Genomic DNA, 57,671 nt, shown 5'->3' on the forward strand with positions numbered 1-57,671 from the left:
GCGGAATATCGCCGAAGTCACAACGGCGGTGGCGAACGGTGACCTGTCTAAAAAGATCACGGTGGATGTTAAGGGCGAAATTCTCGACCTGAAAAGCACCATCAACATCATGGTGGATCAACTTAACTCCTTTGCCTCTGAGGTAACGCGGGTAGCGCGGGAAGTGGGAACCGAAGGAAAACTGGGCGTACAGGCCGAGGTGCGCGGTGTTGCCGGCACCTGGAAGGATTTGACCGACTCGGTAAACTCGATGGCGGGTAACCTGACGGCGCAGGTGCGGAATATTGCCGATGTGACAACCGCTGTGGCGAACGGCGATCTGTCTAAGAAGATCACGGTGGATGTTAAAGGTGAAATTCTGGAACTGAAGAACACCATCAACACCATGGTGGATCAACTCAGTTCCTTTGCCTCTGAGGTAACACGGGTCGCACGGGAAGTAGGCACCGAAGGGAAACTGGGCGTGCAGGCGGAAGTTCCTGGCGTTGCCGGCACCTGGAAAGACCTGACCGACAATGTGAACTCGATGGCCGGCAACCTGACCGGGCAGGTGCGAAACATTGCTGATGTGGCAACAGCGATCGCCACCGGCGACCTGTCCAAGAAGATTACCGTGCAGGTGAAAGGTGAAATCTTAGAGCTGAAAAACACCATTAACATCATGGTGGACCAGCTCAGCTCCTTTGCCTCTGAGGTAACGCGGGTGGCACGGGAAGTGGGGGCCGAAGGCAAACTGGGGGTGCAGGCTGACGTCCGCGGCGTTGCTGGCACCTGGAAAGATCTCACCGATTCTGTAAACTTTATGGCCGGCAGTTTGACGGCGCAGGTGCGGAACATCGCGGCCGTGACGACGGCCGTAGCCAATGGCGACCTGTCCAAGAAAATCACGGTGGATGTCAAAGGCGAAATTTTAGAGCTGAAAAACACCGTCAATACGATGGTGGATCAGTTAAACTCCTTTGCCTCGGAAGTAACGCGGGTGGCGCGGGAAGTGGGCGCCGAAGGGAAGTTGGGCGTACAGGCGCAAGTTCCTGGTGTGGCTGGCACCTGGAAAGATCTGACCGACTCGGTAAACTTCATGGCGGGTAGTTTGACGGCGCAGGTGCGGAACATTGCCGAAGTGACAACGGCGGTGGCAAACGGCGATCTCTCCAAGAAGATCACGGTAGACGTAAAGGGTGAAATTCTCGACCTCAAAAGCACCATCAACATCATGGTGGATCAGCTCAACTCCTTCGCCTCTGAGGTAACGCGGGTGGCGCGGGAGGTGGGAACCGAAGGCAAATTGGGTGTACAGGCGCAGGTGTCGGGTGTTGCCGGGACCTGGAAAGATTTGACCGATTCGGTAAACTCGATGGCGGGCAATCTGACGGCGCAGGTGCGGAACATTGCCGAAGTCTCGACTGCGATCGCCAACGGCGACCTGTCCAAGAAAATTACCGTAGATGTGCGCGGTGAGATCTTTGAACTGAAAAATACCGTCAACACGATGGTGGATCAGCTGAGTTCCTTTGCCTCCGAGGTAACGCGGGTAGCGCGGGAAGTGGGCACCGAAGGAAAACTGGGCGGTCAAGCCCAGGTGATTGGCGTAGCGGGCATCTGGAAAGACCTGACCGACAACGTAAACTCAATGGCTGGCAACCTGACGGCGCAGGTCCGAGGTATCGCTAAAGTCGTGACTGCCGTAGCCAACGGCAACCTGAAACAGAAGTTGATGCTGGATGCCAAAGGGGAAATTGAAACCCTAGCAGACACGATCAACGAGATGATCGACACTCTGGCAACCTTCGCCGACCAGGTGACAACCGTAGCGCGGGAAGTAGGAATCGAAGGAAAACTGGGTGGTCAGGCGAAAGTACCGGGGGCCTCAGGCACCTGGCGGGATCTGACCGACAACGTAAACGAGCTGGCGGCAAACTTGACGACCCAGGTACGAGCGATTGCCGAAGTGGCCACCGCCGTGACTAAGGGCGATTTGACGCGGGTGATTGCGGTTGAGGCCCAGGGCGAAGTTGCCATTCTGAAAGATAACGTCAACCAGATGATCGCCAACCTGCGCGAAACCACCCAGAAAAACATCGAGCAAGACTGGCTCAAAACCAACCTGGCAAAATTTACGCGGATGCTGCAGGGACAGCGCGATCTGGAAACGGTTTCCAAGCTGATCTTGTCCGAACTGGCTCCCCTGGTATCCGCCCAACACGGCGTCTTCTACCTACTAGAAACCAGCGAGATCCATCCCCCGTTCCTGAAATTGCTCAGCACCTACGCCTATCGAGAGCGCAAGAGTCTAGCCAATCGCTTCTATCTCGGCGAGGGCTTGGTCGGACAATGTGCCCTCGAGAAAGAGCGCATTCTGGTCACTGAGGTGCCCTCAGACTACATCAGGATCAACTCTGGACTGGGTGAAGCTTCACCGATGAACGTGGTCGTGTTGCCCGTTCTGTTTGAGGGTCAGGTGACGGCCGTAGTCGAACTAGCTTCCTTCAACCACTTCAATGAAATTCACCTCACTTTCTTCGACCAATTGACCGAAAGTATCGCGATCGTTCTCAACACGATCGCTGCCAGTATGCGAACCGAGGAACTGCTGAAACAGTCCCAATCTCTGGCGGAAGAAATGCAGGGTCAACAAACTGAGCTCACCGACACCAACCGGCGTTTGGAGCAACAGGCGCAATCCTTGAAAGCGTCAGAGGACTTACTCAAGAGTCAGCAAGAGCAATTACAACGGACCAACGAAGAACTGCAAGAAAAAGCCGAACTATTGGCGAAGCAGAACAGCGAAGTAGAGCGCAAAAACAGCGAAATCGAGCAGGCACGATTGTCTTTGGAAGAAAAAGCTGAACAGCTAGCGCTCACTTCTAAATACAAGTCTGAGTTTCTGGCAAACATGTCCCACGAACTCCGAACTCCGCTGAACAGCTTGCTGATTCTGGCTCGACTCCTGTCCGACAACAGTGAGAGCAACTTGACCCACAAACAGGTGGAATACTCTCAGACCATTTACTCTGCCGGAAATGACTTGCTAGGGCTGATTAACGACATCCTCGATCTGGCGAAGATCGAATCCGGCACAATTTCAGTGAATGCCGAGCCTATCCTGTTTGCCGATCTGCAAGTGCATCTAGAGCGTACCTTCCGTCAGGTCGCCGTCGATCGCAAACTCGATTTTCACATGCACTTCAGCGAGCAACTGCCACGCACCCTTTACACCGATGCCAAGCGGCTGCAACAGGTATTGAAAAACTTGCTGGCAAACGCCTTCAAGTTCACAGAGCGGGGACAGGTAGAGTTAGACGTCAGCGTCGTCACCCAGGGTTGGAGCCTAGAGAAAGCCAGATTAAATCAGGCGGATCAGGTGATTGCCTTTGCGGTGACCGATACGGGCATCGGCATTGCTCCAGAGAAGCAGCAGATTATCTTTGAAGCCTTCCAGCAAGAAGATGGGACAACGAGCCGCCGCTATGGTGGCACCGGTTTGGGCCTGTCGATTAGCCGGGAGATCGCCCAACTTTTGGGAGGTGAAATTCGCCTGACGAGTGAACTGGATCAAGGCAGTACGTTCACCCTATATCTGCCAGTGACCTATGTGGATCGCCATGAGAATGGGGAGACAGGCAGACGGGAAGGTCGGGAGCAGAGAACTATTTCGGTAGAAGCCCGCAGAGCGCCAACTCCAAATGGCTCTACGGCTTACTCGGCTAGCTCGGCGACCGCATTGCGCCCCACAGAAGTCGCGTCACCCGCCCCGTCAGAGGGCATCCGAGCCGCTATTCCGGTCACCGCAACTCAAGTGGGTACCTTTTCAGTTGATCCGACGCTAGAAGACGATCGCGTTTCGATCGAACCCAATGATCGCTCTTTGCTAATTATCGAAGATGACGTTAACTTCGCCCGCATCTTGCTCGATCTGTCGCGGGAACACGGCTTCAAAGGCTTAGTGGCCACCCGGGGAGATGTGGGATTACAGATGGCGCGAGAATTTCAGCCCTCTGCCATCATGCTTGACATCCGGTTGCCCATTTTGGACGGTTGGACCGTACTGAACTACCTCAAGCACGACCCTGATACCCGCCACATTCCAGTTCACATTATGACCGTGGAAGATGGACAAGATCGCAGCTTGCGGCAGGGCGCGATCGCCTACCTCCAAAAACCCGTCAGCAGTGAATCTCTGCTTAATGCCCTGGCAAGCATGAAAGAGTTTGTGGAACGGTTAGTCAAGAGCTTGTTAGTGGTAGAAGACGACGACCAGCAACGCCAAAGCATCGTCGATTTGATTGGAAACAGCGATGTCAGCATCACGGCAGTTGCAACCGCTGCCGAAACCATAGCCGCTATTCGCGACCAACAGTTTGATTGTGTAGTCCTCGATCTGCTGCTGCCCGATGCTAAGGATTTTGAGCTACTCGAACAAATCAAGCGCGAACCGAACTTAGGTCGCCTGCCGATCATTGTTTACACGGGCAAAGATCTAACCGCTCAGGAAGAAACAGAATTGCACCGCCTGTCCGACACCTTAATCATCAAGGATGCGCGATCGCCCGAACGTCTGCTCGACGAAACCAGTTTATTCCTCCATCGGATTCAGGCAAACTTACCTGAGCACCAACGGTTGATGCTAGAACAAGTACGGCGGAACGATCCAATTTTGGCAGACAAAAAAGTGCTGATTGTGGATGATGACGTTCGCAATATCTTCGCCCTCACCAGCCTGCTAGAGCGTCAGCAAATGCAGGTGCTCTACGCCGAAAGCGGCAGAGATGGCATCAATACTTTGCAGGCAAATCCTGATATTGATGTGGTGCTGATGGATATTATGATGCCTGGAATGGACGGTTACGAAACCATGGGGGAAATCCGCCAGATTAGCCAGTTTGCCGATCTGCCGATGATTGCCCTCACGGCCAAAGCCATGAAAGGCGATCGCGAAAAATGTCTAGAAGCCGGTGCAAACGATTACATTACTAAACCAGTCGAAATGGAGCAACTGCTGTCTCTACTGCGAGTTTGGCTCTCCCGGTCTAGGGACTAGATGCTAGAGGGTGAGAACTGGGCTGCTCTCACCCTCAATTCATACTTTGCTTGGCAGTTTATTCTCTCCATCCTCCAATTTTCCACACCATGCCCTTTGAACCCAAAGCCAACATTCTTCTAATTGACGATCGAATAGAAAACTTGATCGCCCTAGAAGAAATTTTGTGCAAATTGGGGCAGAATCTCGTGACCGCCCAGTCCGGAAAAGAAGCGCTTCGATGTCTGCTGAATCAGGATTTCGCCGCAATTCTGTTAGATGTGGAAATGCCAGGCATGGACGGATTTGAAACCGCATCCCTGATTCGGCAGCGAGAGCGATCGGAACACACCCCAATCATCTTTGTCACCGCGTTTAGCACCGACGATCAGTTGCAGATGAAGGGCTACGCGCTGGGAGCAGTGGATTATTTACTCAAACCAATCAACCCCGAAATTCTGCTTTCCAAAGTCTCTGTATTTGTTGAATTGTTCAAAAAGACCCAAGAGATCCAGCGGCAATCGGCAGAATTAGCCATGCAGAAGGTCGAGATTATTCAGGAACAGCTTGCTCGTCAACAAGCAGAAGCTGCCAACCGCATGAAAGATGAATTCATGGCGATCGTTTCCCACGAACTACGAACCCCGCTCAACGCGATTTTAGGCTGGTCAAAACTATTGATGGCAGGCAAACTTGACGAGAGCGCGACCAGCCGCGCTCTCGAAACGATTAATCGCAATGCCCTGTCTCAGGCGCAACTCATCGATGACATCCTAGATGTCGCCCGCCTGACCAGCGGCAGAGTAAAAATTCATCAACAGCCGGTCAACTTACTCAATTTGATTTCAAACGAACTGGAGTCCATTCGTCCTGCGGCAAACGAAAAAGGTATTCAACTGACGGGTGATTTTACGTCCGATCACTGCATTATCAGCGGCGACTTGCAGCGCCTACAGCAAATTCTTCGCAATTTACTCTCAAACGCTATCAAATTCACGCCAGAAAGCGGGCAGGTTGAGGTGGGGTTAAAGCGAATCATAAGCAATGAGTCAGGGATAATTGGCAGAAACCAAGAGTCACAACAAGTGACCCAACACCCCTTACCAATCACTGCATTTGCCCAAATCACTGTAGCTGACACCGGAATCGGCATTGACTCTGATTTTCTACCTCAGATTTTTGAATACTTTCGCCAAGCAGATTCGTCTTCCACCCGTTCTCATGATGGGTTAGGGCTAGGATTGGCGATCGTCCGCCAACTCGTTGAGCTTCACGGCGGCAAAATTGATGCTGCCAGTGAGGGCAAGGACAAAGGCTCAACCTTTACCATCTTTCTGCCGTTGCACAATCCAACCCAGTGTGACCCATCTTCTGAGATGCCAAACCAGGAGTCATTGCCTAGCGATTTAGCCCTAGAAAATATCTCTGTTTTGTTAGTAGATGACAATGTTGATAATCGAAACTATCTAGTTACTGCGCTGGAGCTAGCGGGTGCTCAAGTCACAGCGGTGGCGAGTGGACAAGAGGTGATAGATTACCTACAACACTCGCACCCCGATGTGTTGTTGAGCGACATTGCCATGCCCGACGAAAATGGTTATGAACTACTGCAACGAGTTCGGATGGTTGAGCAAGAGCGGGGGAGGACAATCCCGGCGATCGCCCTAACGGCCTATGCCAAGCAAGAGGATCGACATCAAGCACTCTCAAGTGGCTTTCAACAATTCCTCGCCAAACCCATTGATCCAGTTCAGTTAATTGAAGTTGTAGCAAAGGCCGCTAGAGCAAAAGTTGGCAAGCTGACGGCCCTCTAAACACCCATCAAACCTCTTTGATCGTCCTTAGCAACTAACACTAAATCCTTCTTGATTACCCCCGATTCAGAAGGGCGAATGCGATGGAGCCTCCTCAGCTACGCCTACGCCCCTACGGTTTGACCTCTTTGAAATCGGGGTTATGTGATTCGGATTTGGTATTAGGGATAAAAGGTAGTGGTCGGTAGCCCAAGAGATTCTTCGATGCCCATCATCAGATTGAGGCACTGCACCGCCTGGGATGCCTGGCCTTTCATCAGGTTGTCGATCGCCGACATGACGATCACGCGGCCGGTGCGGGGGTCAGTTTCAAGGCCGATGTAGCAGCGGTTGGTGCCCCAGGCCCACTTGGTTTGGGGGTAGGTGCCGCTGGGCAGCACCGTCACCCAGGGAGAAGAGCGGTAGAAGGCGCTGTAGATGGTGAGCAGATCGTCGCGCACCAGGCCGGGGTCTCGCAAGGTGGCATAGATGGTGGCCAAAATGCCCCGCACCATCGGAATGAGGTGGGGTGTAAACTGCACCATCACCTCTTGACTGGCCAAGCCAGTACATATGGCTTCAATTTCGGGTGTATGACGGTGGCGGGCAACGCCGTAGGCCCCTAAAGAGTTGCTGGCTTCGGCGAGCAGCATGCCGGTTTTGGCCACTCGACCACCGCCAGAGGTGCCAGATTTAGCATCGATGATTAGGGTTTCGGGCTGGGCGAGGCCCTGCTTGAGCAGCGGAGCAATGCCGAGCAGGCTGGCGGTGGGATAGCAGCCAGGACAGCCCACTAAGCGGGCGTTACGAATGCGATCGCGAAATAGCTCAGGCAGCCCATACACGGCTTCCCCCGCAATGCTCTGGTCGCTGCGATCGCCTCCGTACCACGACTGGTAGGTATTCAAATTTTCAAAGCGGTAGTCGGCGGAGAGATCGAGCACCCGACAGCCCCGCTCCAGCAGCGTTGGGGCCATGGTGTGAGCCAGCCCGTTGGGTAACGACAGAAATACAACTTGGCAACGCTGGGCGATTTCGCCCAAATCTACGGCTTCCACCGTCAAATTGACGGAACCTGCCAGATGGGGATAGATATCGGTGTAGGGTTGCCCGGCGCTGCTGTCGCCCCCCAAGTAGACCAGCTCTACCCCTGGATGCTGGGTAAGCAGCCGCACCAATTGCACCCCGCCGTAGCCCGACGCGCCCACGATGCCGACTTTGATTTTTCCGACGGGTGACTCGCTCATGGTTCTGGGGCTGGTTGGGTTGAGGAATATATAGAGGGAGTAGGGCGGCTCTGGGGGGCGATCGCTAATCCAGTTAGCCCCTTCCTCTTAGATCAGCACTGTAATAGTAAACCAGTAATCTCCAATTCAACATGGTGGCTTCGGATGCTGTTACTGGTCTGTCAGCTAAGGTCGATGGTGCTAGATTTACCGCTGATCTTAGGGATGCGACCATTCTCTCTATGAAGCGCAGGTCATAAAGCTAGAATTTTAGAAGCCAACGTTCTTTCTACAGGTTCGCCCCACCGTGCTCAACCCAGAATCGGAGATGCCGCCCGCCCTTCGTCAGTCCCCCTCCGACCTCGAACTGCCCTCCGATTTTCAGTTCGATTCTATTGAGTCGGCGCTCCACGACCTGGCGGCCGGCAAATCAATTGTGGTGGTGGATGACGAAAACCGCGAGAACGAAGGGGACGTGATTTGCGCCGCCCAGTTTGCCACCCCCGACATCATTAACTTCATGGCAGTGGAAGCGCGGGGGCTAATCTGCCTGGCGATGACCGGAGAACGGCTCGACCAGCTGGATCTTCCCCTGATGGTCAGCCCCAGCGCCTTCGAGGACGAAAACGAGCAGACCGCCTTCACCGTCAGCATCGACGCTGCCCTGAGCTGGGGCGTCACCACAGGCATTTCTGCCGACGATCGCGCTCGCACCATTCAAGTTGCCATTAACCCCAATGCTCGCCCCCAAGACCTGCGCCGGCCAGGACACATTTTCCCTTTGCGGGCCAAGGATGGCGGCGTGCTGAAGCGGGCCGGCCATACTGAAGCCGGGGTCGATCTGGCTCGGCTGGCGGGGCTCTACCCCGCCGGGGTGATCTGCGAAATTCAGAACCCGGATGGGTCGATGGCGCGACTGCCCGAGTTAGTCAGCTATGCCAAAGCCTTTGGCCTCAAGCTAATCAGCATTGCTGACTTAATTCACTACCGCTTGCAGCACGAGCGCTTTGTGCAGCGCGAGGCGGTGGCCAGCATGCCCACTCAATTTGGTGACTTTGCCATCTACGCCTACCGTAACTTGCTCGACGGCTCCGAGCATGTGGCCATGGTGAAGGGCGACCCCGCCACCTTTGCCGACCAGTCGGTGATGGTGCGCGTCCACTCTGAGTGCCTGACCGGGGATGCCTTTGGCTCTCTGCGCTGCGACTGCCGCATGCAGCTCCAGGCGGCGCTAAAAATGATCGATGCGGCCGGGCGTGGCGTAGTGGTTTACCTACGCCAGGAGGGGCGCGGCATTGGCCTGGTCAACAAGCTTAAAGCCTACTCGCTGCAAGATATGGGCCTTGACACGGTTGAGGCCAACGAGAAATTGGGCCTGCCCGTAGACCAACGCAACTACGGCATCGGCGCACAAATTCTCAACGACATCGGTGTGCAGAAGTTTTGCCTGATTACCAACAACCCTCGCAAAATTGCGGGTATCAAGGGCTATGGCCTGGATATGGTGAGCCGAGTGCCGCTGATTATTGAGGCTACCGCCTACAACTCGGGCTACTTGGCCACCAAAGCTCAAAAGCTGGGCCACCTGCTGGTGCAGACTTACCTGGCAACGGTGGCTATTCATTGGCGCAGCGGCGACTTGCCGGTGCAGGATCGCTACCAAAAGTTAGAGCACCTGCGCGAACTAGCCCACAGTCAGGGGCTGTTGCTGCAAGAAGAAGCCCGACCGGTAGCGGCAGCACTGTTTAGCCAGCCGGATCTGATTGTGAACCTAGGGCTAGATACCTTGCCTGTGGAGGGGTCTGAGGTGTGGTACCACGACTGTGAGCAGCCACAGATGAATGCGATCGCCACCCTACTCGACAAACTCGCCGCCTGGCCCGAAATTGACCAGCTCGCGTTCCTCATCTCCGGTGGCAGCGACCCTTTCAGTGGCTTGCAGGTGGGCCTCGATCGCCAGGTCTTTCACCACGACGCAGTGCCCACCCCCGAGACTGTCAAACCCTCCGACCTCTGCGGCAGCCTAGAAAGCCAGCGCATATACGTGTTCTCCAGCCACATCCCATCAGATTAGTTAGGTTCAGCCTTATGCGAAATTTGGACAAAAAACATCAAGCAATGGCCTCTTTGAGAGGAGTTGCACGGCGATTTCCGGCACAATAAACTGTTACGCCAGAGCTTTTTGATTAGGATGCATAACACATAATTCTTTTGTCATAAGCTGATCGAAATTCATCAACATCGTTTCCGCGCTAATTGAGAAAGATTGCTTTGACAGTCAACTTAGGTACTAGGCGATGAAAAGAGATGCAAATTGGCAAAGCATCGGTATTGGAATAATCGCAGCTACCATTCTTGGCTTGGTAGCATGGGCTTTGTTTCACGAAATCAGCAAGGCTCCTTGGCAGTTTATTACAATTTTGATTGCTTTACTGGGCGCGTTAATTACATTCGTCGGTAACTTGCAAATTCAGATTCGAAATGAGCAAAAACCTAAAAAAACTGAAATATATGATCAAGTAATAAACCTTTTCTTTGATTCTATTCTGGCCACTAAATTGGGACGAGAGCCTAAGAGCGAAGTGAAGCTAGTTCAGGAATTTGCCGATATAACGCCCAATTTAATTTTATGGGCCTCTGACGATGTTTTGAAGCTGTATATCGAATTTCGACGAATAGCAAGTAGTAATGTTGAAAGGTCTCCAAGTAGTCTTATCTTGCTATTTGGTCAATTGCTATTGGCAATAAGAAAAGATCTGGGGCATCAAAACAAGAGAATAGATGAACTCTCCATTTTGAGTACCTTTGTAAATGACGTTGAAAATTTATCAATCGCAGAACTCAAGCCCATCATCAAAGATAAACAACCACGGCCATTTGGCTTATGTGCGGGAGAATTCACTGTCCCGGCTGATTTTGACGCACCTTTACCCGAAGATCTTCTAAGCGCATTCGAGGGCAAATGAGGATTCTGCTAGACACCCATATTTTTCTATGGTTCATCAGTGGTGATGCTCAGCTTTCGATCAGTCTTCGCGATAGCATTCGCAATCCAGACAACGAAGTCTATCTAAGTGCCGTCTCAATTTGGGAAGTGATTGTGAAGTATCAATTGGGTAAGTTGCCTTTGCCTGAAACACCAGAGATATACCTTCCCAAACAGCGCGATCTTCATCAAATTGCTAGCCTTGGCCTCAACGAGAGTAGTGTGGTTCAGTTAGCTAAATTACCTCCTTTACATCGCGATCCGTTTGACAGAATGTTGATCTGTCAAGCTTTAGAAAATAAACTAACCATTGCTACAGTGGATACTGCAATTCGCGCCTACGCAGTAAGCACCATGTAATAGTCTCCCTGGATACGACGGCTTTTCTACTCGAAAGTGATAATAATAGAGATGAGAGTTATGAATCTAGTCTCCTAGCTATCTATTTTAGCTTCCGAGTAACACGCAAAACCAAGTTGATTAGAGCTTGGCATTCTCCACATTGAGCCTAAAACCACTGCAATATATCAAGCTCAATTGCAAAAGTTGCTGTGCTTGTGACGCCGGAATTCTTAGCATCGCCTTCTCAAAGGACTCTTCCGTCAAAGGAGGACTATCGGAATAATCAATTCCTTCATCCTCCAATGACTCTAGTGTCGCCTAGTTAGAACGAGAGGTATTGGTTGAGTTTGTGCCGCTCATGTCGATGTTAGCCTCTTCATGCAGGCCGACCGGGATCGAGGTGATCTAGCGCTTTCAGCACTGCGCCCACGTCCATTGACAGGTATTCGCCGAGGCGGAGGATGTCGTTGACCTGAGCACGGCTGTCGGAGCCGAGGGGTTTTCTAGACACCGCTGCCTGCTTGAGCAGGGCAAACACCTGGCGGTTGAGGTGTTGGTAATACAGCTCTTGGGGGCGTTCTAACGAAAGGCCTAGGTTGAGCTGCTGGCCGAGATTAACCAGTCGCCCCAGCCAATCCACATCGGCGGCGAGGGATTCTGTCGGTGCCTGGTTGAGAATTTGCCAGACCGATCGCCCAATCAGCCGCTCCAGCATGGGCTTGGCCGCCGCTAGAGATAGGGAGGCATTGCAGGTGCTAGCTTCGGTGGCGATCGCCTCTAGCTCGTTCAAATAGTCCTCGCCCTGGCGCAGGGGGCTGGCAGTGGGGTCGCTGGTCTCGCGTTCGAGGGATTGCAGCACTTCCATCGCTCGGTGGCTGAGGGCAATATCGGCCGCCACTTGCAGCTCGCGGGGTACGGGCAGGCCATCGCGGTGGAAGGCGCGCAGCACGCCATAATTGTCGCGGTAGACCTGGGCGTAGAGCTGGTCGAGGCGCAGCAGGGTGTCTTGGGAGAGCAGGCCCATCATGCGGTGGCGCTCTTCAGCAAACAGGTCTTGCAGGCCATAGGTGTGTGGGCCAAAGGCGCTGTTGATGGCGAGAATCACCTGGGCGGCGCTGGCCTGGCTGAGGCTCTCAAACACGGCAGCTTTGGCCTGGGTGTAGTCGAGGCGCGATCGCATGCTCTTGATGCCACAGTGGAAGTCCCAGCCGCCCAGGTGCACTACGGCGAAGGCCAGGTTGAGGCTTTCGCGGGTGATGGTAGAGGTGATTTCGACCTGCCCCACCGCCAGGGAGATGGGCCCCATGCGCTGGCGGCGGTAGTCGTGCTGCTCGACGGTGTAGCAGTAGACGGTTTGCTCGCGGTGGTAGTCGGTAAACAGCGACCCCATGGCGTAGTGGGCCACTACCTGCTCCAGCGTGATGCGGGAGGGTTTGACCAGGGCCTCGTAGACGCCGGAGCCGTGGATAAATTCGGTGATGTTGCTGGGGGCTTGACCGAGGCGCTTCACAAATTCGGCTTCTAGAGAGACCCCTGAGACTTCGCCGGCCAGCTCCATGGCGCGGGCAGCGTAGCGCAGAATTTGGGTGCCCTCGGGACGCGAGAGTTCTTCAAAGAACCAGCCGCAGCTGGTGTACATAAACAGGGCATGGCGCTGCATTTCGAGCAGTTGCAGGGCGGTGACCCGCTCGATGGCCGAGAGTTTGTGGGTTTGGTGGGTGGCAAAGAAGGCGTCGAGGGTGTCGGGGCTGCGATCGCCCATCACCGCTACGTAGGCATTGCGCGCCGCCCAGGGATCGCGCAGCAGCTCAGAGCCATGCGTCTCGTAGACGGCAACCAGCTGATCGCGCAGCCAGTCGAGGGTGTCGCGCAGGGGGCGTCGCCACTGCTGATGCCATTCGCCGCCGCCGCCACAGCCGCAGTCATCTTGCCAGCGATCGACGCCGTGGGAGCAGCTCCAGGCGGTGACGGGCTTGAGTTCGGCTTCCCAAGTGGGTGGGTGGGTGGCCAGGTAGTGGGCGTAGTTGGTCACCGTCCAGCCCTGGCGGGGAAACTCGTCGGTGAGGGCGTAGGCGAGGGCTTTTTCGGCCCCGCCCCGGTGGTGGCCAAAGGTTTCGCCATCGGTGGCGACCGAGATCAGCTGGAATGGCCGATGATCCCCGTGGATGGCCTGGCCGATGCGCCCGACAAAATGCTGAGATGAACTCAGCACGTCGTTAAAACCCATGTCGCGAGAGATCGGGCCGTCGTAGAAAAAGATGTCGATATAGCGGCTGGGATCAGGGCTGCCGTCAGCATTTTTGAGAAAGCAGCGGTAGGGGCGACTGGGATCGATCTGGCCACCGCCCACTTCTTGCCAAGTGTCGCGCTCGCCGTTGTAGCTGACCATGGGACGACAGCGCTGCACCTGCGACGGCGCGAGAATCGTGAACTTGATCCCCTCAGCGTGGAGCACGTCGAGCGTGGGGTAGTCGATCGCGGTTTCGGCCAACCAAATGCCCTCGGGCTGACGACCAAAGCGGCGGCGAAAATCCTCAATGCCCCAGTGCACCTGGGTGACTTTGTCGCGGGGGTTGGCCAGGGGCAAAATGATGTGGTTGTAGACCTGGGCGATCGCGTTGCCGTGGCCGCTCAGTCGGGCGCAGCTGTTGCGATCGGCGTCGATGATGCGCTGGTAGGTCTCCAGGTCGTGGCGCTCCATCCAGCTCAGCAGGGTGGGGCCAATGTTAAAGCTGATGTACTCAAAGGTGTTGACGATGCGCACGACTTCGCCGCGATCGTTGAGAATGCGGGCATAGGCGTTGGGCCGGTAGCACTCGTGGTGAATGCGCTCATTCCAGTTGTGGAAGGGGGCGGCACTGGGCTGCTTCTCGATCGCATCGAGGTAAGGGTTCTCGCGGGGCGGCTGGTAAAAGTGGCCGTGCACGCAAACAAAAACCCCGGTGCTAACAGCGGGGATCAAGCCATCGTGGGGGCCATCATAGGCCGTAGGGACCGCAGAGCTAGCCTGCAATGCCGAATGCTGGAGTGAATCAGCCATAGGAAAAAAATGAGTGAGGAGTTGGACACAGTGGCCAGCCTAACCATGGGCTGTGCTACCACCGGGGAACGGATTCAAAAAAACTTGGGAAGCCGGGATCAAAGCCCAGAGGACGATGCGGCTGCGTGAGGAAAGGCTAAAAGGCTGCCAATGCCGTAGGGTCACCTGGGGATCAGCAGGAACCAGGCTGGGCATACCGGGGAACTGAGGGCGACCGACGCTGTGGGCGTGTTTTCTAACCCAACATTTGCTGATTTTAACCCTCTTTATGAAAGTTAACCGCTCGCGCTTAACCTCCGTTGATGTTTGTCAACTGGGCAAACGAGCTAAACCCCACCGTATAAACTACGGCAATTGGACAGTTGACTCATCCCTCGCGGGAGAGAAGCAGGGCTGTAGAACTGGCTGAGTCTATCCGCCCACGCCTCCCTGGGGCAGCACGACGGTGACTGTGGTTCCCACCTGGGGCTGGCTGTCGAGGTGGATGTGGCCGCGGTGGGTGTCAACAATTACCTTGGCGATCGCCAGCCCCAGTCCCGTACCCTGCTCGCCGCTGCGCAACCGCGAGGGGTCAGCCCGGTAAAAGCGATCGAAGGCATGGGCGATCGCTTCGCTATCCATGCCAATGCCCGTGTCCTGCACGGTTACCTGCACTCCTGGTTGTCCCTGGTGCTTGGTGGGCTTGACCTTGACCGTCACGGTGCCGCCACTGGGGGTGTACTGCACCGCATTGCTGATCAGGTTGGTGAATAGGCGGGTGAGCTGGCCGGGATCGCCCAAAATCGTGGAGCTGGCGGTGGGGGGAGCAGTCAGTAGCGCTGCGTTTTTAGACCGCTGTTTGCCAAAACTTTTACCAAAACCGTCTTCCGCGACTGCCACTTGCAGCGCGATCTGGCGCTCGGTAGCCATCACCTGCTGCTCCTCCAACACATCCTCCAGCAGCCCCTCTAAACTGACAGAAGCGGGAGCAAAGGCAATCAGCCCACTCTCCTGACGAGCGAGAAACAACAGATCATCCACCAGCCGCCCTAGCCGCCGAGTGAGGCGCTCAATCACCTGAAACTGCTTTTGCTGAATATCTACGTCAGGGTTGGGGTCTGACAGCGCTACCTGGGCATTGGTCTGGATGACAGCGATGGGGTTGCGCAACTCGTGGGAGGCGTCGGCGGTAAACTGCTTGAGCTGCTGGTAGGAGTCGCGCACGGGGGCGATCGCGATCCCCGACAGCAGCCAGCCGATTGCCGCCACTGCCGCCACCATCAGACTTGTGCCCAGGGCTAAATCCACAATCAACCTGCGGCTGGGCTTGGTCACCTCAAACCAGGGATGGCTGACCCGCAGATAGCCCAGCACCTGCCCGTGGTCTTGCACCCGCTCAGTAATCTGGCGAAAGAAAGTCTCTTGCCCCACCCGCACCGTTTCGCCCGCCGGGTTAACGTGCAGAGGCACGGGCTGGAGGTCTGCAAAGGTAGACCACAGCAGTTGCCCACCGGGGCCAAACCACTCTAGGTCGATGTGGTCGTCTTCAACGGCGCGGGCGTTGTCGCGAAAGCTGGCTTCTACGTTGACCCGCAGCGGCGGACCATCGGTATCGATGGTGGCAAAGGTATGATCCCCGGCGGCATCAGGTTCTATGACCAGCGATCGCTCCACAATCTCCACCACGTGGTTCAGCGTGTCATCCACCCGCTCGACCAGCGTGGTGCGCACGTAGAGATAGAAGCCGCTGGCAAACAGCAGCAGCAGCACCGCCGTCACCGCCGTATACCAAAGCGCAAGCCGCCGCCGAGTCGCCTGAAACATAGACATCTATGGCAATTTTTGAGTGACCAAGTAGAGCATTGATGCAGCCAACTCTATTAACCATAGAGAACTTTGCCCTGCCGAAGTGCTTGGCAGACTAGGGAAGTGACTACGTTCTTTTTGCGCTCGACCTCTTCGCGAGTCATGACCAAAATATCTTTAGGAATCCCTAGCCCTCGCAGCGCTTTGTAGGCAACCCGTGCCCGCCGGTAGCGGGGTTCGTCAGACTGTGAAACAATTACGAGCAAGTCAATATCGCTATCTTCGTTTGGCTCCCCGTAGGCGTAGGAGCCAAACAAAATGATCTGCTCTGGTTGCAGGGCAGACACCAAACGTTGGGTAATTTGGTCGAGCAGATCGGTGGTGAGCGGTTGCACTGGCTACCTGGCCCGAGTGAGATGGGCGGCGATCGACTGCGATCGCTAACCTCATCCTAATTCAGCAGCCTACGACGGCAAATCTCCTGCTTTACCATGGTGAAGATATGTGGGGAAATTCCCTGAGAGGAGCCTGTTATTAGTATTGAGGAGACGATTCGTGTCCAATTTTTTAGCTGCTGCAAAGCGTTCAAAGCGGTGGAGCCTCAAGCGGTGGAGCCTGATGGCTCTTGTCGCCACAGCTACTCTTGGCTTTTCTCTCTGGCTGGGTGGGCTGCATTTGCCGTCCTCGACTGCCCTGGCCCAAGACGAACCCGCTGTCGAGCGGGCCAACCCCACCAACGCCACGACCTACCGTTTCAAGGTGGGCGACTATAGCGCAACGGTCGTGAGCGACGGTACGCTGACGTTCCCGGTGGGATTCTTTGTACCCAAGGCTGATCCTGCGGCGGCATCGGCAGCCCTGACGGACAACTTTTTGCCGACCGACAGTGTCTTAGCCCACCTCAACGTGCTGTATCTAGAAACCGATGAGCACAAGGTGCTGATCGATACCGGGGCGGGCAACACCTTTGGCCCCACCGTGGGCTATCTAGCCAGCAACCTGGCAGCCGCAGGCATTGCCCCCGACACCATTGACACCGTCATTTTGACCCACGCCCACCCCGACCACATCGGCGGCATTCTCGACGAAAGCGGCAACCCGGTATTCGCCAACGCCAGCTACTATATCTCTGAGACCGAGTGGAATTTTTGGACGGCACCAACGGTGGAAATGCCCAACTCGCTGGTGGATGCAGATACCCAAGCGACTACGGTGGCAGTAGCGCAGGAGTGGCTGGGGGCGATCGCCAGCCGCACCACCCGCTTTGCCTTGGGCGATGAGATCATTCCCGGCATTGTCTCAGTTCCTTCGGTGGGCCATACCCCTGGCCAAGCCTCATACCTGATCACCTCCGGCGACGATAGCCTGCTAGCTACCGGCGATGTGTTCTTTAGCGACCCGCTGAACCTGGAGAACCCCGACTGGGAAGTGGCGTTTGACACCGACCCTACCCAGGGCGTAGCCACGCGGAAACAATTGCTGGAGACGGTTACGGGCGATCGCCGCAAATTACTGGTACCCCACATGCCCTTTCCCGGCCTCGGCCACGTGCGTGCCCAGGGCGATGCCTACGGTTGGGAGCCGATTGTGTGGGATTTTGGCTTTGAGTCGTAGGTTCTAAGTTTGGAACTCGTTCAGATATTTAGACCTCAAGAAAAGTAGTGAGCGGACCCAGATGAAGAATTTGGGTCCGCTTGTGGTTGTGGAATATGTAGCGATAGGACGAGCGCTGCTCAAAGTGTTGAGCTAGAGGCTACCCTGACGTTACAAGCCCCATGGGATCGTGCCGTGGTAGATACTCCCCAGCCCCAAGCAAAAGCACCTCGGCCCCGACGGCGAGGCAAAGGCAAAGAGGATACTGCAGATCAAGTGCCTCCCCTCAGCCGCAAAGAAGAGCGGGCGAAGAAGCGCCAGGCCCAAAAGGCGCGCAAAGAATTAATTCAATACCTGGCGGCGACGCTGTTTGTAGCGGGGCTGATTGGGGTGCTGCTGGCGCTGCTGGGTGAACCTAAGCTAGCGCTGGCAGCGGTTGTGGCAATCGCTTGTCTCGCCCTTTCCTTTAAATATCCCCGCCAGGCAATCTATGGGCTGATCATCTACGTGCCCTTTAGCGGCACCGTCACCTACGCGCTTGGGGGCAGCGGCATTTTGCAGTTGGCTAAAGACGCCATCTACATTCCGGCACTCCTGGGCGTAATTCAGTTTTGCCGCCGTACTCGGCAGCCGCTGATTATTCCACCGCTGATCAAAGTGCCGCTGCTGGTGCTGCTGGGGTTGTGCAGCCTGACTATGCTGGTGGTCAACGGCGGACAGCAGCTTGATGCAGCCGGGGGCGAGGTGCCAATTTTGATTGGGGTGCTAGGCCTGAAGGTGCTAATCGGCTACGTGCTGATTATTCCGTGCATTTATTATTTGCTGCGCGATCGCGAAGACGTCTACTTCCTCCTGCGCCTGCAAGTGGTGCTGATTTTGGTCTGCTGCGGCCTCGGGTTCATTCAATACATGATGCTGCGACTGGGCATTTGTCAGGGTACCATCGGCGAGGGCGAAGACCTGTTCAAGGCATCCCTAGAGTCGCGCTGTTTCGTCGGCGGGTCGCTGTTGTATACCCCGGCGCAGGGGCAAATTCGTCTGCCCGGTACATTTAACGCCCCCTGGCAGTGGGGCTGGTTTTTGATTTCAAGCGGCTTCTTTGCTTTTGGCACGGCGTTTAGCGATCGCAGCCCCCTGTGGCGCATCGTAGGTCTGGGCTCATTGGCAGCGGTGGGGGTGATGGCGGTGGTCTCTGGTCAACGCATCGCCCTAGCCCTGGTACCGGTAACCATTGTTGGCCTGCTGATTCTTACGGGTCAGGTGGCCAACCTGAAGCGCTTTCTCCCCATCGGCATCGGTCTGGCGCTGATCTTGAGTGTGTTTATGGCCCAAAACCAGGCGGTGGTTAATGAACGGTGGGCGAGTTTTCAAAGCCGCTGGAGCGCCTCGCCGCCCCATGAGTTTATTGTGCAGCAGTTTGAGTGGGCGCAGAAACAGCAGGAGGGCATTTTGGGCCGAGGGGTGGGCCGCGCTACCAATGCTGCCCGCATCTTTGGCAAGACCGAGCTGGTCGAAACCTACCACCCCAAACTGATGTACGAAATCGGTCCCCTGGGGTTGCTGGCTACCCTGGCGGTATACCTCACCCTGACCGTCGCTACCTTCAAGGCCTATCGGTCGATCAAAGACCCCAACCTGCGAGGCTATGGTGCTTCAATGTGGGTGTTTGTGCTGTTTATCAGCATCTTTCCCTACTACTACCCACTGGATGTGGATCCGGTAAACGTGTATTACTGGCTGGCGGCGGGTATTGTGCTCAAGCTGCCCGAAATTGACCAAAAAGAGCGGTTGCAGCAGCGTCTAGAAGAGGCCAGTCGCCGCCGCAAGCTCACCCCTCGCGAGAAAAAGCAGCTTCAGAAACAGGAAACGATCGTGTTTGAGTAGGCGTACCTCAATGGGCAGGTTCTCCCTTCAGGGGTCTACGGTTCGCGCAACTTAACGCGCTTCCTAGGAGTGAGCATGGTAAAACTCAGGGAAAGCAGTGAATTAGTCTATAGTACGCTTGAACCAAGCTAGACTATACTCTCCCCATCCACGGTTTCTACGGAGACGGCTCAATGGCACAGGCAAAAGGTAACGGCGCGGTTGCAAAGGCAGACACCGCCACTCTAGATTTAGACACTACGGCTCCAGCCGCTGACGACGGCGAAGACACCGTTGTTGAATTGGTTGATCATGACCAAATTGACGACCTTTTCAAAGACCTCAAGACCCTGCTGAGCACCGTCGAAAAGCTGCAAAAAGCCCGGCAAGACGTGGGTGATATTAAGCCTCTAATTGTGCGGCTGCTCGACGGCGAACTGGTATCTGGAGACGATCTGGAGGAATTGCGCGGTGGCATCAGCGGTCTCTCTAAGCTGCTTAAGCTCTACAGCGACTACCAAGGAGCGCTGGAGCGCGCCCAACCGGCCCGAGCGATTCTAGATCAGCTGCTCAAGTCGTAATTATTTGTAGGGTGTCCTTGGTCAGACTGTAATCAGGTGGCTAGCTATTCAAATGCTCCACCGTCATGCACCCGGGAACTAGCTATGCTGCCAAAAGATTTTGGGCGTTTAGCTAAAACACCAGACGCTGAAGTCTTCATCGACGACGTTCTCGTTCGACGGTTGCTGCACGACCAGCATCCCGATTTGGCGCACCTAGACATTGTGCTAGTTGATTCAGGTTGGGATAATGCCATGTTTCGCCTGGGCGATTGCCTCGCGGTCCGCCTTCCCCGCCGCCAGATCGCCGCTGCCCTGGTCGAGCATGAGCAGACTTGGCTGCCGCGCCTTGCCGCTCAACTGTCGATCGCCGTTCCTACGCCCTATCGCTTGGGCGTTCCGGCCCTCGGCTATCCCTGGCGGTGGAGCGTCTTGCCCTGGCTCAGCGGTCGTCCTGCCGATCTAGAACCGCCTCATCCAAGGCAGGCAAGTCGCTTTGGTAAATTTCTGCGGGCTCTCCATACCCCTGCACCAACCAATGCCCCTAAGAATCCCTTTCGCGGCGTGCCGTTGAAAGAACGAGCGGCAGCGATCGCTGAGCGTCTAGCCCGCTTGGAAACCAAAACCGACCTGATCACGCCCACCCTCAAAGTTCTGTGGCAGTCAGCCTTGAATGCGCCGATCGATACCCCACCCAGTTGGCTCCACGGCGATCTTCACCCCCGCAACATCCTGGTTGAAAACGGTGTGCTGACCGGCATCATCGACTGGGGCGACATCACCTCGGGCGATCGCGCTACCGACCTAGCGGCGGTGTGGATGCTGTTTGAGGATGGGATGGCCCGGCGAAGGGCGATCGCCGCCTATGGTCCCGTTTCTAAGGCCACCCTACGGCGAGCCCTAGGATGGGCGATTTTCTTTGGTGTGGTGCTGCTGGATACTGGGCTGGTCGAGCATCCTAGGCATGCGGCGATCGGTGAGAAAACACTGCGACGAATTGCCGAGGCTGGAGACAGCGGAATTTAGCTGAGCTTTGGCAAAGGGAGCATCGCTGCTCAGAGACATTACTACCGAGCGTTCCACGCGGCGGCCGCATCGCTGACCGCTTGGTCTACTGGCTTTTGGCCCAGCATCGCCGCTTGCAGGTTGTCGTAGATGATCGCTTGCAGCTCCTTCACCCCATCCATAGCGGGAATCAGCACCTCGGCCTGGTTCATCTGCTCGGCGCTGACCGATCGCGCCTTTTCTACGCCCTTGGTGCCCTCGGCGGCGAAGTAGCCATCCTCAAGCGCCCCGGTGGTAGAAGGCAGCACGTTGGCGGCTTTGGCAAAGCTGAGCTGGTTGGCGTCGTTGGTGACATACAGCGCAAAATCCAGCGCTGCATCGGGCACGTCGGTCCCGGCTGGGATCACCACATTCATCACCGCGACGTTGGTCTTACCGGTGTCGCCGGTAATCTGGGGGCCGCTGCCGGTGACGGCGGCAATATCGGGGGCGTTGGCCTCAATGGTGGGGAAAAACTCTGCCCCCGTAGACAGCAGCGCCACTTCCCCAGCCTGAAACAGTTCGATCGCCCGGCGATGGCCCTGGGTCAGCACCTCCTGGGGCAGCAGTTCTTGCTGGTAGAGGTCAGTCCAATACTGGAAGACGGCGCGGCCCGCGTCGGTGTCGAAGGCGGCCTGGCCCTGGTCATCCACCAGCTCGACCCCCATCTGCACAAAGGATTGCAGCACGTCGGCGGAATCTTCGGGCACAAAGGTGGTGAAGTAGGCATACTTGCCGGTTTTTTCTTTCACCTGGCGAGCGACCTCGGCCAGCTCAGCGTAGGTGGTGGGCGGAGCCACCCCGGCCTCGTCCAAGAGGGCCTGGTTGTGCAGAGTGACGTTGGTAGTCAGATACCAGGGAATGCCAAAGCTCTGGCCGTTAAGCGTGTTGGCCTCCCAAATGTTGGGCAGGTAGACCTGCTTGGCCTCGGCGGAAACTTTTTCATCCAACGGCATCCAAGCGTTGCGGCTGGCGAGCTGGGCAGCAAAGTCGGGGTTGAGGTTGACCACGTCGGGAGCGGTGCCGGCAGTGACGGCGGTGAGAATTTTACTCTGCATGTCGGCCCAGGGCACATCGACCCAGCGCACGGTGGTGTCGGGGTTTTGCGCCTCGTAGTCGGCAATCAGCCCGTTGAAGTAGTCGGTAAAGTCGGGCTGAAGCTGCATCGTCCAAAACTCGACCTCTTGACTGCCGCCCTCAGCAGGGGCGGTAGCGTTGGGCTGCCCACCCCCGCACGCCACGAGCCAGCTCATCATTAGGCCTAGCAGGGCAAACAGACCAAAGCGGGCGTAGGGGCGGAGTCTCATGGCGAAAAAAGAAGGAATAACGAAGGGTCAAACAGGGCGCACCCAGTCACGGTTGTTCATTTTCGCTTAATTTGTGCAGTTGTGGCGGGGGGTTATAGAATCACCTGGACGGCGCTGGCGCTGGCGATCGCCCGCTCTTTAGCCTCTTCCACCGTCTCGCCTAATGCCAGGGCCACCCCCATGCGGCGGTTAGGGTGAGCGGTGGGCTTGCCAAACAGCCGCACCTTGCTGGTGGGCACTTGTAAGGCTTTATCCAGGCCAGAATACTGAGGATTGTCGCTCTTCCCAGATGCCAAAATCACCGCCGAGGCCCCCGGCTGCATCAGGGTAATCTCGCCAATGGGCAGACCCATAATCGCCCGTACGTGCAGCTCAAACTCCGACTGGTGCTGGCTCACCATCGTCACCATGCCGGTGTCGTGGGGGCGGGGGCTGACCTCGCTAAAGTACACGGTTTGAGGTTGATCCGCTTCTCCAGCAATGAATAGCTCCACCCCAAACAGTCCCCAGCCGCCCAGGGCATCGGTGACCGCTTTCGCCATCTCCTGACAGGCTGCTAGGGTGTCGGGGTGCAGGGCGCAGGGCTGCCAAGACTCGCGGTAGTCGCCCGCCTCCTGGCGGTGGCCGATAGGAGGGCAAAAGTGGGTGCCGTCGATCGCCCGCACCGTCAGCAGAGTAATCTCAGTGTCGAAGGGCACAAAGCCCTCCACAATGACACGATCGCCCTTGCTCCGACCCGCTTCTCCCGCGTACTGCCAGGCCGTCAGCACCTCAGACTCCTGACGCACGGTGCTCTGGCCTTTGCCCGACGAACTCATAATTGGTTTGACCACGCAGGGCAGACCGATGGCTTCTATAGCCTCTAGATACTCCGCCTCAGTGCCGGCAAAGCGAAAGGGCGAAGTCTTGAGACCCAGTTCTTCTGCCGCCAACCGCCGAATGCCCTCGCGGTTCATGGTCAGCTGGGTGGCGCGGGCGGTGGGGATGACTCGCCAGCCTTCGGCTTCCAGCGCCACTAAAGTATCGGTGGCGATCGCCTCCACCTCCGGCACGATCAACCCTGGCTGCTCCTGCTCGATCACCTGCCGCAGTGCCGCACCATCGAGCATGTCAATCACGTGGCAGCGGTGAGCCACCGTCATAGCTGGGGCATGGTCGTAGCGATCGACGGCAATTACCTCCAGCCCTAGGCGCACCGCTTCAAGGGCCACCTCACGACCCAGCTCACCCGAACCCAGCAGCATCAACCGCTGGGCGTCGTCGTTTAAGGGGGTGCCCAGGGGTGCTAGGGGCGATGGAGGAGTAGTCATAACAAGTTGCTCCAGGCGGATAAGAAAGACAGCGCGTAAAGAAATACAGCGACAGGGCCATAGTTTCTCAATATTAGGTGCTCACTTTTCAGAATTGTGTGTAACATCGCTGGTGATACCAAGCTTTAGTTGGGTTGGTATCACCTCAGGAGCAACGGCGAGACCATTAGGTGTGCGGGCAGGAGATACAGCATCGGCTATCTCTCAGCCCAGAAAAAGTGCTTAAAAAGAAAAGTGGAAAATCTGAATTAAATTGTGTACCATTCGTTAGCACTTTTCCCCTACGGATAATTGCTGGGCCGCTGAATCTCTTCTTGAGTGCCTGAAAAGGTCTTTTTGGGAAGGAAGAAACGGACTCGTTTGGGTCTGCTTGGTTATCACTTTGGCCGGGCAGGTTTTCTATATACCCACCTGTTTTTCGGATACTACCGTGGATAGTCTCAAAGCCATTTTTAGTCGCAAGCCTCGGGGAGTTGGCATTGAGCTAACCCCCGAAAGAGTTAATTTGGCCCGCCTAAAAAAGCAGGGAGCCTCGCTTAAATTAGAAGCCTTGGCCTCGGTAGAACTGGCCGAGGGCATTTACGAGGAAGGCCAAATCTTAGACACCGCCGCCATGGCTGACGCCATTCAAACGGTGCTCGCTGAAAGCAAGCTCAAGGTCAGGCAGGCCACCACTGCTATTCCAGGGCGGGCAATTACCCGCGTCATTCCTGTGCCCGCCGAGCTCGACGACGACGAGCTGCGCGAAATGGTGCTCAACCAAGAGGCCAGTCTCTATCTGCCCTTCCCCCGCGAGGAGGCCGATGTTGACTATCAAAAACTCGGCTATTTTGTCGACGAAGATGGCATTGAGAAGGTGCAGGTGCTGCTGGTAGCGGTGCGTAAAGACCTCACCGATCCATATATTGAAGTGTTTCAGCAGGCGGGGCTGGCGCTCAACGTGCTTGAGACCTCCAGCTTTGCCCTGATTCGCACGATTCGGGAGCAGCTGCGGCAGTTTACGCCCCAGGAGGCCGCCGCCGTAGTCGATATCGAGTTTGAAAACACCGAAATCTCCATTGTGGTTGACGGGGTGCCCCACTTCTCGCGCACCGTACCCATTGGAACTTTTCAAATTCAAAGCGCCCTCAGCCGCGCCATGAATTTACCTCCCTCCCGCAACACGGAGCTGCTCCAGGGCATGACGGTGCCTATTCAAACGATGGATACTGTGGGTGCGCCCCAGATGGGCAACACCAACCCTGGCACTACTGCCATGCTGCGGGTGCTAGGCGAGCTGTCTGACGAACTGCGCCGCTCCATCGACTTCTACCTCAACCAGGGCGAAGACATGGAGGTGGCGCAGCTGCTACTGGCCGGACCGGGAGCTTCCATTGGGCAGCTCGACGAGTTTTTGGCCCAGCGGCTGAGTCTGCCAGCCAGCCAAATTGACCCGATCTCAGCGCTGTCGTTGGAAGTGGCTGAGGATATTCCCGAGAGTCAGCGGGCAGGGTTGGCAACGGTAATCGGTCTTGGCATGCGGGAGGTGTAGCTATGTACGGTCTCGATATTAATTTTCTCAAGGACCGCGAAGTTCGCGTCTTTGAGGCCAGACCCCGAGCTCGGGGTGGCGGCGGGGTGGCCCCAGGCGATCGCAGACCGCTAGTTTTGGGGTTGGCGGTGGCGCTGATACCCCTGGCGTTGGTGGGGGGCTACTGGGCGGTGACGAGAAGTCAGGTCAACCAGCTCCGGGCTCGCAGTGCTGAACTAGACGCTGAGACGGCTCAGCTGCAGAGTCAGCTCCAGGAGATTAGTGGTATTCAGGGGCAGATCGACCTCATTCGATCTGAAATCAACGCTTTCGTGACGGTCTTCAACGATATTCTCCCCTGGTCGGCGCTGCTGCAAGATATTCGCACCCGTACTCCGGCTCGCGTTCAAATCGTTGGCCTCAGCCAGACCACGACTACCCCCGAAGCAACTGATCCCAACGTTGTGCCGGAGTCGTCTGAAGGAATTTCCATTAACGGTGTGGCCTGTTCCTACGACGAGATCAACGATTTTGCCCTGGTGCTACAGCGATCGCCCCTGTTGCAGTCCGAGACTGTAGCGATTAGTCAGGCCCAGCAGCAACCCACCCTGCTTGACCCCCAAACCCAGGGCCGCTGCCCAGGCACTGCCGTAGGTGATCCTGACTTTTTGATTGACTACACCATCGGAGCCAACATTACTGATACCCCAGCCTCCCAGCTGGTGGATGAGCTAGAGCGCCAGGGTACTGTCGGTTTAGTAACCCGTATTCAGGCCCTGAGAGAAAAAGGAGTGATCGAATGACCGCATCGGGTGATTTCCTTCCCGCCGACGACCAGGCCTTAGACGTCGGCCCCACTTACCCTACAGCCTTTGGTATTGAGCTCACCCCCAAGGTGCAGGGCATTGGCTTAGCAGTACTGGGGTTAATCGGCTCCTTTGTTCTCTATAACTTTGTGGTCAAGCCCGTAGTGGAGCAAAAAACTGCTCTGGAGGGTGAGGTTGCCCAAAAGCAAGCTCAGGTTGACCAGCAACGGGCCAGTCTTCAAGACCGCGCTGCGCTACAGGCTGAGCTAAACTCGGCCCTGGAGCAGCGGGTGGGCGTTTACAGCCTGTTGGGTGGCGCTCAAACCCTCGACACTCTGCTGCTCGACATCAACCAGCAGATTCAGAACAGCAACGCGGCGATCGCCGATGTGCTGCGGGCCGACTCAGCTCGCCTCGACAACGCCCAGCTGGCTGCCCTAGGGCTCACCCGAGAACAAATTCAGCGGGTCAAGACCCAGTTTGCCGCTACTCCCCAGGTACAAAAGCAACTCTTCTCTTCGGAGCTGCTGCGCTTTAACCCCAGCCCGGCGGAGCCGGTCACTGACCTTGGCCCAGAGCTCAACGGCAAGCTAGAGCGCGTCACCGTCGATGTATCGATGCAGGCGTTGTTTCCCCAGACGCTCAGCATCATGCGCAATATCGAGCGCTTAGAGCCGCTGATCATCATTAAAGATGTGCAGCAGAGTATTGCGCCGCCGCCGGCTGATACCACCGAAGAGGAGCTCCTAGGCATTAGCCGACTTCTGCTCACCGACTACACCCTCGAAGTGCTCGTGCCCGTCGGCGACCCGAGCGTACCGCCCGAGCCACCGCCGCCGCCTGCCCCCGCCGAGGGTGCAGCCCCCGTCGAAGGTGCGCCTCCACCTGAAGGCGGCTAAACCCAACCTTTCCAGCCCCGTTGCTACTGCCACCCTAGTGGCCTAATCTACCCACCTAGCCCAGTCAAACCCCGCGCGGCCCAGCCGCATCTGTGATGGAGGAGTGAACCGTGAACCGTCTAATGAACCTGCAACCATTTTTGCTTGGCAGCACCCTCGTTGCCCTAGCTGCCCAACCTGGCTTGGCCTCAGTAACCAGCATTACTAACGTCCGCCTAAACCCCACCGCCACGGGATTAGACCTGGTTTTTGAAACCCAGGGAGGCGATAACAGCAGCGTTTTTACAGTGAGCCAGGGCAACACCCTACAGGCTGATATTACCCGTGCTCAGCTCAACCTGCCCGATGGAGGCAGCTTCAACCAGGCTAACCCTGCCCCCGGCATCAGTCAGGTATCCGTGGTTCCCCTCGATGCCAACAGCGTTCGCATCACCGTCAGTGGCACCAGCCAGCCCCCCACTGGGGCAGTAGAATCCAGCGATAATCAAGTAGTGCTATCGATTCGCAACGATGGCGGGACTGCCCAAGCTCCTACCCCGGTGCCTGCTGAGATCGAGACTGTGCCTGCTCCGACTGCTCCCCCCGCTGTGGCCCAAGCCGCTCCAGAGCCATCTCCTGAAGCTGCCCCAGAGCCGGCTCCCGAAGCCGCCCCAGAGGTGCCGACCCCAGCCAGCCCCGATGTGCTAGTACCCAACCCTGAAGTCACCATCGACGGTGCCCCCGTGCCTCGTCCTCAGGTGCAGCAAACACCTCCCTTTTTACCCCGTGCTGTAGCGCCGCCAATTGGTGACATTGCTGTAGCGGAGGGAGTGCCCTCCTTCAACAACATCAACTTAGGTAGCAACGAGCGCATCCCCAAGCTGCTGCTACGGGACGCTCCGGCCCGTGAGGTTTTGTCGCTTCTGGCCCGGGCTGCAGGACTCAACCTAGTGTTTACTCCCGCCGGAGGAGAAGCTGAGGCTGGGGCAGAAGGGGCCAGCGCCGATGGTCCGCCCGTTAGTCTAGATATTGAAAATGAGTCTGTTCAGGATGTGTTTAACCACGTTCTGCGGGTCACTGGCCTACAGGCTAACCGGGTAGGCCGCAGTGTCTATGTTGGCCCAAGCTTGCCGGTTTCAGCCCAAAATGTCTCTGCTAGAACCCTACGGCTGAATCAAGTTGACGCCACTGTGGCCACCAACTTTCTGGTGGCCCTAGGTGCGGAGAGCGCCGTCAGCCGAGAGCGCCTAGTCACTAACGTCAATGCTGTGACCGTTGCAGAGGGAACCCCTCCAATTACGGAAACCCAGACTTCAACGGTTGATCAGATTGAGGTGAGCCGAGTTGACTATGAAGATAGCCAAGGAATTCTTCGCGGGTTGCAGGTAGTCGCTGACGAGCGCACTAACTCAGTGACGCTCGTTGGCCGGGCTGATCTGATCGCTATTGCCACCGAGCAGCTCACCCGCATTGACCTGCGTAGACGGCAGGTTGCGGTCAATGTCAGAGTCATTGATATCGATCTCAACTCCCTCGATGCCTTTGGCACCAGCTTCTCATTCCAGAACGGGCTGTTTGGGGTGCTCAGCTCTGGCGGTCTCGGCATTCTCAATATTGGCGATGGTGGTACTCCCAACCCTGCAAGCCAGGCAACCCCCACAGGCACACCTATCCTGCCACGTACGTTAGGTGGCCCCGGTACCAATGCCACCTCCGGCAACTTCTTGGCTCAGCTGCTGGGAACGGTGCAAAACGGCAACGGCAAGATTATTACTGACCCCACTTTAATTGTGCAAGAGGGGCAGACGGCTACGGTTCAGCTAACTCAGGATGTGGTAACTGAGCTGACGCAAACCATTGAGGTGACCGAGACGGGAACCTTGACCACCTTGGACATTGAAACTGAGCCGGCTGGTTTAATTCTGCAAATTGACGTCGATCGCATTGATGACAATGGTTTTGTGTCGCTCTCGGTAGCTCCTAGTATCTCGGCACCAACCGACAGCTTTACCAGTGACGCGGGTACGTTCTTCCTGCTATCAGAGCGCCAAATTAGCTCTGGTCAGGTGCGAATTCGCGATGGTCAAACCCTGCTGCTTTCCGGCATTATCCAAGAGTCGGAGCGCAATAGCGTCAACAAAATTCCCATTCTGGGCGATATTCCCATTTTGGGAGCGCTGTTCCGCAGCACGGTAACCGATAACCAGCGGCGAGAACTGATTGTGCTACTGACGCCGCAAATCTTGGACGACTCGGATCAGTCGACCTTTGGGTATCAGTACACCCCTAGTGAGGCTGTGCAAGATATTCTCGAAAATCGAGGTCGTCAGGAGGAATAAATTAGTTCCTCCCGAGGAATGACTATTTCGATGGGTTAAGGTTCACGGTTCTTTTGCAAAGAAGACGGTTAATAAAAGGGGCAGAGGCGACAACAAGCGCTTCTGCCCCGATTTTTTCTCTGCTTCTATAGCGATCGCCAGGTTGAGCCATTCTGCATCACCCTCGATCGCAATGGTCCATAGCCATCGCGCTGCCTCCGGTTTGTCGGCGGTAGTGGCTCATGTCCTCAAAGTCGTCGATTTGCAACAGGGCTGGGTGCCTACTCGGCGAAGTAGCCGCCGTACATGACGTATTCGTCGCTCTGAAGTTGGTCAGAATTAGTGTAAAAGGCGACTTCAATGGAGTTGGCCGTGTTGGTGTCGGCTTTGGGAATGAGCTTGATGTAGCGGTTTTGGGTGTCGTAAAAGCTGGGGTTGGCCCCCAGCTCAAGCAAGTAGCCACCTTCGGTGCTGACTAGGGTGTAGGGGCTGGTTTGGCCGCTGCCCCACTGCACCTGATCGGGGGTCAGAGTCATGGGGCCAAAGGCGAGCAGTACGTCGCTGAGGGGCTGCCACTCCTTGATGAGGGAGATAGGCAGGGTGGCGGTAGGCGTAGTTGCCGGAGCGGCTGTAGTGGCTGTTGGCGGCTCGGTGGACTGTGCGGCGGGCTCAGGGGCAGAGTCGGTAGGAGCTGCTGGGGCAGGGTTAATGGCTTCGGTTTGGGGCGGGGAGTTGGGCCGGCAGCCGACGATCGCAACCCCAGCGGCGATCGCCACGGCCCACCTTGCCAGGGTAGGCCGACGGCGCTGAAGCGGCGACTGGTCAGGTTTCGCGGGCATAACTGTACTCCCGAGCACTATTTGGTGCCATGGTAACGTTTTGGTGACCTATCGATGCCGTCTTTTTGGCGGCTAAGACGCGGAATAATGGCTTTTTTGGGGCAGGATGCGTTGGCGATCGCCAAGGTGGGTAAAGTAGAGGCAGTGCTGCTCTGGCCTCGGTCTGAACTAGGGCGGTGGTTGTGATCGGAGCGATTTGTCTAACCCAAGGGCGATCGCTACAGTTGGGGTGAACCCAGGAGACATGGCTATGGCTCAGACGGTGCGTTCTGCGGCGGTGACGGCGACGCCAGCAACCCAGGCGGATGTTGAGTTGCGGCGGGTGGTTAAGGCCTTTGGAACAGAGGTGGCAGTTCGCGATCTCGACCTGACGGTGCACCAGGGCGAATTCTTTAGTATTTTGGGCCCTTCAGGCTGCGGCAAAACCACAACCCTGCGTCTAATCGCGGGTTTTGAAACTCCTACTGCTGGCGATGTCCTGATTCAGGGGGCCAACGTGAGCACCGTACCCGCCCACCGTCGCCCCGTTAATACTGTCTTTCAAAGCTATGCTCTCTTTGACCATATGACGGTTAAAGACAACATTGCCTTTGGCCTCAAAATTCGTCGCATGGGGTCGCTTCAAGTGCGCGATCGCGTTGCCGAAGCCCTGCGCCTGGTGCGTATGGAATCTATGGCTGCCCGTTATCCCGCCCAGCTTTCTGGTGGGCAGCAGCAGCGGGTGGCCCTGGCCCGCGCCTTGGTTAACCATCCAGCGGTGATGCTGCTCGATGAGCCCCTCGGCGCTTTAGATCAAAAGCTGCGCAAGCAGATGCAGGTCGAGCTAGCCAACCTGCACCGTCAGCTGGGCATTTCCTTTATTATGGTCACCCATGACCAAGAGGAGGCCCTGTCGCTCTCTGACCGCATCGCCGTGATGAACAATGGCCAGATCGAGCAAATCGGCACCCCCAGCGATATCTATGATCGTCCTCGCACCGCCTTTGTTGCTGATTTTATTGGCGATACCAATCTGCTGTCCGGGCGCATCGATCAGACCTACCCCAGCCAGGTGCAGGTCACCACTGACAGTGGTTTGCGAGTGCTGGCCTGCTCGGCCGGCAGCAGCGATGCCCAGACCGTGGTTGTGAGCGTGCGACCCGAAAAAATCAACCTCAGTCTCAGCGCGCCGGCCACCGCCAACAACTGCTACCAGGGACACATCACCCATCTGATGTACCTCGGTACGCACCTGCACTGCGTGGTGCGATTGGGCTCAGGCGAGACCCTGATGGTGCGCCAGCCCAACCGGGCCGAATCGCTGGGCGTCGATGCTGCTGTGTATGTGCACTGGGCTGCCGACGATTGCCTAGTGCTCGACCCAGCCTGAGGACATGTTGATCTAGGCAGGCGATCGCAGCGCGCGCGTTACCCCGGGCTGATCGCCATATACTTAGAAGCTAAAGATAAGGTCGCTCCCTCTGAGTGCTAAAGTCGGCGTCGACCACTGCTATTCCTAGCCCCCTAGCCTCCCGGAGAATGCCTGTGCCTGGAACGCGACTACAAACTCCCTCCTTCTCGCGCCTTTCTGCCGTGAGCCGGCGGCGGTTTTTGCAGGGGTCAGCAGCGGTCATGGCAAGCCTAGCGGCGACCAACTGTCGCCAAAACCTGGCGGGGCCACCGGCGGGCGGGGGCGCAAACGACGGCACTCTGCACATTTACACCTGGGCCAACTACACCGATGATGGCCTGGCCCAAGCCTTTACCGAACGCACAGGCATTCCGGTGGTGGTCGATATTTACGATTCTAATGAGGTCATGCTCACCCGCCTGCAAGCGGGGGGCGGCGACGCCTACAGCATCATCTATCCCTCCGACTACATGGTGTCGGAAATGCTGGAGCTAGACCTGCTCACCGAACTCGATCAAAGTCGCCTCACCGGATTAGAAAACCTTAGAGCACAGTGGAGCAACCCCGCCTACGACCCCAACAACGCTCACAGTGTGCCTTTCTGCTGGGGCACCACAGGTCTGCTCTACAACCGTGAGGCCTCCCCCGGCGAACCCACCGACTGGGACTTTCTTTGGGATAACCAGGCCAAGCTCTCCCGCCGCATCACCATGTTGGACGATATGCGCGAAACCCTAGGAGCCACCCTCAAATCGCTGGGCTACTCCTACAACTCCAACAATCTAGCGGAGATTGAAGCGGCTTACAACCGTCTGCTAGAGCTGAGACCCCATATCGCTGCCTTTAAGACCACAGGCTTTGAGAATGAGTTGCTCAGTGGTGACCTGAGTGTGTCGATGGCCTACTCCAGCGATGCGATCGCCCTCACCCTCGAAGATGACCGTATGCAGTACATCATTCCCGCCAGCGGGGCGTCGCTGTGGACCGATACCCTGGCTATCCCCGCCACCGCTCCCAACGTTGATGCCGCCTACCAGTGGATTAACTTCCTGCTGGAGCCAGAGGTGGCCAGTGCCGCCGTGGAGCGCTTGTTCTTTGCCACCGCTAACCAGGCTGCCTTTGACCTGCTGCCTGCCGAAATTCAAAACAACGCTGACCTGTACCCCTCCGATGAGATTTTGGCTAAGAGCGAAGGCATTGTGGCTGTCAATACCGCCAGCACCGATCTCTTTGACCAATTTTGGACTGAAGTGACCAGCGCTTGAGGGGTAGGTGGGTAGGTGAGTGGATGGGTGGATGGGTAGACGAGTGGATAGGTGGGTTAAATAAATGATGAACGAAGCAGTAGCAGGCCGAATGCCCTATCCCTACTCATCCACTCCCTAGCCCATCTACCCCCACTCCCCTATGACTCCTGCCCCCTCACCGACTCCCGCTGTAACCTGGGCCGATCGCTTCGCTCCTCGGCGCTGGCTGGGGCCGGTGACACTGCTGGGGCCAGCGGGGGTGTGGTTACTGGTGCTGCTGGTGCTGCCCACCTTGCTAATTCTTGAGATCAGCCTAGTGCCGGGGCTGCGGTTGGGGCAGCCCAGCGGCGGTTATGGTCTAGGCAACTACCTGCAAATTTTGCAGCCGGTATATCTGCGAGTGATCGGGCGATCGGTGGCGTTTGCGGTGGGCTCCACGGCGCTGTGCCTACTGCTGGGGTTTCCGGTGGCCTACTGGCTGGCGCTGATGTCGCCCCAGCGGTGGCGTAACCTGCTGTTGGTGGCCTTTATTCTGCCCCTGTGGACCTCGTCGCTGCTGCGGGCCTACGCCTGGACGACCATTCTGCGCCCTAGCGGCGTACTCAACGGAATGCTGACGGCGATCGGACTGCCCGCTCAAAATTGGCTAAACACGCCTACGGCGGTGTTTATTGGCTTGACCTACAGCTTTTTGCCCTATATGGTGCTGATTCTCTACGCATCACTTGAGAAGCTCGACACCCGCTTATTAGAGGCAGCTGCTGACCTGGGGGCCACCCCCCGCCAAAGCTTTTGGAAAATCACTGTACCCCAAACCCTGCCCGGCATCGCAGCGGCCAGTCTGCTGGTGTTTATCAGCACCCTCAGCGATTTTGTGGTGCCCACGCTGCTCGGGGGCGCCTCATCAATGAATATTTCGCGGCTCATCTACAACCAGTTTCTCGGACCTACCCGCGCCTGGGGGTTTGGCTCAGCCCTCAGCATGGTGTTGATTTTAGCGGTCAGCCTGGCGATCGCCCTCCTCATCCGCTACGGCGATCGCAACACCGTCACCGAAACCTAAGCTCGCCCCCTATCTATCCACCCTCCTACCCACCCACCCATCCCCCCTCCCCATGCTCTCCCGCTCCGTCACCTGGCCCAGCCTTTTCACCGCGCTGATGTACGCCTTCATGTACTTCCCGATCATTGTGCTGGGGGCGTACAGCTTTAGCGACTCGCGCTACAGTGCCAGCTGGGGAGGCTTTAGCCTGCGGTGGTACCGAGCGCTGTTTAGCGATCGCCGCCTGCTGGCCGCCCTGCAAGATAGTCTGATCATCGCGATCGTGGCGGTGGCAATTTCGGCGGTGCTGGGCACGCTAATGGCAATTGGCCTAGCCCGCCACCGGTTCCCAGGCAAAGGTCTATATCGCGGCATGTCGTATCTGCCGCTGATTATTCCTGATATTGCGATCGCGGTGGCAACCCTAGTTTTTTTGGCATCGGTAGCGGTGCCCCTCAGCCTGGGCACCATCATCGCCGCGCATATGGTATTTTGCCTGGCCTACATTGCGGTGGTGGTATCTAGCCGTATCCAGCGCCTCGACCCCAACCTCGAAGAAGCTGCTCTAGATCTGGGGGCAACCCATACCCAGGCTATGTTCAAAGTGCTGCTGCCCCAGCTAGCACCGGGAATTTTGGCGGGCTGTCTACTGGCCTTTGTGCTCAGCATGGATGACCTGCTGATCTCTAGCTTTACCGCTGGGGGCGGTGCTAACCCTCTGCCCATTGAGATCTTTAGCCGGGTACGCACTGGCGTTAAGCCCGACATCAACGCCCTGAGCGTGATGCTAATTTTGGGCTCTGCTCTGCTGGCCGGAATAGCTGAATATGTGCGCTATTGGGGCGATCGCCAGCGCCAGAAAGGCTAGAGCCACAGTCGGTGTGCCGGTCTGGGAAACCTGCTGAAAGGTTTGGGCTTCTATAGGGGAGATGCAATAGTCAGGCCGCTCACCTCATTGGGCTTGATTAATTTGTGTCGCTCAATTCAGCAGCGGCTTGCCTACTGCACAGAAACTATTTTGTGGTGATCTAAACCACAGCTAGAGCTGCTGTCTGTCACCGTTTGATCGGCTTAGGATCATGATTGAACAAAGGCTGTATCACGCTGCAATTGGGAGTTACGGGCGATATTGGGTATAGCCTCAACAGCTCAGGTCGTCACCATGCCTCAAACCACCAGCCAGTCGCTTAAAGCTCTCGTCGATCAAATCTTTGCCGAACGCCGCATTAGTCGCCAAGTGCAGCGAGAGCTGATGGAGATTTTGCTCAGCCAACCCACTCTGAGCAATCAAGACCATGCAACGGCCCAGCGGGTGTTTGACGCGATTCGTCAGGGACGACTGCGGGTGGTTGATTAATATTGCCTACCGATGGCTTACCCTATCAAAGGCAGGCCGCGACAAAAAATGTCAATACAAACGCCGTCTAAGCTCGTAGCTCAGACGGCAGCGCGATCGCTAGAACGCCATCTCTCATGCCTCTAGCCTGCCGTGAGGCCGAAGCTGGAGCGATTGCAGATGGCCTAGACCTCTTCGCCTGGCTCTCCATCGACGGTGGGAACAAAGTCAGGCTTCTCTTTGTTTTCCCAACCGGCGGGGCGCTTGGAGTTGTACCAGGCGACTGAGCCAAGGGTAACTGCGGCGATAAAGCCCACTACATACACCAGCACAAGAGATGAACCTGCACCAGCCTCACCTGCGGTCGCTGCGGTCGCAAAATAGAGTGACATAGCTAACTAAACTCCAAAATCAGTTGTGTATCATCCTACGACGGCAGGTTACTACCAGGGATCACCCCCAGGTCTGACCCTCGAGAGGTCTATAGGTCTCAGTTAAACCCAGCGCTCTACCCTGAGGCCTATTCCCCATCGGCTGGCGGCGGCGCTTCGAGGGGCGGCGGCGGTGCCACAAGTGGAGGTGGGGCAGGAGCAGGAGCGGGAGCCGGCGGAGCGGGAGCCGGCGGGGCGGGGGCTGGGGCTGGAGCCGGGGCCGGGGCTGGAGCCGGGGGCTCTTCTGTCACAACAGGGGCTGCTGGTTCGGGCGCTGCTGGTGGGCTGCTGTTAGATCTTCTGTTAGAAGCTGGTGCCGGGGCCGCCGCTGGTTCACCGCCACCGCTAGAGTTACTCTCTGACCGTCGCGATCGGCGGCTTTCCCCGCCACCGGAGTTAGAGGCCGCCTCTGACGATCGCGACGGTCCGTTTTCAGCCACCACGCGGCCGGGCTTGACTGGGCTGAGGGTAATGCTGCCCTCACGCCCACCCAGCCGAGGCAGGCTGGGAAACTCCTCGACGGGAATATCGTCGGTGAGCTTAGCCATAAAGTTGCGCCACACCCCAGCGGCCATACTGCTAGCGCCGCTGGTGGGGGTGTTGTCGTCGTTGCCCATCCACACGCCGGCTACCAGCTGGGGAATATAACCGACGAACCACAGGTCACGATACTCTTCGGAGGTGCCAGTCTTACCCGCGACTGGCCGCCCTATATAGGCATTGCTGCCGGTGCCGCCCTCCACGACGCCGCGCAGCATCCAGGTCATGATGGCGGCGCTGTCGGCATCGATCGCCTGCTCCGACTCGTTAGGGCGCTCGTAGATCACCTCGCCGCTGCTGTTCAGCACTCGGCGAATGCCGTGGGCGGGGCGATGAATGCCTTTGTTGGCTAAGGTGCCATAGGCGCTGGTGAGCTCTAGCAGGTTGACCTCAGAGGTGCCCAGGGCGAGGGAGTAGGCAGGCAGCAGCGGCGACTCAATGCCCATACGCTCTGCCAGCTTCACTACCGGGTCAAAGCCCACATCCACCAACAGCTTCACCGCCACAATGTTGACCGAGTTGCGCAAGGCCTGGAGCAAATCCATGCTGCCGCTGTAGTTTTTGCCGTAGTTCTTAGGCTCGTAGCCGTCGACTACGTAGCGGGCATCCATGTAACTTCTGTAGGGCGATATGCCCCCGGCGATCGCCGCTGCGTACACAAACGTCTTAAACGTAGAGCCCGGCTGTCGCTGCGCCTGGGTCACCCGGTTGAACTGGTTTTCACTGGTGAAGTCAGTGCCCCCCACCATGGCTTTGATTTCGCCGTTGCGGGGATCTACCGCCACCAGCGATACCTGGCCCACATTCTGCCAACCGCTATAGTCGGCGACGGCCTCCTCAACGGTTTCTTCAGCTCGACGCTGCCAAACTACGTTGAGGGTGGTTTCTACCGTCAGCCCTCCTGCTTCTAGCTGATCGGGAGGCAGCAGCGCCTCCAACTGCTTTTGAACGTAAATCGTGAAGTAGGGAAACTCGCTGTAGAGAAACTTGGGCTGGTTGGGGGCAACCTCCACCTCCGCCGTGATCGCCTCTTCGGCTTCAACGCCGCTGATGGCCTCGGTGGCCAGCATGCGGCGAATAACTCGGTTGCGCTGGCTGCGGGCCGCATCGACGTTCACTGTTGGTGAATACAGGCTGGGGGCAGGAGCCATACCGGCAATCATGGCGGCCTCGGCCACGGTGAGCTGGTCGATGGTTTTGCCGAAGTACACCCAGGAGGCGTCGGCTACACCGTAGGCTCCAGAGCCCAAATACACCAGGTTGAGATAGCGCTCAATAATCTGCTCTTTAGTCAAGCCCTCTTCAAGCTTGGAGGCCATCATAGCCTCTTTGATCTTGCGCTGAAAGCTTCGCTCTTGGTCGAGAAAGACGATGCGAGCCAGCTGCTGGGTAATGGTGCTGGCCCCTTCCACCAGATCGCGGTTTCGCACGTTGGCCCAGACGGCGCGGGCGATGCCCCGGTAGTCAACGCCGCTGTGCTCGTAGAAGCGCTGGTCTTCCGAAGCAATGAACGCCTGCACCAAGTGCTTGGGCATGGCGTCGTAGGTGATGGTTTCACGAGAGGCGGGGCCCAGCTTTTGCAAAATCACCCCGTCCGCCGACGTCATGGTGATGGTGCCGTCGCGCTGGTAGGTGAGGGCCTGAGTAGGATCGGGTAGGTTGGCGTTAGTCGCCTCAATAACGCGGTAGGCGCGGGTGCCGCCTCCGGCTATGCCCGCCCCGGCCAGCAGCACCACCCAAAACAGGGGGCGCAAAAACAGCGGCCGATAGCTACGCGGCGCCTCTGGCTTTTCGCCCGATGGCCCAGGTTGGGACTCTACCCGCTGAGGAGAGACTCGCGAACCCTTGACCACACCGCTCCCAGATCTGCTGCGTCCTGAGGGCCGCGACGACTTCCTCGAAGGAAACGGCAGCCGGGTTAACCAAGATCGAGCCATAGCAGCGTTGCCTTTCACATCCTCTGTGAACTGTATGGGGTTTCGGTCATTTCTTCAAGGGTACAGCCGTGATTACGCGGATCCCTAAAGCGCCGTATGCCCCAAGGCCAGCCCTGTTACCAGCATACCTAACACCAAAAAAGGCTGGGCGCTAGCTTGATATTTGACGTCGTTGCCCAGCGGGTCGCGTAGAAAATACATATCTTGGAAGGTGATCTGGGGAATGATCAGCAGCACCAGCAGCACCGCGTAGAGGTTCTGGTGAATCGCCATCAGGTAGGCGGCGACGCCCCCCTGAAAAATATCGATCGCCAGTACGCAGATCCAGGCAGCAGTGGTGACGCCAAACATCACTGGCAGCGACTTGAGGCCCATCTGGCGATCGCCCTCTACGCTCTTAAAGTCGTTGACCACCGCAATACCCAGGCCCGCCAGGCTGTAGAACAGGGTGAGCACCACAATCTTCCATGTGAGGGTGCCAAACAGGGCGTGGCCCGCCCACCAGGGCAGCGCGATGTAGCTGGCCCCTAGGGCGTAGTTGCCCAACCAGCCGTTCTGCTTGAGCTTCAGCGGTGGGGCGGAGTAGATATACGATACGAACGAGCCACCAATAGCCAGGGCGGTAATGATTGGGAAACTATGCCCAGCCCAGCGATCGAGGCTAAAGGCAATAGCGATACCGGCCACCAGCAGCACCAAAATCTGGGTTACTACCTGAGGAATGGAAATTGCCCCCGAGGGGATGGGGCGATAGGGCTCGTTAATAGCGTCGATGTCGCGATCGTAGAAATCGTTGAGAGTTTGGGTATAACCCGTCAGCAGCGGCCCCGCAAATAGCATGCAGGCGGCGGCGATCAGCACGTGCTCTAAACTCCAACGGTAGTTGCCGGAGGAGGCCGCCCCGCACACCACGCCCCAAATCAACGGGATCCAAGTGATCGGCTTCATCAGTTGAAGCCGGATCTTCCAAATCGAGGTTTCACCCGACTTGGCGCCCTTCATGCCTAAGAGCTGGCGGGCGGCGTTGCCCTGGGCCTCGGGGGCGATCTCAGCAGCAGGAGCTTGGTCTGGAGCGTCGTTGACCGGAGTGGAGGACGGTGGTTCAGCCATGGTGGTGGAATGCTACAGGTCGAAAACTAGGGTCGATCAACAATTGGGCGATCGCACAGCCTTCCCTGAGGGAATCGCGATCACTACTCACGGTGCCACATTTTCCAAGTCAGAATCAAATCCCGATTGAAGTGGGGGAAGATTTTCCTGCCAACTCGTGACATTGAGCCATCATCGCAATTCCCCTCTAAGGAGGCTGCGCCATCGCTTTAGCTAAAGGAAATTACCAGGTGCTGATCTTGAAACTTGGCTCCGGCCACCGCTTTGCCCTGCAGCCCTGGAGGCAGCAGCAGGTTGCGCCGCTGATCGCCCGCTTCAATCGTGACCTCGGGGCCATACTGGGTGAGCTTGACCTGGGTTTTGTCAAAGCTGGGTAAGAAGAGCCGCACGGTTTTGGCCGCCGCATCTACGCTGACCGGGCGAGGAGCTGCCGTCGCCCACTGGGCCGGGTCGGGCAGGGCGGCGATCGCGCTTTCCCAGCCCTGCTCTACTACCGAGGGCAGCGCCACCTGGGGCAGGGGAGCAAAGGCTGTCGCCTGCTCATCGTCTAGAGAACCCCCATTCACCACCACGCCGCCTACGGTGAGGCCAATCTGCTGAGCGCTGCCCCACAGGTAGCGGGCCGTCGCCACTGCCCCAGGAGTAGGTGTTGTGACTAAGAAAGCGGCCATGCGGCTGGGGTCGGTTACTGCCTGGCGACCTTCCTCAAGCTGCGATCGCACCTGTCCGGTGGGCTGGTCGAGCACATCCCCAGACCAGTCGACCGCTAGCACGGCTGCGGCCATGGGCTGCAAAAAGGGCGACAACACCCGCCCCACATCGGACTGCTGAAACACGCCGCGAAACCGCCGCAGGTACCAATCTAAAATTTCGGGCATGCCCAGCATACGTAGGGTCGCCAGGGCATCGCTGCCGTCGTAGATGATCACGTCGTAACGATCGCTGGCGTTGAGCTGCCGTAGAGTGTTGAGAGCCAAGGCGCTGTCCATGCCCGGCATCACCCCTAGCTCTTGACCATAGACCGCCTTGAGAAAGGGCGTTCGCAGATACTGGGATTCTAGGGCTTTAACTTCATCCCAGCTTTGCTCCAGCAGCGCTGCGCTTTGAAACTGCATGCCCCACAAGTTGGACTCTAGCTCTTGGGGTTCGACGCTTAGGGCCTGACCCAGTAGTAGCGCTGGAGCCGGGGTCACATCTTGAATGGCCAGTAGCACCCGCTGCCCGGCCCGTGCCCGCTGTTTTGCGGCGGCGATCGCTACAGTCGTACTGCCGCTGCCGCCCTTACCCAAATAGGTGAGAATTAATGCCATAGAAAAATGGGGCCTTTGCGTTAGTCAAATCGTCGCTGCTCCCGTGCTTTGCTAAGGATGCACCAGAGCGAAGCTGCTCTGCATCCTAGACTAAGGGAATCAATACCGATCATCTCGGGGACCTGATAGCGCTGAAATCTTTCCAAAAGAGGAGATCGGCTTCAGGTTTTCCCTCTACTGCGCTTTCAAAACCCCAAATTTTAGAATCATGTCGCCTGCCCCCTCGATCAAAAAGGGCAAACGACATGATTCAAGGAGCCTAGCCGCTGTAAAAACCGCCTCAGTGCAACCGCCCGCTACTGAATTGCAGACAGCTCATCTTCAAAGAACCAGGTGGTGTAGTTGTCTTCAAACTCGACTACGACGCCAACGTCGCTGCCGTCCACCATTTTGAACTGGCTCACGACACCGCGCTTGCCGAGGTAAGCCGCTACATTCTTAGAAACCCGATCGCGAAGACGGGATACTTTCACCTTCTGGCCAATCTCTAAAGCCATGTCTACTAAGGGCTCCAACTGCGTTTCCAACGATAAACCAAGAGACAGTGTATCAGCGTCTTGGCCCCTGATGATCGTCATAATCCTCTATTGTGGAACCGGGGAATGGGTTTAGTTGCCGCTAGGCAAGGAGAACGCAATGCTGGCCAAACGGATTGTGCCCTGTCTCGATGTGAAAGCCGGCCGGGTGGTGAAGGGGGTCAATTTTGTCGACCTGCGCGATGCAGGCGATCCGGTGGAGCTGGCCCAGGCCTACAACCAGGCAGGAGCCGATGAACTGGTGTTTCTTGACATTACCGCCACCCACGAAGACCGCGACATCATCTACGACGTGGTGTACCGCACGGCTGAGCAGGTGTTTATCCCCCTCACGGTGGGGGGAGGCGTACAATCCTTAGAGACCATTAAAAAATTGTTACGGGCCGGGGCCGATAAGGTCAGCATTAACTCGGCGGCGGTGAAGCAGCCTGAGCTGATAAGGGCGGCCAGCGATCGCTTCGGCGCTCAGTGCATTGTGGTGGCGATCGATGCCCGCCGCCGCCCCGACCCTGGCAATCCAGGTTGGGATGTCTACGTGCGCGGCGGTCGCGAGAATACAGGGCTTGACGCCCTAGCTTGGGCCGAGGAAGTCGTTAACCAAGGAGCGGGCGAGCTGCTGGTCACCAGCATGGATGCCGATGGTACCCAGGCGGGTTACGACCTCGATCTCACCCGCGCCATCGCCGATCGGGTCCCGGTGCCGGTGATTGCCTCTGGCGGGGCTGGCAACTGCGACCACATCCACCAGGCCCTCACCGAGGGAAAAGCTGAGGCGGCCCTGTTGGCCTCACTGCTACACTACGGGCAGCTGACGGTGCAGCAGGTGAAGGAGCATTTGCGCGATCGCCAGGTACCGGTGCGTTTGACCTAGTCTTTTCCCTTCACCGGGTAAACCTAAAGACATTCTGTGGATGCTACGCCAGTTTTATGAATGCCTGTTACGATGTGTAACATATAGACTCAGTCATTAATCTGACTATTCATATCGTTACAACAGTTATCGTTCCATGCTGCTGCTCATCCTGACTATTGTTATTGCTTTGGTGGCTTGGGCGCTCCGCCTCATGGAGCAGGCCGTCAAAGGTCAGGAATTTTCCCTGATGCTGGCGGGTTTTTTAGTGGCATCCTCTGCTGCTGCCTTGATGGGGGTTTACTTCCTGATGGGTAACTACATGATCTATATGGATCATGCTGGCCAGCAGATGTCAACTATGGAAGCTCTAGATATTCCCTATTTCACCTACGCCAGCGCTACGCTGCCTGAGTCGGCCAATACTTTAAATGACTGGTTCGTTCAACCAGACTAAGGTTGTGCCTGCCAGCACTATGCTTAAGCCGCCGGGGAGTTTACATCTTCGGTGGCTTTTTAGTGGCCGTTTGCAGCAGATAACCAGACATTGGAAGCAGCAGTTTTAACGCCGGCCCACCATGGTCTGGTCAAAAATTAGTACCGCCACCCACCACCCTGAGCCTGCCATAGCAGGCTCAGACTCGACTGTAAACTCGACAGCATTATTTAATTGAGCGCTCGCCACGTGGCTGGGCCGACGATGCCGTCCACGGTTAGGTTATTAGCAGCTTGGGCAGCACGCACGGCAGCCTCGGTTTGGCTGCCGAACACCCCATCAACGGTACCGTTGTAAAATTTCTTGGTGCGCAGGCGCTGCTGGAGCTGCCGCACGGCGTCTCCTTCCATGCCAGGGCGCAGCACAGGAAGAGCGGCTGGGGTACCGCCGCTGGGGGTTGCGGGAGTGGTCGTGGCTGGGGGAGTAGTCGCCGGTGGGGTTGTACTGCCAGGAGCCGTAGCTGAGGGAGTGGTTGCTGGTGGGGTTGTACTGCTGGAGGCCGTGGCCGTTGGTGGGTTGGCCTCCTCCGGCGGAGTTGGGAATAGGCGGCTCCAGGTGGCGGGACCAACAATGCCATCGGCAGTAACGCTCGCAGCGGTTTGAAACCGTCGGGCGGCGGCGGCGGTGTCTTCTTGGTAGACGCCGGTTACTGGGCCGGGGTAGTAGCCCAGCAGTATCAGCATGGACTGTAGTTCTCGTACCGACTCTCCCTGGCTGCCTAGCTGAAGGGTAGGCCGGACAATGCGACCGCCGCTCACCGTAGGTGTAGCGGGTTGGCTAGCCGGGGGCTTTTCCTCAGCTGGGTCTTGAGCCCAGGTGACGGAAGCGGTTAGGCTTACGCCGAGGGCGATAGCGCAGCCTCCCCAGAAGGGAATTGCAGCGACTGCTCCCCAGACGCGCTGGCTGGCCCCCCCTGGAGTCATCCGTTGTATAAAAGGGGAGACGCGGAACATAGACTTGGCTCCAGGCAGGGTAACAGAACGCAAGAGAACCCCAAGGGCTTGACAGCAAGCATTATAGGATTGCTGTCAGCAAATAGACTACTACACCCCTCAAAATTCAACAGGGTCTTCATAGGGATGGTTCAAGCTGGTTTACAATACGATCGCCTGGTGGCGGCCCTAGAAGCTGTAGTGATTAGCGATCGCAGCGCTGTTCGTCCCAGCGTCACCGAAGATTTGGGGTGGCAGGAGGGCCTGCTACAAGCGATCGCCGCCTGCGCTAGGGGAGAGCAGCTGCTGTCGCAGCGCTGGCAAACCCATTTTCAGTTGCTGACCAGCCCGGCGGTGGTGATTAACGCCCTACCCTATCTGTGGGTAATGGCCGATGTCCATGGCCACCACCGGGGCGCGGTGCATCGTTGGGTAGAAGAGCTGGAGCTGTGCCCAACGGCGGCGGTGGCCTGCGAGCAGATGTTTGCCGTCCTGTGCCAACAGATGGGAGCCGCTCACAGCCTCAGTGCTCTAGCCCGCGTCCTGCCCGGTGCAACAAGCTCTTGGGATGACGCTAGCCTTGTCGCACAGGCCCTTAGCCTAGTGGTTCAGAGCCAGGGGCAGTTTGCGGTTGCCTTAGGACTGGCTCGTCATCGAGAGTGGTCGGCGACGGCGATTGCCCTAGTGGGTCTGCTGACGGGGCTGGCTAGTGGCCGCGCTGGGCTAAGTGTTGCGCTGCGCCAGCGCTGGCTACTTGACTACCACCCTGCTCAGCCCGACCCCTGGCGGGAGGTAGATGCCGATGCCTTGGCGACCCTAGCGACGACGCTGCATCGCCGTTGGGCGGGGATAGCGCCCCCCATCCTATCCTCCACTTTGCCCCTGGGATTGAGGGGCTGACTTGACGGGTGCAGGCGCTGACCACAGCCGCCGCCTATAATAGCTTCTGAGAGGTCCTGATTGAGTTCAAAGCCCTGACGGTTGCAGAGAAGCGGTGCTCTTATAGCTTTAGTCTGGGGTTCTCCCGGCCTCTGCCCGCCCCCTTTAAATGTCTCAATTTATGAAGGCAATTCAGGACATTGTGGCTGCGGTCGAGCGCTGGTGGGCCCTAGAGCAGCAGGCAATGAAGCCGACTACACCGCGTTCTACGCTGTCGCCGCGATCGCTATCCCTGAATGTGGAGGCGGTGGATACGGAGGCAATCGCTACCTCAGCCCAGCGCCGTTTTGAGGTCTGGCCTCAGCCCTGTCGCCCCCTACGGCGGCGCAAAAATATTCGCTATCCCCGCTTTGCCTTTGCGGTCGCTGCGCTAGGGCTAACGGCCATTCTGGGGCAGCGTTTCTACAATCAGCCAGGATTGCAGGTGGGCAGCATTGCCCCCAATACCGTGCTGGCCCCAAGCACGGTGCGAGTAGAAGACAAAGAAACCACCGAAGAGCGTCGTCGCGATGCCCGCAACGGTGCCCTTCAAGTGCTCCGGGTTGACCCCACCGTCGATGACTCGGTGCTGCGGTCGCTCAACGCGTTGATGGATCAAGTGGGCGATATCCGCCGCCAGGCTGGCGGAGTGCCCTTTGTGCCCACCAGCAAACTGTCGACTCAGGTGCAGGTTTATCTGCGCCGCTCTGACGATGCCACTTGGCTCAAGCTGCGCAGCCTTATCGACCCCCTAGCTGACGACAGCGCCAGAGGCGAGCAGGTGCCTTTAGCAATGCTGCTGCGCAACCAAACCATCACCCCCGATCAGCAGACAGCCCTGGGGGAACTGTGGGCCTATGGTCAGCGGTCTAGTAGTCAAGAGCTGGCGAAACTGCTGACGGCGGTGGAAAAGTCTCGCCAGAGCTATCAAGAGGCGATGGCCAATTTAACGCTGCTGGCCGCCCAAGCCGAAGGCGTTGCCGAGGCTCCTCCCCTGTTCGATCTACCGCTGCAAGACTGGGTCAACGCTCAAGTCGAGATTCGCAAAGCCGCAGAGCGCATGCTAGCCCAAGGCATTCATGCTGGACTGCCGCCCGAAATGCTCGACCGGGCAGCCTACCTTCAGCTCAAAGACACCTTGCCTCGCCCAATCGAGCCCCTGGCTCGCCAGCTCTTGCTCTCGACCCTAGAGCCAAACCTGGTCGAAGATAGCGATCGCACTCGGCAGCAGGCCGACATGGCCGCAGAGGCCGTGAGGCCGGTGATTATAGAGGCGCAGCAGGGCGAGCTGATTGTCTCGTCTGGAGAACCCATCAGCCAGGAACAGTTTGTGCTGCTCGACAGCTTCAACCTTAGCCAACGCCGCTTTAACTACTGGGGACTGGCCATGTTTGGTGGGCTAGTGGCGGGTGGAGTGGGTCTGTTTTTGCTAGTTGAACACTGGGTGCCCCAGCGGCTGCGCCAAAAAGACTATCTGCTGCTGTCGGCGATGGTGGTCAGCACCGGAGTGATGCAAATTTTTGGGGTAGCGGCCTACGGGTTACCGGCCATCGGTCTTTTGGCGGGCAGCTTCTACGGCCCGGTACTGGGCGGCACGCTGGTGGTGCTAGTGGCAGTGCTGCTGCCGGTGGGGTCGGCAGTGAGCAGCATTTCGTTTATGGCGGGGGCGGCAGGGGCTCTGGTGTGCAGTCTGCTGGCCAGCCGCATGCGATCGCGTGAAGAGCTAGCCCTGCTAGGCGGTGGTGTCGGCCTCACTCAGGGCGTGGTTTACCTGCTGCTGACCCTGGTAGTGAGCCCGGTGTCTTTAATTTCTGCTGGGTCAGTTATGCTCACCGGGGCCGCCCTTCAAGGCATCTATGGGGTGATTTCTAGCATTGCCGCCCAGGGGTTGAGCCCTTATCTAGAGCACCTGTTTGACCTCGTTACCCCAATTCGCCTGGCCGAGCTGTCGAGCCCCAACCGCCCCATGCTGAAGCGGTTGGCCTCCGAAGCGCCGGGCACCTTTCAGCACACGGTGTTTGTGTCGAGCCTGGCCGAGGCTGCTGCCCGTGCCCTGGGCTGCAACGTCGAGCTGGTGCGGGCCGGTACGCTCTACCACGACATTGGCAAAATGCACGACCCCCAGGGTTTCATCGAAAATCAGATGGGTGGCCCCAACAAACACGACGAACTCAACGACCCCTGGCTCAGCGCCATCATTATCAAAAAGCACGTTACTGAGGGCATTGTGATGGCCCGCAAATGTCGGCTGCCCAAGGCGGTGCGATCGTTCATTCCCGAGCACCAGGGCACGATGTTGATCAGCTACTTCTACCACCAGGCGCAAGAATTGGCCAAACATGAACCGGCCCTGACGGTTCAAGAAGCTGACTTCCGCTACGATGGCCCCATTCCTCAGTCGCCTGAGACCGGCATTGTCATGCTGGCTGACTCCTGCGAGGCAGCGCTGCGATCGCTCACCAATGCCACCCCCGACGAGGCCTTGGCCATGGTCAACCGTATTCTGCGCGCCCGCTGGAAAGATAACCAGCTGGTAGAATCAGGCCTCACTCGCGACCACATGACCCTGATTGCCGAAATTTTTGTGCAGGTGTGGCAGCAGTATAACCACAAGCGGATTGCCTACCCGAAGGCGGCGTTGGCGCCGAGGGCGGGGTAGGGGAGTGGATGGGTGGGAGAGTGGGAGGGTGGATGAGCGGATAGGTGAAGCGATAGAAAGGTGAAGATGCTGGGCCGCGCAGCGGTGAAGATACCACTAATTCCCGTTCCAATCCCCTATCTCTTTACCCATCCACCCTTCCACCCCCTGCCCATCCACCCCTTCACCTGCCAATGCTCGGCTACTTGCTCAAACGCCTGCTGATCGCTATTCCCACGTTGCTGGCGATTAGCGCGGTGATCTTCTTCATCTTGGCGCTGGCACCCAGCAATCCCCTGGGGGATCTGGCGACGAATCCGGCGATTACGCCAGAGGTGCGGGAGAATATTATGCGATCGCTCGGTCTTGACCAGCCTATTCCTATTCGTTATTTGAAATGGACGGTGGCGTTGTTTAGCGGTAACCTGGGCTATTCGTTTACCAGTCGTCTGCCGGTGGCAGAGCTGATTGCCCAGCGGTTGCCGGTGACGCTGTGGGTGATCGGGGTGGCCTATCTGTTGAGTGTGGCCCTGGCTCTGCCTTTAGGGATTGTGGCGGCGCTGCGGCACAACACCTGGATCGATCGGGCGATTACGACGCTGGCGTTTATGGGGTTTTCGACGCCGCCGTTTTTTTCGGGGCTGGTGCTGATCATTGTATTGAGCGTGCGGCTAGGGTGGTTGCCCTTTATCTACGACAACCAGCTGGTAGTGAGTGATGCCGCGACCTTGGGGCGGTGGCTGAAGCAGTCAATTATGCCGATCGCAACTCTGGTGCTGTTTCAAACGGCGGTGCTGCTGCGCTTTGTGCGGGCTGCCATGCTTGAAGAAATTCCGCAGAACTATGTGAAAACGGCGCGGGCAAAGGGGCTGGGCCGCTGGCGCATTGTCACCTTGCACATGCTGCGTAATGCGCTGATTCCGGTGGTGACGCTGGTGGCGCTGGATATTCCGACAATTTTTACGGGGGCGCTGGTGACAGAGCAAGTGTTTCGGGTGCCGGGGATTGGGGCGCTGCTGATCGAGTCGATCTACCGCAGCGATACGCCAGTGGTGATGGGGATTGCGTTTATCTACGCGGTGCTGGTGGTGGCGTTTAACTTGGTGGCCGACATTCTCTACGGCATCATTGACCCTCGGGTGCGCTATGGCCACTGATACCGACCTGGCGCCGAGAGCTGTGGCTCCTGTGGGAAGCAAAAATCGGGTATGGGAGCGGTTGTGGGGCGATCGCACCGCCCAACTTGCCCTGGTGGTGCTAGGGATTTTGATGCTGGCGATCGCTCTCGGCCCCATCCTCTACCCCGGTTCTCCCAGCACCATCGACTTTGGCCGCGCCTTTTTGCCGCCTGGTGCGGGGCAGCCCTTTGGCACCAACGACCTGGGCCAAGATCAACTGGCTCGGCTGCTGATTGGGGGCCGCATTTCGCTGGCGGTGGGGCTAGCAGCTACCCTAGTGGGCATTAGTTTAGGGGTGGTTATTGGTGCTCTGGCCGGATTCTGCGGCGGTTGGGTGGATGTTGTTTTAATGCGGGTCACCGACCTGTTTTTGGCACTGCCGCAGCTGCCCTTGGTGCTGCTGGTGGTCTACCTGCTGGGCGACCCGGTGCGCCGCGCCCTAGGGCCAGAGCGGGGCATTTTTTTGCTGATTGTGCTGCTAATTGGCGGCTTGAGTTGGATGTCGGTGGCCCGGCTGGTGCGGGCCGGGTTTTTGAGCCTGAAGCAGCGCACCTTTGTACAGGCGGCCGTGGCCTTGGGGGCGAGACCCTGGGGAATTGTCAAAACCCATCTGCTGCCCAACATCCTCGGGCCGGTGATTGTGGCGGCGACTATTGGTGTTGGCAATGCCCTCTTGGCCGAGTCGACGCTGAGTTTTTTAGGGGTAGGATTTCCCCCTGACGTGCCCACTTGGGGACGCATGCTCTACGACGCCCAAAACTATATTGAGAGCGCTCCCTACTTGGTGCTGGTCCCAGGTCTGGCAATTTTTCTCACAGTCCTTTGCATCAACACGCTGGGCGATCGCCTCCGCGATAGTCTAGATCCTACCAGCCGCTAATGCTATGGCTCCTCCCCACCATCAACTGCTGACCCAGGTTGCCCGGATGTTTCCGGATGCGCTGTTCTATGCGCCGACTAAAGCTCCCCTCGTAGCGCTGACCATTGACGATGTGCCGACGCCGGGCGATCGCGACGATGCCTCCACCCGGCTGATTCTCAACGCGTTGGATACCTACAACCGCACCGCCAAACAGCCGGTGCGCGCCACGTTCTTCGTCATTACCGACCACCTCAACCCTGGCAGCACGATTCTGCAAGACATTCTCGCCAGCGGCCACGAGATCGCCAACCACGGCACCACCGACACTACCCCAGCTATCTTGCAGCCGGCTCAGTTTGCTCGCCACTTTCAAGAGGCCCACGATCGCATCACCGACTTGATTCAGCAACCCCTGCGCTGGTATCGCCCTGGGCGCGGCCTCTACAACCGGGCCATGGTTGATCACATTCGGCTTGCTCCCGGTTACGAGTCGCTAGTGGCCTTAGCTTCAATGATTCCCTTCGACACTATGCGAAGCCTTAGCAAGCCCAACCTCAATACCTGGTACCTGGCGCAGTTTATTTTTCCGGGGGCAATTTTTGTCATGCACGGCGGCTCAATGGAGCGCTGCGTTCAGACCGCCTATGCTCTGCCCACTCTGCTGGCGCTGATCGATCGCCAGGGCTACCGCGTTGGCACCCTCTCGGAACTGTATGACAGCCTGCCGGTTGACAGCCCGGCCCAACCTACAGCAGAAACTCCCGCAGCGCCGCCGCCACCCCATCCGCCTCAACCCCCGGTGCCACCCAGTCAGCCCCCTGCTTGACCGGCTCCGGGGCATCGCCCATGGCCACACCAATGCCCGCGTAGCGCAGCATTTCGAGGTCGTTGTAGTTGTCGCCCACGGTCATCACCTGGTCGGGCTTGAGGCCCAGCAGGTCTTCGGCCAAAAACCGCACCGCCTCGCCCTTGTTGGCTTTGGGATGGGTAGCCTCGACAAAATATTCCACCGATCGCGTCAGATACAGGTCATCGAGGGGATAGCGCTGCCCCAGCTCGCTAAGAATGTCGCTTAGCAGGTCTACGTTTTCGCTGAGGGTGAGTAGCTTGGTGGTTTCGATGGCGACGTTGCCCGTCAAGAGCGCGGCCAGATCTCCCGCTGCGATCGGGTTAACACCCGATCGCACGGCGTAGGCCTTGGTGTCTTCAATAATTGCCCGCACGTGGAGCTGGTCGTCGATGTAGAGGTGAATCGACAGGTCGTTGTTAGCCTCCATCGGCGCCAGGTAGGCGAGAATTTCGAGGGCCAGCCGCCGGGGTAGCGGGGTGTGGCGGTGCAATTTCTGCGTGTTGGGGTCTTTGATGAACGCTCCCTGGTAGGCCATCAGCGGCAGGGTAGAGCCCACCACCTCGTAGAATCGCAAGGCCGACTGATACATGCGGCCGGTGGCGATCGCCACCGCAATCCCCCGCTGCTGCACCTCTCGCACCGCCTCCAGCACCGGCTCGCTGATCTGGTTAGACACGCCAGCCAGGGTGCCATCGATATCGAGCACGAGTAGACGAATATCGGCAATCATGGGTCAACCAGTAGAGGGTTCCGCGTCTATTATCTCTGGCCGAGACAATTTCACCACTAGTGAACAGTGCAATAGCTACACTAAATGGCATCATCACAGTCCCAAAAGCAATTGGCGGAGGCACCTTGATAGAGCGATCGGTAATGATTAGCTAAGTGTAGTCAAGACTGTAGTAAGAAATATGGATTCAGAAATTGAAACTCAAATTCGCGAGTGTGAAGCGCGACTTTACGCCGCAATGTCGGCCTCCGATGTAGCTGAATTAGATCTGCTCATTGCCGACGATCTGCTTTTCGCCGGGCCAACTGGTGAACTGGCAACCAAAGCGATGGATTTAGATTTGCATCGTACTGGTGGTACTCAGTTTCACGAGTTTGTGCCTAAAGGGCTAGAGATACGAGTTTTGAGCGAACACTTTGCTCTTGCGTCGGCTCACGTTTTCTTGAGCGGCACGTATTCAGGAAATGCCTTCGCAGGGGATTACCGCTACATGAGAGTTTGGCGTAGAGACAGAAGCGGTTGGCAAATTATTGGTGGCAGCGCTACCGCAATGGTTTGAATGTTTAAACTTTCTGAAATTTGCCCAGTGGTGAACGTAGAGTCGTTAGAAGCTATTACCTAAACAGCGATCGCCTGCATACAAAACCTGGCAACTAGCAGAGACATTTGACCTGCCACCCTCTAGGCTGATCAACTGCTATCAATGCGCTAAAACCTTGTCCTAACCTACGTTTATCCCTTGAGCCATCCCTAAAGATGTCATTCTTGTGGTTGTAAGCTGCCTATCTGCCAAGCGGCTTCAAAAAAGGCGAGTTCGCATTCCATTGCATAGCGGTAGGCGGTCTGGTTGCTGGCGTTATCTGCTGTTGAATGATCAATCAGCGCTTCGAGCTGGGCGGCCAAGGGTTCAAACTGGTCGCTGCTGTAGGTGTCAATCCAGGGGCTATAGCGGTGGGGCGGCGGGCTACGTTTTGCCAGAGACTGACCTAAAAAGGCGTAGAGCCGCATGCAGGGGGCCATCGCCACCGCCGTTGCTCCGGGCGCTTGCCCCCAAGCGGTGCTGAGCAAGAAATCGGTGTAGCGACGGGTGGCCGCACCAGGGGTAACAGTAGTTAGGTCTACGCCCCATTCCTGGGCGTAGCTGCCGTGCAGAGTTAGCTCGGCCAGCACCCCATCAGCCAGCTGATGAAATACCTGAAAGTCTTGCCAGGTTTCCGCTTTGGCAGCAGCGATGCTGTAGGCGCGGGCAAAGGCTTCGAGAAAAAAAGCGTCTTGCCCCACGTAGTAAGCAAATTTTTCCACCGGCAGGGTGCCGTCGCCAATGCCCTGGACGAAGGGATGGTGCAGGCAGGCCTGGGCTAGGTCATTGTTGGCGTGCCAGAGGGCTAGGGAGAGGGACATGGGGAGTGGATGGGTAGATGGGTGAAGGGGTAGGGAGATGGCTGAGATACTTAAGGTAGGGGCGCATGGCGTGTCTCTGAGGGAGACTTGCCAAAAAACTTGGGTCTATAAAAGTCTTTACCCTTGGGTGGCTTGGGGCGACAACAGTGCCTGGGCCAGATCTAGAGAGAAATAGTAGGCGTTGTTGGCCTTGCCCCAAAGGACTTCAAAGGGGAGGCTGGGTTCGCCCAGATGACTAATGACCAGGCGAGCGCCGGGCAGAGCATAGTTGCGGGTGTAGTCGTTGACGGTAACCACGGTGGGGAGCCCGGCGGCAGTCGCTGCTTCTAGGCCCTGGGGGCTGTCTTCAATCACCAAACAGGTGGCGGGGTTGAGATTCATCGCATCGATCACGAGATTGTAGATGTCGGGGGCGGGTTTTTTGGTGGTCACCATGTCTCCGGCCGCGATCATCTCAAACCAGCCGGGTGAGTCTGGCCCCAGCAGATGTTCGAGCAGGGGGATGACGCTGTCTTTGGCGCTGGTGGTAGCGATCGCCAACCGCACCCCCTCCCTTTGTGCCGCCTCAATCAGCCGCCGCACCCCCGGCCGCAGCGGAATCACGTGGCTCTCGACCAGCGCTTGAAAGTGCTTGGCCTTGGCCTGGTGTAGGGCCACCACTAGTTCGTCGATATTCTCAGTTTCAAACTTGGGCTGGTAGCGCTGAATGTAATGGCGAATACGCTCTTTGCCCCCCGCTACCCGCAGCAGCTGCCCATAGAGACCCACGGGCCAGTGCCAGCGCAGACCAAACTCTTGAAACGCTTGGTTAAAGGCAACGCGGTGGCCGTCGCGCTCGGTTTCGGCCAGGGTGCCATCGACATCAAAAATTAGCGCCTCAAGGGTTTTCATCGTGGCACAAGGCAGGGGGCAAGGATAATAGCGTAAGCGATCGCAACGCTAAACCAAATCTACGTCTAGAAGGGCCAAATCCAGAAGGAGAATTTTGCCGGTCAGAAAAATCTACCGATAAGCTGAACTTGTCGATAGAACCTCAGAAAACTGTCAATTCTAGCCGAGAAGCCAGCCGTTTCACCGTAGGATGAAGAGGCGACCTGCGCTGGGGGTGTAGCCTTAGGCAGGTTCTAGGCTGGGCGATCGCCTGGCCCCGAACAGGCTGTTGTCAACGGTTACGAAAGGCATGGATATCAAACAAGGTTTTGTCGCCACAGTTGGCAACACTCCCCTCATTCGCCTCAACAGCGTGAGCGAGGCCACTGGCTGCGACATTCTGGGCAAAGCAGAGTTTCTCAACCCCGGTGGCTCGGTCAAAGATCGCGCTGCACTCTACATTGTCGAAGACGCCGAGAGGAAGGGGCTGCTCAAGCCCGGCGGCACCGTCGTGGAAGGCACCGCCGGCAACACCGGCATTGGCATGGCCCACATCTGCAATGCCAAGGGCTACCGCTGCCTCATCGTCATCCCCGACACCCAGTCGCAAGAAAAAATCGACCTGCTGCGCACCCTCGGCGCTGAGGTCCGCACCGTCCCCGCCGTGCCCTACCGTGACCCCAACAATTACGTAAGGCTCTCAGGTCGCCTGGCGGCGGAGCTTGACAACGCCGTTTGGGCCAACCAGTTTGACAATTTGGCCAACCGCTTGGCCCACTACGAAACCACCGGCCCTGAAATTTGGGCGCAAACCGAGGGTACCATTGACGGCTGGGTAGCGGCTACGGGTACCGGTGGCACCTACGCTGGCGTAGCCATGTTTCTGAAAGAGAAAAACCCCAGCATTCGCTGCGTAGTGGCTGATCCCATGGGCAGCGGCCTCTACAGCTACGTCAAAACCGGCGAGGTTCACATCGAGGGCGGCTCCATTACCGAGGGCATCGGCAACAGCCGCATCACCGCCAACATGGAAGGGGTGCCCATCGACGATGCTATCCAAATCGAAGACCCCGAGGCGCTGCGCACCATCTATCAGCTGCTCTATAACGACGGGCTGTTCATGGGCGGTTCAGTAGGCATCAACGTAGCAGCGGCGGTAAAACTAGCCCAGCAGCTTGGCCCCGGCCACAAAATTGTCACCGTGCTGTGCGATGGTGGCTCCCGCTACCAGTCGCGCATCTACAGCCGTCCCTGGCTAGAAGAAAAGGGGCTGTGGTCTGAGGATTTGGCTCCCGCCACACCTTAGAAAGCGCTTTGGGGAAGCCAAATCTGCTGTCTGTTATCTCTGCAACCAACCGTCTACCCGAGACAGATGGTTGCAAAGTAGATCGACTACACTAGGACAGGCCTAGCGGGTACGTCTGGGGCGATTTTGCCCTGGGAGCTACTGGGGCTAATCTTTCTCTGTATCTTCGGGGACACACCTGTGACCGATCAGTCTGATAAATCTTCGCTGCCGCCCGAGTCCTCTCTAAATTCAGGTCCGGCTCAAAAGCAGCAGGCACCCCAACCAAATCCATGGGTGGAAGGGCTGCAAACCATCGTGCTGAGTGTGTTCTTGGCCCTGGGTATCCGACATTTTGTGGCAGAGGCGCGCTACATTCCCTCGGGCTCAATGGAGCCCACGTTGCAAATCAACGATCGCCTCGTGATCGAAAAGATTAGCTATCACCTCAACCCCCCCGAACATGGGGATGTTGTAGTGTTTTGGCCGCCCGACAGCCTCACGCCCCCCGGAAAGCGCCGAGACGCGTTTATTAAGCGCATTATTGGTCTGCCGGGTGACGTGGTCGAGGTACGCAATGGTGAGGTGATTCGCAATGGTGAGGTGCTGACTGAGCCCTACATCAAAGCTGCGCCTGATTACCAGTGGGGGCCTGAAGAAGTGCCCGAAGCTTCGTACTTAGTGCTGGGCGACAATCGCAACAGCAGCTACGACAGCCACGCCTGGGGATTTGTGCCCCAGGAAAACATCATTGGTAAAGCAGTGGTACGGTTTTGGCCGCCCGATCGCCTGGGCCTGCTTGACGATTGATTGACAATTTTTAGGGCGGGGGTCAAGCCAGATGCTTAAAACTTCTGGGGCTTATTCAGGGAACCTTAACATAGCAGTCTAAGATTCTAGCTTGGGCTTTTGGGTTTGCAAGGGGCCTCGGTTTAGCTTTTTCCTGGCGCTGCTATCCTTAGTATTTGTCGGGTTTAGTCTACAGCCTTTTGTCTAGAGGCTAGCGCACCGATCGTTGCTGTTATCTCTGGGCCCCTGAGTGGGCTGATGTTTCAGTTTTTGTATGACTTTTACCCCTGTCGACCAACCGCCCTTTGCTATTACTACGCCGCTGTATTACGTCAACGGCTTGCCCCATATCGGCAGCGCCTACACCACCATTGCCGCCGACGTAGTGGCTCGATTCTATCGGCTGATGGGGCATCCGGTGCTGATGATTACCGGCACCGATGAACACGGCCAAAAAATTCAGCGCACTGCCGAAGAGCGCGGTGTTTCACCCCAGGAACATTGCGACGAGTTTGTGGCTGGGTTTGAGCGTCTGTGGGAATTGCTGAACATCGACTGCGATCGCTTCATTCGCACCACTGCCCCCCGCCACAACGTCATCGTCAACGAGTTTTTTCAGCGCCTGTGGGATCAGGGAGACATCTATAAGGGCCAGCAGCAGGGCTGGTACTGTGTTTCCTGCGAAGAGTTTAAAGAAGAGCGCGATCTGCTGCCCAACCAGCACTGTGCCATTCACACCAACAAGCCGGTGGAGTGGCGTGATGAGTCAAACTACTTTTTTAAGCTGTCGAAATATCAAGATCAGCTAGAGCAGCTCTACGCTAGTCAGCCCGACTTTATTCAGCCCGAGGCCCGTCGCAACGAGGTGCTGGGCTTTGTGAAACAGGGATTGCAAGACTTCTCAATTTCGCGCATCAACCTCGACTGGGGTTTTCCAGTACCCACCGATCCTGAGCAAACCCTCTACGTCTGGTTTGACGCATTACTAGGCTACCTAACGGCTCTGCAAGACCCCAGCGAACCACCGAGCCTGGAGCAGGCAGTGGCCAAGTGGTGGCCTGTGAATATTCACCTGACCGGAAAAGACATTCTGCGGTTTCACGCCATCTCCTGGCCAGCCATGCTGATGTCGGCGGGGCTGCCGCTGCCAGGGCGGGTGTTTAGCCACGGCTTTTTGACTAAGGACGGCCAAAAGATGGGCAAGAGCCAGGGCAACACCCTGGACCCAGTGGCGCTGGTGGAAACCTATGGCCCCGATGCGGTGCGCTACTACTTTCTGCGCGAAATCGAGTTTGGCAAAGATGGCGATTTCAACGAAACCCGCTTCATCAATGTGCTGAATGCCGACCTAGCTAACGATCTGGGCAATCTGCTCAACCGCACCTTAAAGATGGCCGGGCGCTACTGCGATGGCCATGTGCCTGATGTTGATCCTCAAAGCATTGCGGCTGATCATTCTCTGCGGGCGATCGGCACAGCGCTGCCTAAAACTGTCTTTGAGGCTTACACTTACCTGGCCTTTAGTCAGGCCTGTACCGCAATTTTGGCGCTAGTGCAGGCCAGCAACAAGTTCCTTGATGAGCAAGCTCCCTGGAGTCTCTACAAACAGGGCAAACAGGCCGAAACCGAAGCCGTTCTATACGCCGTGCTGGAGTCGGTGCGACAGGCCGCCTATTTGCTGTCACCGATGATCCCTGGCATCAGCAACCAAATTTATGCTCAGCTCGGCTTTGCCATAGATTTTGACGACAAAGCCATCGGTCAGCAGATTAACTATGCCGACCATGCTGCCTGGGGCTATTTGCCCCCTGCTCAGATTTTGGGAGAAGCCTCCCCCGTATTTCAGCGCTTGGAACTGCCCGAACCCGTGGGCAATCCCTAGCCTAAAACCGCTCCAGCTCGTTTCACGTTTGTTTTTGCTCGTTTGTTTTCAAATCGATTTAACACCCTAATAAAAACCCATGTTAGATAGTCACAGCCACTCCTTAAATAACCACTCTTTACTTGGCGAAGACGCCATTTTCACCCCTGAGCAAGTGCTCGAAAATCGGGGCCGGGTAGCCATTTTTATTGATGGTTCGAACCTGTTTTACGCAGCTCTGCAGTTGGGCATTGAGATTGACTACACCAAGCTGCTGTGCAAGCTCACGGCTGGCTCGCGGCTGTTTCGGTCATTTTTCTACACTGGAGTAGACCGCACGAACGAAAAGCAGCAGGGCTTTTTGCTGTGGATGCGGCGCAACGGCTATCGGGTGATTGCCAAAGACCTGGTGCAGCTGCCCGATGGCTCGAAAAAAGCCAATCTCGATGTCGAAATAGCGGTGGATTTGGTGGCCCTGGTCGGCTACTACGATACTGCCGTGCTGGTCAGCGGTGATGGCGATTTGGCCTATGCTGCCGATGCCGCTAGCTACCGGGGGGCGCGGGTCGAGGTGGTGAGCCTGCGATCTATGACCAGCGATAGTCTGATCAACGTGGCCGATCGCTACATCGATCTCGAAGGGATCAAAGACGACATTAGAAAAATGCCCCGCAACTCTGCAAGTCACAGCTACACCTACCGCCCTCTGTCTAACCTAGCGACTGCCGACGATGCGGTAGACGACGGCGTGACAATCAGCGAGTAGTGTTTACAGGCGCAGCACCATGGCACGATGGCGGCAGTTGATGATTAGTGGTGCTGCGATCGCAGCTCTGGCCGTGGGGTTGTATAGCCTGATCGGTCCTGGGCTTGGCCCAAAGCCGAATGCTGAAGGCCCGGCTGCTGGAGACCCAG

General features: G+C 57.3%; 47 protein-coding genes (2 of these 47 cut by a window edge). 31 read left to right on the forward strand and 16 right to left on the reverse strand.

Translation table 11 applies throughout. From position 1 onward, the window contains the following. Positions 1–5,038, forward strand: the 3' portion of a protein-coding gene (locus H6F59_RS06835; protein WP_190696770.1) for a HAMP domain-containing protein. It extends 1,715 nt beyond the left edge of the window; only the last 5,038 of its 6,753 coding nucleotides appear in the window; the start codon falls outside the window, past its left edge; its stop codon occupies positions 5,036–5,038. Positions 5,039–5,127: 89 nt separating this feature from the next. Then, complete coding sequence (locus tag H6F59_RS06840) at positions 5,128–6,831, forward strand: response regulator (protein WP_190696773.1); 1,704 nt, start codon at positions 5,128–5,130, stop codon at positions 6,829–6,831. A gap of 161 nt (positions 6,832–6,992) precedes the next feature. On the opposite strand, the gene argC is transcribed toward H6F59_RS06840, so the two are convergent. Continuing rightward, positions 6,993–8,057, reverse strand: coding sequence for an N-acetyl-gamma-glutamyl-phosphate reductase (gene argC, locus H6F59_RS06845; RefSeq protein WP_190696778.1), 1,065 nt, complete (start codon positions 8,055–8,057; stop codon positions 6,993–6,995). Between the two features lie 307 nt (positions 8,058–8,364). Between argC and ribBA the strand changes: the two genes are divergently transcribed. From ribBA to H6F59_RS06860, 3 genes are all read left to right on the forward strand, one after another. Then, complete coding sequence (gene ribBA, locus H6F59_RS06850) at positions 8,365–10,110, forward strand: bifunctional 3,4-dihydroxy-2-butanone-4-phosphate synthase/GTP cyclohydrolase II (RefSeq protein ID WP_190696781.1); 1,746 nt, start codon at positions 8,365–8,367, stop codon at positions 10,108–10,110. 703 nt (positions 10,111–10,813) lie between these two features. Next, positions 10,814–11,002 carry a type II toxin-antitoxin system Phd/YefM family antitoxin gene (locus tag H6F59_RS27555; protein WP_397193116.1) on the forward strand — a complete coding sequence of 63 codons (189 nt, stop codon included), beginning with the start codon at positions 10,814–10,816 and terminating at the stop codon, positions 11,000–11,002. Further along, entirely contained in the window at positions 10,999–11,382 is a 384-nt protein-coding gene (locus tag H6F59_RS06860; protein ID WP_190696784.1) for a type II toxin-antitoxin system VapC family toxin, read from the forward strand. Before H6F59_RS27555 ends, H6F59_RS06860 begins: the two co-directional genes overlap by 4 nt. 358 nt (positions 11,383–11,740) lie before the next feature. Here H6F59_RS06860 and H6F59_RS06865 read toward each other — a convergent pair whose 3' ends face one another. From H6F59_RS06865 to H6F59_RS06875, 3 genes are all read right to left on the reverse strand, one after another. Further along, a complete protein-coding gene (locus tag H6F59_RS06865) occupies positions 11,741–14,404 on the reverse strand; it encodes a DUF3536 domain-containing protein (protein WP_190696787.1) in 2,664 nt (887 codons plus the stop codon). Between the two features lie 411 nt (positions 14,405–14,815). After that, on the reverse strand, positions 14,816–16,207 hold the full coding sequence (locus H6F59_RS06870; protein ID WP_190697268.1) for a HAMP domain-containing sensor histidine kinase: 1,392 nt from the start codon (positions 16,205–16,207) through the stop codon (positions 14,816–14,818). A 56-nt stretch (positions 16,208–16,263) separates the two neighbouring features. Further along, complete coding sequence (locus H6F59_RS06875; protein WP_190696790.1) at positions 16,264–16,584, reverse strand: nucleotidyltransferase domain-containing protein; 321 nt, start codon at positions 16,582–16,584, stop codon at positions 16,264–16,266. A 160-nt stretch (positions 16,585–16,744) separates the two neighbouring features. On the opposite strand from H6F59_RS06875, the gene H6F59_RS06880 reads away from it, so the two are divergent. The 4 genes from H6F59_RS06880 (at position 16,745) to H6F59_RS06895 (ending at position 21,231) form a co-directional block, all read left to right on the forward strand. Next, positions 16,745–17,803: an MBL fold metallo-hydrolase gene (locus H6F59_RS06880; RefSeq protein ID WP_313887136.1), complete on the forward strand. Its 1,059-nt coding sequence runs from the start codon at positions 16,745–16,747 to the stop codon at positions 17,801–17,803. Between the two features lie 174 nt (positions 17,804–17,977). Then, a complete protein-coding gene (gene hpsL / locus H6F59_RS06885) occupies positions 17,978–19,666 on the forward strand; it encodes a hormogonium polysaccharide biosynthesis protein HpsL (RefSeq protein WP_190696793.1) in 1,689 nt (562 codons plus the stop codon). A 173-nt stretch (positions 19,667–19,839) separates the two neighbouring features. Then, on the forward strand, positions 19,840–20,226 hold the full coding sequence (locus tag H6F59_RS06890) for a hypothetical protein (protein ID WP_190696796.1): 387 nt from the start codon (positions 19,840–19,842) through the stop codon (positions 20,224–20,226). Positions 20,227–20,310: 84 nt separating this feature from the next. Next, on the forward strand, positions 20,311–21,231 hold the full coding sequence (locus H6F59_RS06895) for an aminoglycoside phosphotransferase family protein (RefSeq protein WP_190696799.1): 921 nt from the start codon (positions 20,311–20,313) through the stop codon (positions 21,229–21,231). A 41-nt stretch (positions 21,232–21,272) separates the two neighbouring features. Here H6F59_RS06895 and H6F59_RS06900 read toward each other — a convergent pair whose 3' ends face one another. Further along, positions 21,273–22,556: an ABC transporter substrate-binding protein gene (locus H6F59_RS06900; protein ID WP_190696802.1), complete on the reverse strand. Its 1,284-nt coding sequence runs from the start codon at positions 22,554–22,556 to the stop codon at positions 21,273–21,275. A gap of 92 nt (positions 22,557–22,648) precedes the next feature. After that, a complete protein-coding gene (gene purT / locus H6F59_RS06905) occupies positions 22,649–23,866 on the reverse strand; it encodes a formate-dependent phosphoribosylglycinamide formyltransferase (RefSeq protein ID WP_190696805.1) in 1,218 nt (405 codons plus the stop codon). Between the two features lie 430 nt (positions 23,867–24,296). On the opposite strand from purT, the gene pilM reads away from it, so the two are divergent. From pilM to H6F59_RS06925, 4 genes are all read left to right on the forward strand, one after another. Then, on the forward strand, positions 24,297–25,397 hold the full coding sequence (pilM, locus tag H6F59_RS06910) for a type IV pilus assembly protein PilM (RefSeq protein ID WP_190518226.1): 1,101 nt from the start codon (positions 24,297–24,299) through the stop codon (positions 25,395–25,397). A gap of 2 nt (positions 25,398–25,399) precedes the next feature. After that, on the forward strand, positions 25,400–26,179 hold the full coding sequence (locus H6F59_RS06915; protein ID WP_190696808.1) for a PilN domain-containing protein: 780 nt from the start codon (positions 25,400–25,402) through the stop codon (positions 26,177–26,179). Next, positions 26,176–27,081 carry a hypothetical protein gene (locus tag H6F59_RS06920; protein WP_190696812.1) on the forward strand — a complete coding sequence of 302 codons (906 nt, stop codon included), beginning with the start codon at positions 26,176–26,178 and terminating at the stop codon, positions 27,079–27,081. The genes H6F59_RS06915 and H6F59_RS06920 overlap by 4 nt, the downstream gene beginning before the upstream one ends. A gap of 110 nt (positions 27,082–27,191) precedes the next feature. After that, complete coding sequence (locus H6F59_RS06925; RefSeq protein ID WP_313887137.1) at positions 27,192–29,399, forward strand: AMIN domain-containing protein; 2,208 nt, start codon at positions 27,192–27,194, stop codon at positions 29,397–29,399. 260 nt (positions 29,400–29,659) lie between these two features. Here H6F59_RS06925 and H6F59_RS06930 read toward each other — a convergent pair whose 3' ends face one another. Further along, positions 29,660–30,217 (reverse strand): hypothetical protein, encoded by a 558-nt coding sequence (locus tag H6F59_RS06930; protein ID WP_190696814.1) that lies wholly within the window; start codon positions 30,215–30,217, stop codon positions 29,660–29,662. A 250-nt stretch (positions 30,218–30,467) separates the two neighbouring features. On the opposite strand from H6F59_RS06930, the gene H6F59_RS06935 reads away from it, so the two are divergent. The 5 genes from H6F59_RS06935 (at position 30,468) to H6F59_RS06955 (ending at position 35,253) form a co-directional block, all read left to right on the forward strand. Further along, positions 30,468–31,586 carry an ABC transporter ATP-binding protein gene (locus tag H6F59_RS06935; RefSeq protein WP_190518218.1) on the forward strand — a complete coding sequence of 373 codons (1,119 nt, stop codon included), beginning with the start codon at positions 30,468–30,470 and terminating at the stop codon, positions 31,584–31,586. Positions 31,587–31,735: 149 nt separating this feature from the next. Continuing rightward, positions 31,736–32,872, forward strand: a complete 1,137-nt coding sequence (locus H6F59_RS06940; RefSeq protein WP_190518216.1) for a spermidine/putrescine ABC transporter substrate-binding protein — start codon at positions 31,736–31,738, stop codon at positions 32,870–32,872. A 142-nt stretch (positions 32,873–33,014) separates the two neighbouring features. Next, positions 33,015–33,917, forward strand: a complete 903-nt coding sequence (locus H6F59_RS06945) for an ABC transporter permease (RefSeq protein ID WP_190696817.1) — start codon at positions 33,015–33,017, stop codon at positions 33,915–33,917. Between the two features lie 52 nt (positions 33,918–33,969). Beyond that, entirely contained in the window at positions 33,970–34,764 is a 795-nt protein-coding gene (locus tag H6F59_RS06950) for an ABC transporter permease (RefSeq protein WP_190696820.1), read from the forward strand. Between the two features lie 294 nt (positions 34,765–35,058). Next, positions 35,059–35,253, forward strand: coding sequence for a hypothetical protein (locus H6F59_RS06955; protein WP_190518210.1), 195 nt, complete (start codon positions 35,059–35,061; stop codon positions 35,251–35,253). A gap of 164 nt (positions 35,254–35,417) precedes the next feature. On the opposite strand, the gene psb35 is transcribed toward H6F59_RS06955, so the two are convergent. The 5 genes from psb35 to H6F59_RS06980 all read right to left on the reverse strand — a co-directional run bounded on the left by psb35 (position 35,418) and on the right by H6F59_RS06980 (position 41,057). Further along, positions 35,418–35,624, reverse strand: a complete 207-nt coding sequence (gene psb35 / locus H6F59_RS06960; RefSeq protein ID WP_190696823.1) for a photosystem II assembly protein Psb35 — start codon at positions 35,622–35,624, stop codon at positions 35,418–35,420. A gap of 128 nt (positions 35,625–35,752) precedes the next feature. Beyond that, the gene (locus tag H6F59_RS06965; RefSeq protein WP_397193041.1) at positions 35,753–38,140 is read right to left on the reverse strand and encodes a transglycosylase domain-containing protein; all 2,388 of its coding nucleotides are present in this window, start codon (positions 38,138–38,140) and stop codon (positions 35,753–35,755) included. 84 nt (positions 38,141–38,224) lie between these two features. Then, positions 38,225–39,250, reverse strand: a complete 1,026-nt coding sequence (gene chlG / locus H6F59_RS06970; protein ID WP_190696826.1) for a chlorophyll synthase ChlG — start codon at positions 39,248–39,250, stop codon at positions 38,225–38,227. Between the two features lie 209 nt (positions 39,251–39,459). Further along, positions 39,460–40,560, reverse strand: a complete 1,101-nt coding sequence (locus H6F59_RS06975) for an ArsA family ATPase (protein ID WP_190696829.1) — start codon at positions 40,558–40,560, stop codon at positions 39,460–39,462. Positions 40,561–40,856: 296 nt separating this feature from the next. Beyond that, complete coding sequence (locus H6F59_RS06980) at positions 40,857–41,057, reverse strand: DUF2862 domain-containing protein (protein WP_190696832.1); 201 nt, start codon at positions 41,055–41,057, stop codon at positions 40,857–40,859. A gap of 139 nt (positions 41,058–41,196) precedes the next feature. Between H6F59_RS06980 and hisF the strand changes: the two genes are divergently transcribed. Together hisF and H6F59_RS06990 are read left to right on the forward strand one after the other, a co-directional pair. Further along, a complete protein-coding gene (hisF, locus tag H6F59_RS06985; protein ID WP_190696836.1) occupies positions 41,197–41,967 on the forward strand; it encodes an imidazole glycerol phosphate synthase subunit HisF in 771 nt (256 codons plus the stop codon). A gap of 136 nt (positions 41,968–42,103) precedes the next feature. Then, the gene (locus tag H6F59_RS06990) at positions 42,104–42,403 is read left to right on the forward strand and encodes a hypothetical protein (RefSeq protein WP_190518196.1); all 300 of its coding nucleotides are present in this window, start codon (positions 42,104–42,106) and stop codon (positions 42,401–42,403) included. A 209-nt stretch (positions 42,404–42,612) separates the two neighbouring features. On the opposite strand, the gene H6F59_RS06995 is transcribed toward H6F59_RS06990, so the two are convergent. After that, positions 42,613–43,395: a peptidoglycan-binding protein gene (locus H6F59_RS06995; RefSeq protein ID WP_190696839.1), complete on the reverse strand. Its 783-nt coding sequence runs from the start codon at positions 43,393–43,395 to the stop codon at positions 42,613–42,615. 126 nt (positions 43,396–43,521) lie between these two features. On the opposite strand from H6F59_RS06995, the gene H6F59_RS07000 reads away from it, so the two are divergent. The 5 genes from H6F59_RS07000 to H6F59_RS07020 all read left to right on the forward strand — a co-directional run bounded on the left by H6F59_RS07000 (position 43,522) and on the right by H6F59_RS07020 (position 49,796). After that, complete coding sequence (locus tag H6F59_RS07000) at positions 43,522–44,274, forward strand: hypothetical protein (protein ID WP_190696842.1); 753 nt, start codon at positions 43,522–43,524, stop codon at positions 44,272–44,274. 148 nt (positions 44,275–44,422) lie between these two features. Continuing rightward, positions 44,423–46,951 carry an HD family phosphohydrolase gene (locus tag H6F59_RS07005; protein WP_242021294.1) on the forward strand — a complete coding sequence of 843 codons (2,529 nt, stop codon included), beginning with the start codon at positions 44,423–44,425 and terminating at the stop codon, positions 46,949–46,951. Positions 46,952–47,124: 173 nt separating this feature from the next. Continuing rightward, positions 47,125–48,087 carry an ABC transporter permease gene (locus H6F59_RS07010; protein ID WP_190696844.1) on the forward strand — a complete coding sequence of 321 codons (963 nt, stop codon included), beginning with the start codon at positions 47,125–47,127 and terminating at the stop codon, positions 48,085–48,087. After that, complete coding sequence (locus H6F59_RS07015) at positions 48,077–48,988, forward strand: ABC transporter permease (protein ID WP_190696847.1); 912 nt, start codon at positions 48,077–48,079, stop codon at positions 48,986–48,988. The genes H6F59_RS07010 and H6F59_RS07015 overlap by 11 nt, the downstream gene beginning before the upstream one ends. 4 nt (positions 48,989–48,992) lie before the next feature. Then, complete coding sequence (locus tag H6F59_RS07020) at positions 48,993–49,796, forward strand: polysaccharide deacetylase family protein (protein ID WP_190696849.1); 804 nt, start codon at positions 48,993–48,995, stop codon at positions 49,794–49,796. Here the strand turns inward: H6F59_RS07020 and H6F59_RS07025 are convergent. Next, on the reverse strand, positions 49,717–50,550 hold the full coding sequence (locus H6F59_RS07025) for a Cof-type HAD-IIB family hydrolase (protein ID WP_190696854.1): 834 nt from the start codon (positions 50,548–50,550) through the stop codon (positions 49,717–49,719). The genes H6F59_RS07020 and H6F59_RS07025 overlap by 80 nt on opposite strands. Positions 50,551–50,731: 181 nt before the next feature. On the opposite strand from H6F59_RS07025, the gene H6F59_RS07030 reads away from it, so the two are divergent. Next, positions 50,732–51,109 carry a nuclear transport factor 2 family protein gene (locus H6F59_RS07030; protein WP_190696857.1) on the forward strand — a complete coding sequence of 126 codons (378 nt, stop codon included), beginning with the start codon at positions 50,732–50,734 and terminating at the stop codon, positions 51,107–51,109. Positions 51,110–51,309: 200 nt separating this feature from the next. On the opposite strand, the gene H6F59_RS07035 is transcribed toward H6F59_RS07030, so the two are convergent. Together H6F59_RS07035 and H6F59_RS07040 are read right to left on the reverse strand one after the other, a co-directional pair. Beyond that, positions 51,310–51,951 (reverse strand): TenA family protein, encoded by a 642-nt coding sequence (locus tag H6F59_RS07035; protein ID WP_190696860.1) that lies wholly within the window; start codon positions 51,949–51,951, stop codon positions 51,310–51,312. A gap of 117 nt (positions 51,952–52,068) precedes the next feature. Next, positions 52,069–52,842: an HAD-IA family hydrolase gene (locus H6F59_RS07040; protein ID WP_190696863.1), complete on the reverse strand. Its 774-nt coding sequence runs from the start codon at positions 52,840–52,842 to the stop codon at positions 52,069–52,071. 289 nt (positions 52,843–53,131) lie between these two features. Between H6F59_RS07040 and H6F59_RS07045 the strand changes: the two genes are divergently transcribed. The 5 genes from H6F59_RS07045 to lptC all read left to right on the forward strand — a co-directional run. Further along, positions 53,132–54,127, forward strand: a complete 996-nt coding sequence (locus tag H6F59_RS07045) for a cysteine synthase A (protein ID WP_190696866.1) — start codon at positions 53,132–53,134, stop codon at positions 54,125–54,127. Between the two features lie 207 nt (positions 54,128–54,334). Continuing rightward, on the forward strand, positions 54,335–54,916 hold the full coding sequence (gene lepB, locus H6F59_RS07050) for a signal peptidase I (protein ID WP_199325682.1): 582 nt from the start codon (positions 54,335–54,337) through the stop codon (positions 54,914–54,916). Between the two features lie 253 nt (positions 54,917–55,169). Next, on the forward strand, positions 55,170–56,777 hold the full coding sequence (gene metG, locus H6F59_RS07055) for a methionine--tRNA ligase (protein ID WP_190696871.1): 1,608 nt from the start codon (positions 55,170–55,172) through the stop codon (positions 56,775–56,777). A 79-nt stretch (positions 56,778–56,856) separates the two neighbouring features. After that, positions 56,857–57,522: an NYN domain-containing protein gene (locus H6F59_RS07060; protein ID WP_190696874.1), complete on the forward strand. Its 666-nt coding sequence runs from the start codon at positions 56,857–56,859 to the stop codon at positions 57,520–57,522. Positions 57,523–57,541: 19 nt separating this feature from the next. Next, positions 57,542–57,671: the 5' portion of an LPS export ABC transporter periplasmic protein LptC gene (gene lptC / locus H6F59_RS07065; protein ID WP_242021295.1), read on the forward strand. It continues 1,019 nt past the right edge of the window; 130 of the gene's 1,149 nt are visible here — the first part of the coding sequence; the start codon lies at positions 57,542–57,544; its stop codon lies beyond the right edge, outside the window.

Origin of the sequence: Nodosilinea sp. FACHB-141, assembly GCF_014696135.1 — a bacterium.
Taxonomy (GTDB): domain Bacteria; phylum Cyanobacteriota; class Cyanobacteriia; order Phormidesmidales; family Phormidesmidaceae; genus Nodosilinea.

Bases quoted from the DNA above. Each gene is read 5' to 3' on its own strand.
- H6F59_RS06840 (WP_190696773.1), top strand. From the start codon at position 5,128: ATGCCCTTTGAACCCAAAGCCAACATTCTTCTAATTGACGATCGAATA.
- H6F59_RS06965 (WP_397193041.1), bottom strand. From the start codon at position 38,140: ATGGCTCGATCTTGGTTAACCCGGCTGCCGTTTCCTTCGAGGAAGTCG.
- ribBA (WP_190696781.1), top strand. From the start codon at position 8,365: ATGCCGCCCGCCCTTCGTCAGTCCCCCTCCGACCTCGAACTGCCCTCC.
- H6F59_RS06940 (WP_190518216.1), top strand. From the start codon at position 31,736: ATGCCTGTGCCTGGAACGCGACTACAAACTCCCTCCTTCTCGCGCCTT.
- H6F59_RS06950 (WP_190696820.1), top strand. From the start codon at position 33,970: ATGCTCTCCCGCTCCGTCACCTGGCCCAGCCTTTTCACCGCGCTGATG.
- H6F59_RS06890 (WP_190696796.1), top strand. From the start codon at position 19,840: ATGGCACAGGCAAAAGGTAACGGCGCGGTTGCAAAGGCAGACACCGCC.
- H6F59_RS06980 (WP_190696832.1), bottom strand. From the start codon at position 41,057: ATGGCTTTAGAGATTGGCCAGAAGGTGAAAGTATCCCGTCTTCGCGAT.
- H6F59_RS06870 (WP_190697268.1), bottom strand. From the start codon at position 16,207: ATGTTTCAGGCGACTCGGCGGCGGCTTGCGCTTTGGTATACGGCGGTG.
- H6F59_RS07005 (WP_242021294.1), top strand. From the start codon at position 44,423: ATGTCTCAATTTATGAAGGCAATTCAGGACATTGTGGCTGCGGTCGAG.
- H6F59_RS06955 (WP_190518210.1), top strand. From the start codon at position 35,059: ATGCCTCAAACCACCAGCCAGTCGCTTAAAGCTCTCGTCGATCAAATC.
- argC (WP_190696778.1), bottom strand. From the start codon at position 8,057: ATGAGCGAGTCACCCGTCGGAAAAATCAAAGTCGGCATCGTGGGCGCG.
- hisF (WP_190696836.1), top strand. From the start codon at position 41,197: ATGCTGGCCAAACGGATTGTGCCCTGTCTCGATGTGAAAGCCGGCCGG.
- psb35 (WP_190696823.1), bottom strand. From the start codon at position 35,624: ATGTCACTCTATTTTGCGACCGCAGCGACCGCAGGTGAGGCTGGTGCA.
- H6F59_RS06900 (WP_190696802.1), bottom strand. From the start codon at position 22,556: ATGAGACTCCGCCCCTACGCCCGCTTTGGTCTGTTTGCCCTGCTAGGC.
- H6F59_RS06945 (WP_190696817.1), top strand. From the start codon at position 33,015: ATGACTCCTGCCCCCTCACCGACTCCCGCTGTAACCTGGGCCGATCGC.
- H6F59_RS07000 (WP_190696842.1), top strand. From the start codon at position 43,522: ATGGTTCAAGCTGGTTTACAATACGATCGCCTGGTGGCGGCCCTAGAA.
- H6F59_RS07060 (WP_190696874.1), top strand. From the start codon at position 56,857: ATGTTAGATAGTCACAGCCACTCCTTAAATAACCACTCTTTACTTGGC.
- H6F59_RS06975 (WP_190696829.1), bottom strand. From the start codon at position 40,560: ATGGCATTAATTCTCACCTATTTGGGTAAGGGCGGCAGCGGCAGTACG.
- H6F59_RS06895 (WP_190696799.1), top strand. From the start codon at position 20,311: ATGCTGCCAAAAGATTTTGGGCGTTTAGCTAAAACACCAGACGCTGAA.
- metG (WP_190696871.1), top strand. From the start codon at position 55,170: ATGACTTTTACCCCTGTCGACCAACCGCCCTTTGCTATTACTACGCCG.
- H6F59_RS06915 (WP_190696808.1), top strand. From the start codon at position 25,400: ATGTACGGTCTCGATATTAATTTTCTCAAGGACCGCGAAGTTCGCGTC.
- H6F59_RS07045 (WP_190696866.1), top strand. From the start codon at position 53,132: ATGGATATCAAACAAGGTTTTGTCGCCACAGTTGGCAACACTCCCCTC.
- H6F59_RS07030 (WP_190696857.1), top strand. From the start codon at position 50,732: ATGGATTCAGAAATTGAAACTCAAATTCGCGAGTGTGAAGCGCGACTT.
- H6F59_RS07035 (WP_190696860.1), bottom strand. From the start codon at position 51,951: ATGTCCCTCTCCCTAGCCCTCTGGCACGCCAACAATGACCTAGCCCAG.
- H6F59_RS06995 (WP_190696839.1), bottom strand. From the start codon at position 43,395: ATGTTCCGCGTCTCCCCTTTTATACAACGGATGACTCCAGGGGGGGCC.
- H6F59_RS06990 (WP_190518196.1), top strand. From the start codon at position 42,104: ATGCTGCTGCTCATCCTGACTATTGTTATTGCTTTGGTGGCTTGGGCG.
- H6F59_RS06860 (WP_190696784.1), top strand. From the start codon at position 10,999: ATGAGGATTCTGCTAGACACCCATATTTTTCTATGGTTCATCAGTGGT.
- H6F59_RS07040 (WP_190696863.1), bottom strand. From the start codon at position 52,842: ATGAAAACCCTTGAGGCGCTAATTTTTGATGTCGATGGCACCCTGGCC.
- H6F59_RS07025 (WP_190696854.1), bottom strand. From the start codon at position 50,550: ATGATTGCCGATATTCGTCTACTCGTGCTCGATATCGATGGCACCCTG.
- H6F59_RS06920 (WP_190696812.1), top strand. From the start codon at position 26,176: ATGACCGCATCGGGTGATTTCCTTCCCGCCGACGACCAGGCCTTAGAC.
- H6F59_RS07020 (WP_190696849.1), top strand. From the start codon at position 48,993: ATGGCTCCTCCCCACCATCAACTGCTGACCCAGGTTGCCCGGATGTTT.
- purT (WP_190696805.1), bottom strand. From the start codon at position 23,866: ATGACTACTCCTCCATCGCCCCTAGCACCCCTGGGCACCCCCTTAAAC.
- H6F59_RS07015 (WP_190696847.1), top strand. From the start codon at position 48,077: ATGGCCACTGATACCGACCTGGCGCCGAGAGCTGTGGCTCCTGTGGGA.
- H6F59_RS06930 (WP_190696814.1), bottom strand. From the start codon at position 30,217: ATGCCCGCGAAACCTGACCAGTCGCCGCTTCAGCGCCGTCGGCCTACC.
- H6F59_RS06935 (WP_190518218.1), top strand. From the start codon at position 30,468: ATGGCTCAGACGGTGCGTTCTGCGGCGGTGACGGCGACGCCAGCAACC.
- H6F59_RS06865 (WP_190696787.1), bottom strand. From the start codon at position 14,404: ATGGCTGATTCACTCCAGCATTCGGCATTGCAGGCTAGCTCTGCGGTC.
- chlG (WP_190696826.1), bottom strand. From the start codon at position 39,250: ATGGCTGAACCACCGTCCTCCACTCCGGTCAACGACGCTCCAGACCAA.
- H6F59_RS07010 (WP_190696844.1), top strand. From the start codon at position 47,125: ATGCTCGGCTACTTGCTCAAACGCCTGCTGATCGCTATTCCCACGTTG.